Annotated in this window: 50 protein-coding genes and 2 tRNA genes (1 of these 52 cut by a window edge); 18 read left to right on the top strand and 34 right to left on the bottom strand. The window is 70.0% G+C overall.

Features of this window, described 5'->3' with window-relative positions:
• Together IG98_RS0113555 and IG98_RS0113560 are read left to right on the top strand one after the other, a co-directional pair.
• Nucleotides 1–111, top strand: partial view of an outer membrane protein assembly factor BamB family protein gene (locus IG98_RS0113555; protein WP_245651538.1) — the 3' end only. It extends 1,233 nt beyond the left edge of the window; 111 of the gene's 1,344 nt are visible here — the last part of the coding sequence; its start codon lies beyond the left edge, outside the window; it ends in the stop codon at nt 109–111.
• Nucleotides 112–317: 206 nt separating this feature from the next.
• Nucleotides 318–1,538: an acetyl-CoA C-acetyltransferase gene (locus IG98_RS0113560; protein ID WP_030910980.1), complete on the top strand. Its 1,221-nt coding sequence runs from the start codon at nt 318–320 to the stop codon at nt 1,536–1,538.
• 33 nt (nt 1,539–1,571) lie between these two features.
• Here the strand turns inward: IG98_RS0113560 and IG98_RS0113565 are convergent, their stop codons facing one another.
• The 15 genes from IG98_RS0113565 to mfd all read right to left on the bottom strand — a co-directional run bounded on the left by IG98_RS0113565 (nt 1,572) and on the right by mfd (nt 16,871).
• Nucleotides 1,572–1,982, bottom strand: coding sequence for a PPOX class F420-dependent oxidoreductase (locus IG98_RS0113565; protein WP_030910981.1), 411 nt, complete (start codon nt 1,980–1,982; stop codon nt 1,572–1,574).
• Between the two features lie 70 nt (nt 1,983–2,052).
• Nucleotides 2,053–2,280: a DUF4287 domain-containing protein gene (locus IG98_RS0113570; RefSeq protein WP_030910989.1), complete on the bottom strand. Its 228-nt coding sequence runs from the start codon at nt 2,278–2,280 to the stop codon at nt 2,053–2,055.
• Between the two features lie 186 nt (nt 2,281–2,466).
• Nucleotides 2,467–3,252 carry a Bax inhibitor-1/YccA family protein gene (locus tag IG98_RS0113575; protein ID WP_030910991.1) on the bottom strand — a complete coding sequence of 262 codons (786 nt, stop codon included), beginning with the start codon at nt 3,250–3,252 and terminating at the stop codon, nt 2,467–2,469.
• A 147-nt stretch (nt 3,253–3,399) separates the two neighbouring features.
• Nucleotides 3,400–3,783 carry a winged helix-turn-helix transcriptional regulator gene (locus IG98_RS0113580; RefSeq protein WP_030910993.1) on the bottom strand — a complete coding sequence of 128 codons (384 nt, stop codon included), beginning with the start codon at nt 3,781–3,783 and terminating at the stop codon, nt 3,400–3,402.
• 107 nt (nt 3,784–3,890) lie between these two features.
• Nucleotides 3,891–3,963, bottom strand: a tRNA-Leu gene (locus tag IG98_RS0113585).
• Between the two features lie 173 nt (nt 3,964–4,136).
• A complete protein-coding gene (locus IG98_RS0113590) occupies nt 4,137–5,453 on the bottom strand; it encodes an NAD(P)/FAD-dependent oxidoreductase (protein WP_030910995.1) in 1,317 nt (438 codons plus the stop codon).
• Between the two features lie 171 nt (nt 5,454–5,624).
• Nucleotides 5,625–6,425 carry a uracil-DNA glycosylase gene (locus IG98_RS0113595; protein ID WP_030910997.1) on the bottom strand — a complete coding sequence of 267 codons (801 nt, stop codon included), beginning with the start codon at nt 6,423–6,425 and terminating at the stop codon, nt 5,625–5,627.
• 176 nt (nt 6,426–6,601) lie between these two features.
• A complete protein-coding gene (locus IG98_RS0113600) occupies nt 6,602–7,660 on the bottom strand; it encodes a hypothetical protein (protein ID WP_030910999.1) in 1,059 nt (352 codons plus the stop codon).
• 232 nt (nt 7,661–7,892) lie between these two features.
• Nucleotides 7,893–8,852, bottom strand: a complete 960-nt coding sequence (locus IG98_RS0113605; protein WP_030911001.1) for a Ppx/GppA phosphatase family protein — start codon at nt 8,850–8,852, stop codon at nt 7,893–7,895.
• Nucleotides 8,849–9,367, bottom strand: a complete 519-nt coding sequence (locus IG98_RS0113610; protein ID WP_030911003.1) for a DUF501 domain-containing protein — start codon at nt 9,365–9,367, stop codon at nt 8,849–8,851. The genes IG98_RS0113605 and IG98_RS0113610 overlap by 4 nt, the downstream gene beginning before the upstream one ends.
• A gap of 40 nt (nt 9,368–9,407) precedes the next feature.
• Nucleotides 9,408–9,818, bottom strand: coding sequence for a septum formation initiator family protein (locus tag IG98_RS0113615; RefSeq protein ID WP_037970169.1), 411 nt, complete (start codon nt 9,816–9,818; stop codon nt 9,408–9,410).
• Nucleotides 9,819–9,997: 179 nt separating this feature from the next.
• A complete protein-coding gene (gene eno, locus IG98_RS0113620; protein WP_030911008.1) occupies nt 9,998–11,275 on the bottom strand; it encodes a phosphopyruvate hydratase in 1,278 nt (425 codons plus the stop codon).
• A gap of 392 nt (nt 11,276–11,667) precedes the next feature.
• Entirely contained in the window at nt 11,668–12,618 is a 951-nt protein-coding gene (locus IG98_RS0113625; RefSeq protein ID WP_030911011.1) for a nucleoside triphosphate pyrophosphohydrolase, read from the bottom strand.
• A gap of 9 nt (nt 12,619–12,627) precedes the next feature.
• A complete protein-coding gene (locus tag IG98_RS0113630; protein ID WP_030911013.1) occupies nt 12,628–13,287 on the bottom strand; it encodes a SurA N-terminal domain-containing protein in 660 nt (219 codons plus the stop codon).
• A 26-nt stretch (nt 13,288–13,313) separates the two neighbouring features.
• On the bottom strand, nt 13,314–16,871 hold the full coding sequence (gene mfd / locus IG98_RS0113635; RefSeq protein ID WP_030911015.1) for a transcription-repair coupling factor: 3,558 nt from the start codon (nt 16,869–16,871) through the stop codon (nt 13,314–13,316).
• A 381-nt stretch (nt 16,872–17,252) separates the two neighbouring features.
• On the opposite strand from mfd, the gene IG98_RS0113640 reads away from it, so the two are divergent.
• Nucleotides 17,253–17,981: a class I SAM-dependent methyltransferase gene (locus tag IG98_RS0113640; RefSeq protein ID WP_030911017.1), complete on the top strand. Its 729-nt coding sequence runs from the start codon at nt 17,253–17,255 to the stop codon at nt 17,979–17,981.
• 100 nt (nt 17,982–18,081) lie between these two features.
• Nucleotides 18,082–19,311, top strand: coding sequence for an adenylyl-sulfate kinase (cysC, locus tag IG98_RS0113645; protein WP_030911019.1), 1,230 nt, complete (start codon nt 18,082–18,084; stop codon nt 19,309–19,311).
• A 36-nt stretch (nt 19,312–19,347) separates the two neighbouring features.
• On the opposite strand, the gene IG98_RS0113650 is transcribed toward cysC, so the two are convergent.
• Nucleotides 19,348–20,490, bottom strand: coding sequence for a glycoside hydrolase family 26 protein (locus IG98_RS0113650; protein ID WP_157594310.1), 1,143 nt, complete (start codon nt 20,488–20,490; stop codon nt 19,348–19,350).
• Nucleotides 20,491–20,801: 311 nt separating this feature from the next.
• Here IG98_RS0113650 and IG98_RS0113655 point away from each other — a divergent pair, with 311 nt between their 5' ends.
• The 6 genes from IG98_RS0113655 to IG98_RS0113680 all read left to right on the top strand — a co-directional run bounded on the left by IG98_RS0113655 (nt 20,802) and on the right by IG98_RS0113680 (nt 27,440).
• Entirely contained in the window at nt 20,802–22,019 is a 1,218-nt protein-coding gene (locus tag IG98_RS0113655) for a YveK family protein (RefSeq protein WP_030911023.1), read from the top strand.
• Entirely contained in the window at nt 22,016–23,308 is a 1,293-nt protein-coding gene (locus IG98_RS0113660; RefSeq protein ID WP_030911024.1) for an O-antigen ligase family protein, read from the top strand. Before IG98_RS0113655 ends, IG98_RS0113660 begins: the two co-directional genes overlap by 4 nt.
• The gene (locus tag IG98_RS0113665; RefSeq protein ID WP_030911025.1) at nt 23,305–24,297 is read left to right on the top strand and encodes a hypothetical protein; all 993 of its coding nucleotides are present in this window, start codon (nt 23,305–23,307) and stop codon (nt 24,295–24,297) included. Before IG98_RS0113660 ends, IG98_RS0113665 begins: the two co-directional genes overlap by 4 nt.
• An 88-nt stretch (nt 24,298–24,385) precedes the next feature.
• The gene (locus IG98_RS0113670) at nt 24,386–25,243 is read left to right on the top strand and encodes a sulfotransferase domain-containing protein (protein ID WP_030911026.1); all 858 of its coding nucleotides are present in this window, start codon (nt 24,386–24,388) and stop codon (nt 25,241–25,243) included.
• The gene (locus IG98_RS0113675; protein ID WP_037970171.1) at nt 25,231–26,529 is read left to right on the top strand and encodes a lipopolysaccharide biosynthesis protein; all 1,299 of its coding nucleotides are present in this window, start codon (nt 25,231–25,233) and stop codon (nt 26,527–26,529) included. The genes IG98_RS0113670 and IG98_RS0113675 overlap by 13 nt, the downstream gene beginning before the upstream one ends.
• Nucleotides 26,514–27,440 carry a sulfotransferase gene (locus tag IG98_RS0113680; RefSeq protein ID WP_245651540.1) on the top strand — a complete coding sequence of 309 codons (927 nt, stop codon included), beginning with the start codon at nt 26,514–26,516 and terminating at the stop codon, nt 27,438–27,440. Before IG98_RS0113675 ends, IG98_RS0113680 begins: the two co-directional genes overlap by 16 nt.
• A 15-nt stretch (nt 27,441–27,455) precedes the next feature.
• Here the strand turns inward: IG98_RS0113680 and IG98_RS0113685 are convergent, their stop codons facing one another.
• The 8 genes from IG98_RS0113685 to IG98_RS0113720 all read right to left on the bottom strand — a co-directional run bounded on the left by IG98_RS0113685 (nt 27,456) and on the right by IG98_RS0113720 (nt 35,702).
• Complete coding sequence (locus tag IG98_RS0113685) at nt 27,456–28,712, bottom strand: WecB/TagA/CpsF family glycosyltransferase (protein WP_245651541.1); 1,257 nt, start codon at nt 28,710–28,712, stop codon at nt 27,456–27,458.
• Nucleotides 28,713–28,738: 26 nt separating this feature from the next.
• On the bottom strand, nt 28,739–29,680 hold the full coding sequence (locus tag IG98_RS0113690; protein ID WP_030911032.1) for a glycosyltransferase family 2 protein: 942 nt from the start codon (nt 29,678–29,680) through the stop codon (nt 28,739–28,741).
• The gene (locus IG98_RS0113695) at nt 29,677–30,636 is read right to left on the bottom strand and encodes a sulfotransferase family protein (RefSeq protein WP_030911034.1); all 960 of its coding nucleotides are present in this window, start codon (nt 30,634–30,636) and stop codon (nt 29,677–29,679) included. The genes IG98_RS0113690 and IG98_RS0113695 overlap by 4 nt, the downstream gene beginning before the upstream one ends.
• 304 nt (nt 30,637–30,940) lie before the next feature.
• Complete coding sequence (locus IG98_RS54255) at nt 30,941–31,072, bottom strand: hypothetical protein (protein ID WP_281178475.1); 132 nt, start codon at nt 31,070–31,072, stop codon at nt 30,941–30,943.
• Nucleotides 31,073–31,273: 201 nt separating this feature from the next.
• Nucleotides 31,274–32,536, bottom strand: coding sequence for a sulfate adenylyltransferase subunit CysN (cysN, locus tag IG98_RS0113705; RefSeq protein ID WP_030911036.1), 1,263 nt, complete (start codon nt 32,534–32,536; stop codon nt 31,274–31,276).
• Nucleotides 32,537–32,615: 79 nt separating this feature from the next.
• The gene (gene cysD, locus IG98_RS0113710; protein ID WP_030911038.1) at nt 32,616–33,530 is read right to left on the bottom strand and encodes a sulfate adenylyltransferase subunit CysD; all 915 of its coding nucleotides are present in this window, start codon (nt 33,528–33,530) and stop codon (nt 32,616–32,618) included.
• Nucleotides 33,531–33,549: 19 nt separating this feature from the next.
• Nucleotides 33,550–34,317, bottom strand: a complete 768-nt coding sequence (locus IG98_RS0113715) for a 3'(2'),5'-bisphosphate nucleotidase CysQ (protein ID WP_030911041.1) — start codon at nt 34,315–34,317, stop codon at nt 33,550–33,552.
• Nucleotides 34,317–35,702 (bottom strand): sugar transferase, encoded by a 1,386-nt coding sequence (locus tag IG98_RS0113720; RefSeq protein ID WP_030911043.1) that lies wholly within the window; start codon nt 35,700–35,702, stop codon nt 34,317–34,319. Before IG98_RS0113720 ends, IG98_RS0113715 begins: the two co-directional genes overlap by 1 nt.
• Before the next feature lie 249 nt (nt 35,703–35,951).
• Here IG98_RS0113720 and IG98_RS0113725 point away from each other — a divergent pair, with 249 nt between their 5' ends.
• Nucleotides 35,952–36,422, top strand: coding sequence for a 3'-5' exoribonuclease domain-containing protein (locus tag IG98_RS0113725; RefSeq protein WP_245651542.1), 471 nt, complete (start codon nt 35,952–35,954; stop codon nt 36,420–36,422).
• A 311-nt stretch (nt 36,423–36,733) separates the two neighbouring features.
• On the opposite strand, the gene pth is transcribed toward IG98_RS0113725, so the two are convergent.
• The 5 genes from pth to IG98_RS0113750 form a co-directional block, all read right to left on the bottom strand.
• Entirely contained in the window at nt 36,734–37,339 is a 606-nt protein-coding gene (gene pth / locus IG98_RS0113730) for an aminoacyl-tRNA hydrolase (RefSeq protein WP_157594312.1), read from the bottom strand.
• A gap of 64 nt (nt 37,340–37,403) precedes the next feature.
• A complete protein-coding gene (locus IG98_RS0113735; RefSeq protein WP_030911049.1) occupies nt 37,404–38,009 on the bottom strand; it encodes a 50S ribosomal protein L25/general stress protein Ctc in 606 nt (201 codons plus the stop codon).
• 458 nt (nt 38,010–38,467) lie between these two features.
• Entirely contained in the window at nt 38,468–39,445 is a 978-nt protein-coding gene (locus IG98_RS0113740) for a ribose-phosphate diphosphokinase (protein ID WP_030911051.1), read from the bottom strand.
• A gap of 73 nt (nt 39,446–39,518) precedes the next feature.
• The gene (glmU, locus tag IG98_RS0113745) at nt 39,519–40,970 is read right to left on the bottom strand and encodes a bifunctional UDP-N-acetylglucosamine diphosphorylase/glucosamine-1-phosphate N-acetyltransferase GlmU (protein WP_030911054.1); all 1,452 of its coding nucleotides are present in this window, start codon (nt 40,968–40,970) and stop codon (nt 39,519–39,521) included.
• A gap of 166 nt (nt 40,971–41,136) precedes the next feature.
• Nucleotides 41,137–41,208 (bottom strand) — tRNA-Gln (locus IG98_RS0113750).
• 312 nt (nt 41,209–41,520) lie between these two features.
• Here IG98_RS0113750 and IG98_RS0113755 point away from each other — a divergent pair.
• From IG98_RS0113755 to IG98_RS0113770, 4 genes are all read left to right on the top strand, one after another.
• Nucleotides 41,521–42,462, top strand: coding sequence for an acyl-CoA desaturase (locus IG98_RS0113755; RefSeq protein WP_030911056.1), 942 nt, complete (start codon nt 41,521–41,523; stop codon nt 42,460–42,462).
• A 354-nt stretch (nt 42,463–42,816) separates the two neighbouring features.
• Nucleotides 42,817–43,884, top strand: coding sequence for a TetR/AcrR family transcriptional regulator (locus IG98_RS44810; RefSeq protein ID WP_245651543.1), 1,068 nt, complete (start codon nt 42,817–42,819; stop codon nt 43,882–43,884).
• A 62-nt stretch (nt 43,885–43,946) separates the two neighbouring features.
• Entirely contained in the window at nt 43,947–46,010 is a 2,064-nt protein-coding gene (locus IG98_RS0113765; RefSeq protein WP_030911063.1) for an RNA degradosome polyphosphate kinase, read from the top strand.
• Nucleotides 46,003–46,881 (top strand): NUDIX hydrolase, encoded by an 879-nt coding sequence (locus IG98_RS0113770; protein ID WP_030911066.1) that lies wholly within the window; start codon nt 46,003–46,005, stop codon nt 46,879–46,881. The genes IG98_RS0113765 and IG98_RS0113770 overlap by 8 nt, the downstream gene beginning before the upstream one ends.
• 53 nt (nt 46,882–46,934) lie before the next feature.
• Here IG98_RS0113770 and IG98_RS0113775 read toward each other — a convergent pair whose 3' ends face one another.
• Nucleotides 46,935–48,413, bottom strand: a complete 1,479-nt coding sequence (locus IG98_RS0113775) for a CYTH and CHAD domain-containing protein (RefSeq protein ID WP_030911068.1) — start codon at nt 48,411–48,413, stop codon at nt 46,935–46,937.
• A gap of 107 nt (nt 48,414–48,520) precedes the next feature.
• On the bottom strand, nt 48,521–49,258 hold the full coding sequence (locus tag IG98_RS0113780) for a trans-aconitate 2-methyltransferase (protein ID WP_245651544.1): 738 nt from the start codon (nt 49,256–49,258) through the stop codon (nt 48,521–48,523).
• An 83-nt stretch (nt 49,259–49,341) separates the two neighbouring features.
• Between IG98_RS0113780 and IG98_RS0113785 the strand changes: the two genes are divergently transcribed.
• On the top strand, nt 49,342–49,893 hold the full coding sequence (locus IG98_RS0113785) for a MarR family winged helix-turn-helix transcriptional regulator (protein ID WP_030911074.1): 552 nt from the start codon (nt 49,342–49,344) through the stop codon (nt 49,891–49,893).
• Between the two features lie 52 nt (nt 49,894–49,945).
• Here the strand turns inward: IG98_RS0113785 and IG98_RS0113790 are convergent, their stop codons facing one another.
• From IG98_RS0113790 to rsmA, 3 genes are all read right to left on the bottom strand, one after another.
• On the bottom strand, nt 49,946–51,757 hold the full coding sequence (locus IG98_RS0113790) for an ABC-F family ATP-binding cassette domain-containing protein (protein WP_030911077.1): 1,812 nt from the start codon (nt 51,755–51,757) through the stop codon (nt 49,946–49,948).
• Between the two features lie 159 nt (nt 51,758–51,916).
• Nucleotides 51,917–52,819 (bottom strand): 4-(cytidine 5'-diphospho)-2-C-methyl-D-erythritol kinase, encoded by a 903-nt coding sequence (locus tag IG98_RS0113795; RefSeq protein WP_030911080.1) that lies wholly within the window; start codon nt 52,817–52,819, stop codon nt 51,917–51,919.
• Between the two features lie 90 nt (nt 52,820–52,909).
• Nucleotides 52,910–53,770: a 16S rRNA (adenine(1518)-N(6)/adenine(1519)-N(6))-dimethyltransferase RsmA gene (gene rsmA, locus IG98_RS0113800; protein ID WP_030911083.1), complete on the bottom strand. Its 861-nt coding sequence runs from the start codon at nt 53,768–53,770 to the stop codon at nt 52,910–52,912.
• Nucleotides 53,771–53,995: 225 nt separating this feature from the next.
• On the opposite strand from rsmA, the gene IG98_RS54260 reads away from it, so the two are divergent.
• Both IG98_RS54260 and IG98_RS0113810 read left to right on the top strand, forming a co-directional pair.
• Nucleotides 53,996–55,723, top strand: a complete 1,728-nt coding sequence (locus IG98_RS54260; protein ID WP_051752046.1) for a protein kinase domain-containing protein — start codon at nt 53,996–53,998, stop codon at nt 55,721–55,723.
• Entirely contained in the window at nt 55,720–57,105 is a 1,386-nt protein-coding gene (locus IG98_RS0113810) for an FG-GAP repeat domain-containing protein (RefSeq protein WP_030911087.1), read from the top strand. Before IG98_RS54260 ends, IG98_RS0113810 begins: the two co-directional genes overlap by 4 nt.
• Nucleotides 57,106–57,166: the final 61 nt, after the last annotated feature.

The following is a 57,166-nucleotide window of genomic DNA, read 5'->3' on the forward strand; positions in this document are numbered from 1 at the left end:
CCCGCCTGGTTCACCGGCAGCCAGAACGGCTGGCGGATGTGGCGCGACGAGAAAGGCGGCCTCCACGGGATCAAGGACGGCGACGGCACCTCGCCCGGCATGTACGGCTGACATCCGCGGCCGATGTGTGTGAGACCGGCACCGGGCGCGACGGCCGCGGCCCGTGAGGGACGACAGACCCGCGGCGAGCCCCGTCCTCGGGCGGGGCCCTGTGCATCCAGTACAAAGTTCTGTTTCAATGCCGCCCTGGGCGTGGCTTTGGGCATACCGCGCGGTACGCTCCGCTGGAGGAGCAGACACGAACCCAGGAGAGCCACATGCCCGAGGCAGTCATCGTCGCGACCGCGCGCTCGCCCATCGGACGCGCCTTCAAGGGGTCCCTCAAGGAGATCCGCCCCGATGACCTGACAGCACAGATCATCCAGGCCGCGCTTGCCAAGGTCCCCCAACTCGACCCGACCACGATCGACGACCTCATGCTGGGCTGCGGCCTGCCGGGCGGCGAACAGGGCTTCAACATCGGCCGCGTGGTCGCCACCCTGCTCGGCCTGGACGGCGTGCCCGGCACCACCGTGACCCGCTACTGCTCGTCCTCCCTGCAGACCACCCGGATGGCACTGCACGCGATCAAGGCGGGCGAGGGCGACGTGTTCGTCTCGGCGGGCGTGGAGTGCGTCTCCCGCTTCGCCAAGGGCAACTCGGACTCGCTGCCCGACACGCAGAACGCGCTGTTCGACGACGCCCGCACCCGTTCGGCCAGGGCCGCCGAGGGTGGCGGCGAGGTCTGGCACGACCCGCGCGAGGATGGCCTGCTGCCCGACATCTACGTGGCGATGGGCCAGACCGCGGAGAACCTCGCCGGGCTGAAGGGCGTCTCCCGGCAGGAGCAGGACGAGTTCGGCGTCCGGTCCCAGAACCTGGCGGAGAAGGCCATCGCCAACGGCTTCTGGGAGAAGGACATCACCCCGGTGACCCTGCCCGACGGAACCGTGGTGAGCAAGGACGACGGCCCCCGCGCCGGCACCACCTACGAGGCCGTCTCGACCCTCAAACCGGTCTTCCGGCCCGACGGCACGGTCACCGCGGGCAACTGCTGCGCGCTGAACGACGGCGCCGCCGCGGTGATCGTGATGAGCGACACCAGGGCAGCCGAGCTCGGCATCACCCCGCTCGCCCGGATCGTCTCCACCGGCGTGACCGGCCTGTCCCCCGAGATCATGGGCCTGGGCCCTGTCGAGGCCTCGAAGCAGGCCTTGGCCAGGGCGGGCATGTCCATCGGCGACGTGGACCTCGTCGAGATCAACGAGGCGTTCGCCGCCCAGGTCATCCCGTCCTACCAGGAACTCGGCATCGACATCGACAGGCTCAACGTCAACGGCGGCGCCATCGCGGTGGGCCATCCCTTCGGGATGACCGGAGCCCGCATCACCTCCACCCTGATCAACAGCCTCGCCTTCCACGACAGGTCGATCGGGCTGGAGACCATGTGCGTCGGCGGCGGCCAGGGCATGGCCATGGTCCTGGAACGCCTCAGCTGAGGCTGAGGGCCGGGACCGATCCCGACGCCCCGGTCAGCCGTGGACGTCGGGGCCGGCACGGGTGATCGTGATCTTCACGATCACCCGTCGGTCCCGCTCCATGGCGGCCCGGTAGTCGTCCCAGTCGGGGTGCTCACCGGAGATGTCGCGGTAGTAGGAGACCAGGGTCTCCATCGCCTCGGGCAGCGAGATGATCTCCGCGGTACCGTCGATCTGGATCCATTCGCCGAAGAAGGCGTCGGTGGTGACGCAGAGCGAGAGTCGCGGGTCCCTGCGCAGGTTACGGACCTTGGCCGCGGTCTCCCGGGTGCTGACGATCGGGTTCCCATCCGCGTCGAGCCCCACGGTGACCGGGGAGAGCTGCGGACGTCCGTCCGCATGCGTGGTCAGCATGACCGCGCGGTGGTTGGCACGGATGAATCCGCGCGCCTTTTCATGATCCATGAACTCATCATGGCGCACATGACAGAGCCCGCACCACCAAGGTGGCGCGGGCTTGGCGAAGATGGTCGACTTACAGGTGGCGGGTACGGCGGTGCCGCTCGTGCTCGTGCACTATGGCGGCGGCATAGCCGTGGGACAGCCCGTGCTCGTCAGCGAGCCAGGTGGCGCGCTCATCACAGCGAAGGAACGACGGGCCGTTGTCGATTGCTCGGAACCACTCGGGGAGTGCGCGTCCCGTGATATCCGGGACCCTTGCGATCAGCTTGTTCTGCGTCTCCATTGAGTGGTTCAACGACATGGGCACCTCCACGGATAGGCTCCTTTGCTCGACAGTGCATCACGAAAGCGCAGATAGCAAGCCCCGCGACGCTCTCTCTCGTCGCGGTTCGTCTATCCCCCGTTGCCTTCCGTTCACTCACCCATCCGTTCAGAAAAAAGTGAGGCCCCGCCGGATCGGATCCGGCGGGGCCTCCTGGCGTCACGGTCAGTCACTACTCGAGAAGTAGCTCAGCAGGCGCAGAATCTCCAGGTAGATCCAGACCAGGGTGACGGTCAGGCCGAAGGCCATCAGCCACGAGTACTTCTCCGGGGCACCGGCCCGCACCCCGCGCTCGACCTCGTCGAAGTCCAGCAGCAGGAAGAAGCAGCCGATGAGGATCGCGGCGATGCTGAACACGTAGGCCAGCGGGCCACCGGAGCGGATGCCGATGCCGTCCTCGATGAAGAAGCCGGCGAGCAGGTTGACGAGCATGAGACCCATCAGGCCCAGACCGGCGGCCACCACGAACTTGGTGAACTTCGGCGTCACCCGGATGATGCGCAACGCGTAAACCGTCAGCATGGCGCCGAACGCCAGAGCCGTGCCGAGCACCGCCTGGAACACGATGCCGCTGTACAGGTTGTTGTAAACGTGGCTGATCACGCCGATGGCGACGCCGTACGCCACCGAGTAGCCGAGGATCAGCGCGGGGTTGGTGCTCTGCCTGAACGAGATGATCAGGGCCAGCACCAGGCCGACGATGACACCGACGATCGCCGCGACCATGCCGAGGTTGAGCGCCCAGGCGACCGCCGCCGATACAACGAGCGTGCCGAGCGTGATGAAGCCACGCACGACCACATCGTCGATCGTCATCGTCCGCTGTGCGGGCGGCGCGTACGACGGCGTGTTGTACATTCCCTGAAGCTGGTCAGGGGTGGGGGTCGGCATGCCCCATCCCTGCTGATGCCCCTTGGCCTGCCGACTGAATACGGGGTTCTTGCTCTCCATCGCTGCCTCCACGCTGCGACCTACGCGATCAGCGTATTAGATCGGTTGTCACACGGCCGTATCGTGCTGATATCCATGTTGTTCAAGTGACCGTACGGCTACCGCCGATGTTGCCAACGAACGGTTGTCGCGTCTGGTTCCCGGACCTCACATCTCCCTCGCCGATCTCTCGTCGAAAAGGCGCTGCGACGCCTCGACCTCGTCGAGGTTGCGACGCGCCCACTCGCAGAGACCGGTCACGGTGACCGAGAGGTCGCGGCCGATCCGGGTGAGCACGTATTCCACCTTGGGCGGCGAGGTCGGATAGACGTTGCGCTCGACGATGCCGTCGCGCTCCAGCGCCCGCAGTGTCCGGGTCAGCATGCGCTGGTTGATCCCCTCGATCCGCGCCTTGAGCCGGGAGAACCGCTGGGCCTCGTGCCCCAGGGCCGCGATCACCAGCAGGGACCACTTGTCCCCGATGTGATCGATCACTTGCCGGGCGACCCCATTGGCCCGGAGCATCGGCTCCAGGTTCGCCTCGTCCGCCATGGTTACTATTTTATACCAGGGCCCCAGCGAATCCCACGTAGTAAGAAAAATCGGCCCGCGACCACATTTGCACTGGTCACAGACCGATTGTCGAATGGGCAATGCGGTACCCCCGGAGGGACTCGAACCCTCACTGCAACCCTTTTAAGGGGTTTGCCTCTGCCATTGGGCTACGGGGGCGCCTAATCATACGTAACGGACCACTCATGCGTAACTGCTCAAGCCAACCGTCGCATGACTCACTGCTCCAAATCTACGGACCCGCCCTGGATTCGGGAACCCGGTCAAGAAATAGCACACCCTCGGCAACGACGAATCCGGGGGTGGGCACGAGTGTCCACCCCCGGAGAAGTTCAGGTCCTCGCCGCGGCGCGGAACTCCGTACGTGGTTCCTCGATCTCTCCGAGAGAAACGGTCTCGCGCTTGAAGAAGAGCGCCAGGGTCCAGTCGGCTGTCACGCGAACCTTGCGGTTGACCGTGGGCACCCGCGACAGATGATAGGTGCGGTGCATGAACCACGCGGCAAGCCCGCGGAGCTTGATCCCGTAGACATTGGCGACCCCCTTGTGCAGGCCCAGCCCCGCGACGGAGCCGACATACCTGTGCCGGTAGTCGATCTGCTCCTTCCCGTGGAGCCCGCGGGTGATGTTGTCCGCGAGGACCTTGGCCTGCCGTACGGCGTGCTGGGCGTTGGGCGCGCAGTACTGGCCCGGGTTGGTCACGTCGGGCACGCCCGCCACGTCTCCGGCCGCGTAGGCGCCCTCGACGCCGATCACGGTCAGCCGGGCGCTCGTCTTGATCCGGCCACGCTCGTCGAGGGGCAGGTCTCCGGCGTTGACGACCGGGCTGGGCTTCACCCCGGCGGTCCACACGATGGTGGCGGACTCGAACTCGTCGCCGTCGGAGAGCTTGACCAGGCCGCCCTCGCAGGAGTCGAGGCGGGTGTTCATCTTGACCTCGATGCCGCGCTCGCGCAGCTGCTCGGCGGTCCACTTGCCCATCTCGGGGCCCACCTCGGGCAGGATGCGGTCGGTGGCCTCCACCAGGATCCAGCGCATGTCCTCGCGGGAGATGTTGCGGTAGTAGCGGGTGGCGTCGACCGCCATGTCCTCCAGCTCCGCGAGCGCCTCGACACCCGCGAAGCCGCCGCCGACCACGACGAACGTCAGCGCCCGCCTGCGCAGGGCCTCGTCGTCGTCGCTCTCGGCCCGGTCGAGGAGCTCAAGCACCCGGTTGCGCAGCGCGATCGCCTCGCCGACGGTCTTGAAACCGATCGCGGCGTCGGCCAGGCCCGGAATGGGGAGCGTACGGGAGATCGATCCCGCGGCCATGACCACGATGTCGTAGTCGATCTCGTGCGCCGTACCGACGTTGGGCGCGAAGGTGAGGCTCTTGGCAGCATGGTTGACCTTGGTCACCTTGCCGTTGAGGATCCTCGCCTTCGAGAGCACGCGCCTGAGCGGGACGACCACGTGCCGGGGCGAGAGGTTTCCGGCGGCCGCCTCGGGCAGGAAGGGCTGGTAGGTCATGTGGGACTCGGGGGTGAGGACAGTGATTCGCACGCTTCCTTCGCGCAGCTCCTTGCGGAGCGTGTGCTGCAGGCGCAGCACGGTGTAAAGGCCGACATAGCCTCCACCGATCACCACGATGTGCTTGGAGTTGCGGTCCACTTCGACGCCTTCCTTGAGTCTTGAGGCTTGTGAAACCTTTCACAAGCATACGTGCGCGGCCCCGGTCGCGCCAGCCGCAAGCCAGGCAATTTATCCGAAATTTCCGCTGACGGTTAGAAACACCCTCTCTTCTTGCAAAAATTCCCGTCGATCTTCTGATCGTGATTGAGTTCACAAGTTGCGGAGCACATTCGCCCTGGTGAAGAGCTCGTCGAGCATCGGCGCGGTCACCCGGCCGGTGAAGGTGTTCTGCTGGCTGGGGTGGTAACAGCCGAGGAGGTACGCGGAACCTCCCCCGGGGGAGGTGATCTCCACTTCGGCACCGTGCCCGAAAGGCGGCCTCGGCCGGGGCAAGGCGTATCCGGCGTCCTTCAGCGCGGGCCAGATCGCCTGCCAGGCGAAGCCTCCCAGCGCGACGACCACCCGTACGTCCGCCGAGACCAGGGCGACCTCACGGGCCAGCCAGGGGAAGCAGGTGGCCCGCTCGGCCGGCTCGGGCCTGTTCGCGGGCGGGGCGCACCGGACCGCCGCCACCATCCGCGCGCCGACGAGCCGCTGCCCGTCACCCGCGTGCAGGCTGGTCTCCTGTACGGCCAGCCCCGTCCGGTACAGCGAGGCGAACAACCAATCACCGCTGCGGTCGCCGGTGAAGATCCTCCCGGTCCTGTTGCCGCCGTGCGCCGCCGGGGCCAGTCCGACGATCAGGATCTCGGGCCGCTCCGCACCCCATCCGGCGATGGGGCGGCCCCAGTAGGTCTCCTCGGCGAACGCCCGCCTCTTGACCGTCGCCACCTCCTCGCGCCACTCCACCAGGCGCGGACAGGCCCTGCAGACCGACTGTGCGGCCGTGAGCTCGGCGAGGGTGCCGCTCTTCTCCGCGAGCTCGCGCACCTCGGCGGGGTCGTGGGCGACGGGGGTGTCGGGCTGGGCTGGATCGCCGGGCCAGCCGGACCCTGGAGGAACACAGGTCATGAATCCGATGGTGCCCGATGCCGGAGACCGCGAAGCACACCGGGCCGCTCGCCTCCCGCGGAGCGGCCGGGGTGAAAAGGCGACAGGCGGCGCCCGCGGGATGCGGGCGCCGCCTGTTTCACTCCGGACACGTTCCGGCGTCAGCCGCCGGGCGCGTTGTCGCGACTGTCAGGCCATCAGGCGGGAAGAGTCGCGGTGGTGGTCGGAGTGGGGGTCGGGGTCGGGGTGGGGGCGGGGTTGCAGAAGACCTTGCCCACCGCGACGCCACTGGTCGGGCCACCGTAGATCTCGATCGCGCGCTTGGCGTCGCCGGACGCCGAGGCGGTCCAGGTGTCGGTCACGCTCTGGCTCTGCGGGCCGTGACCGCCGAAGTAGACGCTCTGCCAGTCGCCCGCGACACCGTCGCGGATCCAGCGGTACTTCACGGCGCCACGGACGTACGAAGCGCTGATCGTGCCGGTGAACGTACGGGCCGCCGGGCAGGTGCCGGCGTAGTCGGTCGGCGCGCTGACGGAGGCCGAGACCTTCGGCGACGTGTCCTTGCACCAGATCTTGAAGTAGGCGCGGTTGGACGAGGTCTCGACCGGGCTGAGGATCTCCAGCTCGGCCCAGCCCCTGAAGTCGTCACGGGGCTTGATCACGTGGTAGACCTTGCGCGAGCCGTTGACGTGAACGGCGTCACGGTCGACGACGCGGCCGTTGACGACCCACTGGTAACGCACCCAGCGGGAGTCGGAGGTGGTGATGCGACCGATCAGGGCAGCCTCACAGTTGCCCTCGTCGACCCACACCTGCGCGCCGACACCGGGCCTGACGACCTCGTGGTCGTCCTCACCGGCGCCACAGGAGACCGAGAAGCGGCCCTTCGCGGAGGTGGCGGCACGCGGAGCCAGGAGCTGGATGGCCTGCCAGCCCTTGACGTCGCCCTTGAAGGTCGCCTTCTCCTTGACGGTGAAGCTCTTGACGCCCTTGCCGCGGAAGGTGATGGTCTGGACCTTGCCCTTGGATCCGTCTCCGCGCAACCACCGGTAGGCGACGGTGGTCTCGGTCTTGACGGCCTTCACCTTGATCTTCGAGGAGAAGGTCACCTTGACCGGGCACTCACCCTCGTACTTCGAGGGAGACGCCTTGGGAGTGCCCGCCCACACCGCGGGCTTCGGCTTGGCGACGGCCGCGACCGTCTGACCCGATCCGCTGGCCGCCGCTGCGGGCGTGGCCAGCATGCCTACTGCCATAGTTGCCAGCATGGCCGCGCTGGCTCCTGCTGCGGCTAGCTTTCTTGCTAGTCCGGACTTCATGAGGGGATGCTCCGTTCGTTGGGAAGCAAGATTCGCCCTGGAGACGGTTGCCGCCCCGACAACAAGCTGTGCCGGGCCCACGGCAAAGTCCCACTAAAGCTTCTTTACCTAACCATAAACGAGAAGCTTTCCTCAATACTCCCTAAACGGGTGAATTGTCTAGGTCTTGTTATGACGTGGCTGCGGACCACGCGATGCCGTCGAGGATGTCGCGCTCGCTGGCGACCACATCGCCGAAACCGTAACGGGTCACTATCCGGTCGAGGATGAGCGCGCCGGCCCCGATCACGTCGACCCTGCCGGGGTGCATGACGGGAATCGCCGCCCGCTGCCCGACGGTCATTCCGAGCAATCTGCCGGCGATGTCATGTACCTGACCTGCGGTAATTCGTGAGTGATGAATTTTCTTCGAATCATATTCGGACAGCCCGAGCGCTATTCCGGCGACCGTGGTGACCGAACCGGCAAGCCCGACCAGCGTCAGCGCCCGTTCCACCGGCACCTCGGCCGCGACCCGGTCGAGCGCGTCGTCGATGTCGGCGGTCACCGCCTCGACCGCCTTCGCCGACGGCGGGTCACCCGCGCCGCGCAGGTGGCGCTCGGTCAGCCGGACACACCCGATGTCGACGGAGAACGCGGCCTCCACATGTGTCGAGCCCAGCACGAACTCGGTCGAGCCGCCACCGATGTCGACCACGAGATATGGGGGGCGAGTGCCTTCGGGCGCGGGCAGCCCCGTCTCGGGCGAGAACCGCACCAGCTCACGGGTGGCCCCGACGAACGACAGTTCCGCCTCCTCGACGCCCGTGATCACCTCGGGCTCGACGCCGAAGATCTCGCGTACGCCGTCCACGAAGTCCTGCCGGTTGGCGGCGTCCCGCGTCGCGCTGGTGGCGACCACGCGGACCGAGGTGGCCGCGTGCCGGTCGATGAGCTCGGCGTAGCCGCGCATGGCGGTGAACGTACGCTCCAGGGCGTCCGTCGCCAGCCTGCCGGTCTCATCGACCCCCTGTCCCAGCCGGACGATCTCCATTCGGCGCTCGACGTCGATCAGCCTGTCCCTGCCGACCTCGGCGATGAGCAGGCGGACGGAGTTGGTACCGCAGTCGATCGCGGCGACGCGGATCACTTGCTCTCCTCTACGTCTTCGACGTTCACACACGGCCCGGCGGCCCACCACTCACCGAGCGCGTCAAGGGCCTCACGGCCGAAGGGGTTGCTCCCCGGCACCGCGAGCTCGTGCCCGACCAGGGCGTGCAGGCATTTGACCCGGGTGGGCATGCCCCCGGTGCTCTGCATGTCGCGGGGCAGCGGCTCCAGGCCGTCCTCGGCGGCCGCCTTGTCACGGCGCGCCACGTAGTCCTCATGGGCGGCCCGGTACGCCTCGGCCAGCTCCGGATCGTCGGCGAGCCTGGCCTGCATCTCCCGCATCATCCCCGAGGTCTCCAACGTGCCGATGGCCGAGGCGGCCCTGGGGCACGTGAGGTAGAACAGGGTCGGGAAGGGCGATCCGTCGGGCAGTCTCGGCGCGGTCTCCACGACGTCGGGCAGCCCGCACGGGCAGCGGTGCGCCACCCCTCGCAGTCCTCGCGGCGCCCGGCCGAGCTGTCGCTCCACCGCCGCCACGTCGCGGTCATCAACCATTCGTGACACCCCCAAGAAGATGACAACCAGGGTATCGGCGTCACCCGGTGGCCCTGGCCGCCTTCTGCCCGGTGCCACTGTCGGCGGCCTTGACCGAGTCCCACAGCGTTTCGTACCACGGCGGTTTGGCGACGGCCTTCCGCTCACCGGCCGTGTTCCTGCCCTGCGTGGGCGACTCGCCCATGACGACGTAGCACTTCTGGCCGGGGTCGCAGTAGAAGAGCCGCTCCCTGCCCTGCCGCTTGATGAAACCGGGGTCCAGGAGCTGCTTGTGGCGGTCGTCCAGGGCTTTGATCGCGGCGATCTCCCTGGCCTTGTCCTGCTCCAGCTGGGCGATCTGGCGGCGCTGGGCGACGTACTCCCTGATGGGGTAGGCGAGGCTCATGGCGATCGCGCACACCACGATCGCGAGGACCGCTGCCCGTCCCGTCAACTGCGGCCGTGTCGCCATGCGTCCCTCCTCGTCCCCATGTTCTCGCGGCCCCGTCCGCCGTGTTCCGTCCACCGTGCCCCGCACAGCGGCTCCGACACCGGCGGTCACCGATCTCCGCACCTCGGGAACGCCTAACCGCGGCCGGCGTTCCCGAAGTGCGGCCCGCGCCCGGAACGAGTGCGGGCCGCCAGAAGAAACTACCGTCGGAAACGCGGGAAGGCCGCCCGACCCGCGTAACGGGCCGCGTCGTCCAGAAGCTCCTCGATGCGGAGCAACTGGTTGTACTTGGCCACCCGGTCGGAGCGCGCCGGAGCCCCGGTCTTGATCTGGCCGCAGTTGGTGGCCACGGCGAGGTCGGCGATCGTGGTGTCCTCGGTCTCGCCGGAGCGGTGGCTCATCATGCAGCGGTAACCGCTGCGGTGGGCCAGGTCCACCGCGTCGAGGGTCTCGGTCAGGGTGCCGATCTGGTTGACCTTGACCAGCAGCGCGTTGGCGGTGCCCTCGGCGATGCCGCGGGCCAGGCGCTCGGGGTTGGTCACGAACAGGTCGTCGCCGACCAACTGCACCTTGTCGCCGAGGGCGCGGGTGATGGCGTTCCAGCCCTCCCAGTCGCTCTCGTCCAGCGGGTCCTCGATGGAGACCAGCGGGTAGTTCGCGACCAGGTCCTCGTAGAAGGCGATCAGCTCGGTGGCGGACAGCCCCTTGCCGTCGATGGTGTAGACGCCACTCGCGTGGAACTCGGAGGCGGCCACGTCGAGGGCCAGCGCGACATCCTCGCCGGGCACGTACCCGGCCTTCTCGATGGCGACCAGGATCAGGTCGAGCGCGTCACGGTTGGAGGGCAGGTTCGGGGCGAAGCCGCCCTCGTCGCCGAGACCGGTGGCGTACCCCTTCTCCTTCAGCACCGCCTTGAGGGCGTGGTAGACCTCGGTGCCCATCCGCACGGCCTCGCGGAACGTCTCCGCCCCGATCGGGGCGATCATGAATTCCTGGATGTCGACGTTGGTGTCGGCGTGCGCGCCGCCGTTCAGGATGTTCATCATCGGCACGGGCAGCAGGTGCGCGTTCGGCCCGCCCAGGTAGCGGAAGAGCGGCAGCTCGGCGCTGTCCGCTGCGGCCTTGGCCACGGCGAGCGAGACGCCCAGGATCGCGTTGGCGCCCAGACGCGCCTTGTTGGGCGTGGCGTCCAGATCGATCATGATCTGGTCGATGCTGCGCTGCTCGGTGGCGTCGAACCCGAGGATCTCGTCGGCGATCTCGTCGGTCACACCGAGGACCGCCTTCTCCACGCCCTTGCCGCCGTAGCGCTCGTCGCCGTCACGGAGCTCGACGGCCTCGAACTGGCCGGTGGAGGCACCGCTGGGAACCGCGGCGCGCCCCTGGCTGCCGTCGTCCAGGAGGATGTCGACCTCGACCGTCGGGTTGCCCCGGGAGTCAAGGATCTCTCGGGCGGTAACGCCCTCGATGGAAGCCACGAAGCGCTCCTAAAGTCGCAGGACAGTTTGCCGCAGAAGCCTATCGAGATCTATATGCGGGTACGGTGACCGGGACACCGCCGAACAATGTTCGCGCAATTTCCGTACGAGAACCCGAAGGCGCTCCGCCACCGACGCCGGAACCCGCCCAACACTCAGCTCCCACCAACAACTGGACTGAGAAGACCGCCCCAAGGAACCCTTGAGGACGCGCCCCCGCGCTTCTCCCTTGGGGGACTCCCCGTGAGGCCGCGCCGGGGACTGGACCGAGGAGAGCGGGCCGTGAGGCCGCGCCGGCAACTCGCGAGGAACGAGCGGCCCCGCTCGACGAGGGAAGGAGCCGGGTAAGAGCGGCCGAACCGCGACGCGCCAGCGTCGCAGTCAACACAGCCTCACCGCGACGCGTTAGCGTCGCCGATAGCTCTCCGGTAGGCGCGGGCGACGGCGCGCAACTCGGCCTCGGGGTCGAGACCGGCCGCGTGTCCCTGCCGTACGAGCTCGAAGAGTTTCGCCCCCAGGCCGTCGGCGGGCACCTCCTCGGGGAGGTCCACCGGGGCGCCGGCACGCTCGCCGCGGCGCAGGAGTTGCGCGACGAGGGAGAGCGCGGGCTGGCCCATCGGGACACCGTCGACCGCCGAGCCCGGATCGCCGCCGCTCTTGGCCGCGCGTTCGGCCGCCTTGATGGTCTCCCAGTTGGCACTGACCTCGCCCGCGCCCTCCACCCGGGTGTCGGCGAAGACGTGCGGGTGGCGGCGGACGAGCTTGGCGACGATCCCGTCGGCCACGTCGTCGATGTCGAACCCGTCCGGCCGCTCGCGGGCGACCCGCGCGTGGAAGGCCACCTGGAGGAGTAGGTCGCCCAACTCCTCGCGCAGTGCCTCGTGGTCGCCCTCCTCGATGGTCTCCAGCACCTCGTAGGCCTCCTCGATGAGGTACGGGGCCAGGGACTCGTGGGTCTGCCGGGCGTCCCACGGGCATTCGACCCGCAGCCGGTCCATCACCGAGACCAGGTCGAGCAGCCGCGCGCCCGGCAGGTCGTACGAGCCCGGGACGACCTCGATCACCGGCGGGTCCTGCAGCGCCACGGCGGCGTGGCCGATGGAGCGCATCAGCGCCTCGTCGGCCTCCAGCCACACGACCGTCGCCGCCACCGTCTCGCGGACCAGCGCGGCGGGGTCGCAGGCGACCACCTCGACGTCGATCCCGGCCTCCGCCAGGTACGGCAGGTGCGGATGGTCCGCGGCCCCGGTGCGGACCGGGCCCTGTCCGAGAACCTGCCAGGCGCGATGGCTGAGCAGCCCCGGGGCGACCCGGGGCGAGGTGGTGACGATGATCAGCGACATGCCCGGAGGCTACTGCTGCGGGGTCTCGGACTGCGCGGCGGCAGGGGCCGCGTGGGCCCCGGTGGCACCGAAACGGCCGGCGTCGACGAAGATGCTCGACCGCTCCTGGCTCGGCTTGTCGTTGAACTCGCCGTAGCGGGGGTTCCAGGTGATCGTCATGGCCTGCAGGTCCTTGCTCGCCTGCTCACTTCCGCGCTTGAAGGCGGCCTCATCCGTGCCACCGCCGTACTTGGCGACGAGCTTGTTGATCAGTACATCCGCCCGCAGGAAATCGCGTCCCTGCGAGGGGGCCACGCCCCGCTGAAGCAGCAGCTGCTCGAACTTCTCCTGACCGCCCTGGCTCGCGATCACCTGATCGAGCTCGCCGTCGGTGGTCGTCATGCCCTTGCCCGTGGCGACCTGCGCCTTCCGCTTGGCGTTGGCGAGCTGGTAGAGCACGAGCTGCGAGACGCCGTCCTGGATCTGGAGCTGTTGCTGGAGTTGCGAGTACGAGACGCCCGCCTTGGACAGCGCCTCCTCGTACTCGCGGACGTTCCTGTTCAGCTCGCCGGAACTGATGCGCTCTCCACCCACCACGGCGGCGGCGCCGATCTGGTTCGGAGAACAGGCGGTCAGCGCGACACCGGCGGCGGCGACCGCCAGGATGACGCGCACTCGGGTCGACTTCACATGCGTTCCCTTCACGACAAACGTGCTTACTTTACCCGCGCGGTTTCGAGGAACATCGCCTCGACGAGATCGCCGCACCACTTGAGCAGGTCCAGATCGCGCAGCGGCTGGCCGCCGAGAGGCCTGGTCTTGGGTACGGGCACCAGCAACGTACCGGCCGCCTGCTTCAGTAGCGCCTTCGGGTACAGCCTCTGGAGCCTGACCTGCTGGGAGTCCTTCAGCTCCACCGGTGCGAACTTGATGTTCTGGCCCTGCAGGGTGACGTCGGTGAGCCCGGCACGGCGGGCGCGAATCCGGAAGCGGGCGACCTCCAGCAGGTTCTCCACCTGCTGGGGCGGCCGTCCGTACCGGTCGACGAGCTCGTCGCGCACCGCGCCGATGTCGGCCTCGGAACCGATCGCGGCGATCCGCTTGTACGCCTCCAGCCGCAGTCGCTCGGAGGTGACGTAGTCGTGCGGGATGTGGGCGTTGATCGGCAACTCGACCTTGACGTCGGGCCGCTCGTCCTCCTGGTAGGTGCCGGCCAGCTTGGCCTTCTGCTCCTGCACCGCCTCGGCCATCATCCGCACGTAAAGGTCGAAGCCGACGCCCGCGATGAAGCCCGACTGCTCGGCGCCCAGGATGTTGCCGGCACCGCGGATCTCCAGGTCCTTCATCGCCACGTACATGCCCGCGCCCATCTCGGTGTGCTGGGAGATGGTGGCCAGGCGCTCGTGGGCGGTCTCGGTGAGCGGCTTCTCCGGCGGGTACAGGAAGTAGGCGTAGCCGCGCTCGCGGCCCCGGCCGACCCGGCCGCGCAGCTGGTGGAGCTGGGAGAGACCGTAGTTGTCGGCCCGGTCGACGATCAGGGTGTTGGCGTTGGGCACATCCAGGCCCGACTCGACGATCGTGGTGCAGACGAGCACGTCGAAGTCGCGCTCCCAGAAGCCCACCATGATCTTTTCCAGCTGGTGCTCCTGCATCTGGCCGTGCGCGACGGCGATCCTGGCCTCGGGCACGAGCTCACGCAGCATGGCCGCGACCTTGTTGATGCTGGCCACCCGGTTGTGGACGAAGAAGACCTGGCCGTCGCGCATCAGCTCGCGCCGGACCGCGGCACCGATCTGCTTCTCGTCGTACGGGCCGACGAAGGTGAGGATCGGGTGCCGCTCCTCGGGCGGAGTGAGGATCGTGGACATCTCCCTGATGCCGGTGAGCCCCATCTCCAGCGTGCGGGGGATCGGGGTCGCGGACATGGCCAGCACGTCGACCTGGGTGCGCATGTGCTTCATGGCCTCCTTGTGCTCGACGCCGAACCGCTGCTCCTCGTCGATGATGATCAGGCCGAGCTGCTTGAACCTGACCTCGGACGAGAACAGCCGGTGCGTGCCGATCACCACGTCGACCGAGCCCTCGCGCAGACCCTCCAGGGTCGCGGAGACCTCACTGTCGCTCTGGAACCGCGACATCGGCCTGACGTTGAGCGGGAATCCGGAGAACCGCTCGGCGAAGGTCGACATGTGCTGCTGCACCAGCAGCGTGGTCGGCACCAGGACGGCCACCTGCTTGCCGTCCTGCACCGCCTTGAACGCCGCCCGCACCGCGATCTCGGTCTTGCCGTAGCCCACGTCGCCGCAGATCAGCCGGTCCATCGGGATCGGGCGCTCCATGTCGCGCTTGACCTCGTCGATGGCCTCAAGCTGGTCGCCGGTCTCGGCGTAGGGGAAGGCGTCCTCCATCTCGCGCTGCCACGGGCTGTCGGGCGCGAAGGCGTGTCCCGGCGAGGCCATCCGGGCGGAGTACAGGCGGATCAGCTCTCCGGCGATCTCCTTGACCGCCTTCTTGGCCTTGGTCTTGGCCTTGGCCCAGTCGGCGCCGCCCATCCGGTTGAGGGTGGGCGACTCGCCACCGACGTAGCGGGTGACCTCGTCGAGCTGGTCGGTCGGCACGTAGAGCCGGTCGCCCCTGGCGTACTCGATCACCAGGTACTCACGGGTGGCGCCCTGTATGGTGCGCTGCACCATCTCGACGTAGCGGCCCACGCCGTGCTGCTCGTGCACGACGTTGTCGCCGACCTTGAGCTGGAGCGGATCGACCATGTTGCGGCGCCGGGACGGCAACCGCCGCATGTCCTTGGTCGACGCCTTCTGGCCGACCAGGTCGAGGTGGGTCAGCACGGCCAGTGACGGAGTGACGAACCCGTGCTCGATCAGGCCGGTGGTGACGTGGACGACCTTGGAGTCGGGGATCCGCTCAAGGTCCGGCTCCAGGCGCGCGGGCAGGTCGACGCCCTTGAGCAGTTCGACCATCCGCTCGGCGGGGCCGTGGCCCTCGCTCAGCAGGACGACCACCCGCTCGGAGTCGAGCCAGCCCTTGATGTCCGACAGCGCCCGCTGGGTGTCACCCCGGTAGGCCTCCGCCTCGCGCGCCCTCAGCACCAGCCCGCCGTCCGGCCCGCCGCCCTGAGCACCGTCACCCTCGCCCTCGACACCGAACGGCGCGAGCGACCACCAGGGCTGGCCGAGCTGGCGCGCATGGTCGCGGATCTCCTCCAGGGTGCGGAAGGCCGCCCCGCCCAGGTCGATCGGCGCCTCGCCGCCGGACGCCGCGTTGATCCAGGACGCCTCCAGGAACTCCTGGCTGGTCCGCACCAGCTCGTCCGCGCGCCCGCGAATGCGCTCCGGGTCGCACACGAAGATCGCCGCTCGTTCCCCCAGGTGGTCGACGAGCAGATCCATCTCCCCGGCGAGCACCGGCGCGAACGCCTCCATGCCCTCCATCGGCATGCCCTCGGCCAGCTGCTCCAGGATCTCGGCCAGCGAGGGGTGCGTCTCGGCGAGTTCCCTCGCCCTTTCCCTGACCTCGGCGGTCAGCAGCAGCTCCCGGCAGGGGGCGGCGAACAGCCCGTCCTCGGCCACCTCCAGCGAGCGCTGGTCGGCGACCTTGAACCAGCGGATCTCCTCGACGGTGTCGCCCCAGAACTCCAGCCGGAGCGGGTGCTCCTGGGTCGGCGGGAAGACGTCGAGCAGCCCGCCCCTGACGGCGACCTCCCCGCGCTTCTCCACCATGTCGACCCGGTGATAGCCGTTCTCCACCAGGCGGTGGACGACGCCGTCGAGGTCGGCGTCGTCCCCGGCGCGCAGCCGCACCGGTCGCAGGTCGCCCAGGCCGCGCACGATCGGCTGGAGCAGCGCCCTGATCGGCGCGACCACCACGTGCAGCGGGCCGGCCGAGAGGTCGCCCTCCACGGGGTGGGCCAGCCTGCGCAACACCGCCAGGCGCTGGCCCACGGTGTCGCTGCGCGGCGACAGGCGCTCGTGCGGGAGCGTCTCCCAGGCGGGAAAGACCGCGACGGTGCTCTCGTCCAGGAGGCTGGTGAGGGCCGAGGCGAGATCCTCGGCCTCGCGGCCGGTCGCGGTCACCGCGAGGACGGTCCTGGCCGCCTTCTCCGCGCCCTCCCTGGCCAGCGCGGCCACCGCGAAGGGACGGAGCGCCGGCGGCGCGACCAGCGACACGTCGGACGAGTCGCCCCCGCGCACATCCCGAAGAAGGGAAGCCAGCTCAGGCTCCCCGGCGACAAGGTCCAGAAGTCCGGAAAGACTCATCAGATTCGCCCACAGCCCCACGACGGCAACACGACAGCCCCGAGCCGTACGGACACGGGGGGTACCTGGTCAAGGCTACCGAATCGCGGACCGGTGCTCCGGCCTTCGGGCGCGCGGAACCACCCGCAGCCCGCAAGGCCGCGCCGTTCTTCCACCTCAAGAATCACCCCGGGGACGTGCTTCGTGCTCTGTCCTTGGGGGACTCCCCCCGTGAGGCCGCGCCGGGGACTGGACTGAGGAGGGGGAGGTCGCGAGGAACGAGCGGCCTCCCCCGACGAGGGAAGGAGCCGGATCCCAGCGGCCTCACCACGACGCGCAGCGTCGCCATGTAACAGCGGCAAATGCGCGATGAATCGTGTTGGATTGACTACTCTCGGTTATATGTCAGAGGTGAGGTCGGTCGTCGATCGAGACGACCTGTTGAGTCAGCGGGTCAGGGAGCAGTGGACCAGTCAACTCGGTCGGCGGCTCGATGTCCTGATCGCCGGGTGTGGATGGCCGGAACCACTCGATCTGGCGCAGGCGGAGGCCAGGGTCATCGGGATCGACGAGGACCTGCCCGCGTTGCGCACGAGCACGTCCGCCCGCAAGGACCTGGACTCGTGGGCGCTGGGCGACCTGCGCTCCGTGCCGGTGCCGCCGCGGGCGTTCGACGTCGTCTACGTGCCGTTCCTGCTTGAGCGGATCGAACACTCCGAGCTGGTGCTCGACCGGCTGCTCACCGGCCTGCGCCCCGGCGGGCTGCTGCTGGTCAGAATGCGCGACCGGGCCTCGGCGTACGGAGCCTGCGACCGGCTGGCACCGTCGAGGCTGCGGCGGATGCTGTGGCGCAGGTTCGTCCCCTCGGGAACGGTGGGCCCGCTGCCCGCCGTCTACGAGCAGATCGCCTCGCGCGAGGGGATGCACTCCTTCTGCCTGGTGCGCGGGCTGATGGTGACCGAGGACATCTCAGCCAGCAGTGGGCCCGCGCTCAACGGACCTCTCGGTAAGCTTGCCCGCGCCGCCTGCTCGGTGGTGGAGGTCCTCTCCAGGGGACGCCGGCCCGCGTCTCACGACGAGATAACCATGGTGATCCGCAAGCCCCAGAGCCATTTCGCCCGGCTGATCTGAGATCCGCCGGAGCGGTGGAGCCGGGGTCACCGGACGGGACGCCCATCCTGAGCAGGCGGGACCGGAAAGTCCGACGATCGGGATTGTGGAGCGGGAGCAGATGACGGCGCCTTTCGAGTGGACCCCCGACGCCCGCGAGCTGGCCGACCTCGAACTGCTGCTCTCCGGCGCCCTCAGCCCGCTGACCGGCTTTCTGAGTTCGGCCGACGCGCACTCCGTGGACGAGCACGGCACGCTCGCCGACGGCACACCGTGGCCCGCGCCGGTCACCCTCACGCTGCCCGACGACCACCCCGCCGCCCCCGGCGACCGGATCACCCTGCGCGATCCCGAGGGCGCGGCACTGGCCGTGCTGACCGTCACCGGGCGCGAGGACGGCTTCGTCGCCGGTCCCGTGGCGGGTCTGGACGCTCCCGAGCACGGGCCGTTCGCCCGGCTCCGCCACACCCCGGCGCGGGTCCGCGAGGAGGTGGGCGAGCAGGAGGCGGTCCTGGCCGTCACCATGCGCGGGCCGCTGGGCGACCTCGGCGAGATCGTGGCGACCGCGAAGGAGCTGAAGGCGTCGATCCTGCTTCTCCCGCTGGCGTACGGCGAGGGTGGGCCCGCGGTGGTCCGCGCCGCGCTCAAGGCCCGTGACGCGCTGCCGGAGGGCACGCTCGTGGCGGTGGTGCCGCTGGCGCCCAGGGAGCCCGCCATCGACCTGGAGCTGCGTGAGCGCGTGGCCGAGGCCTACGGCGCGACCGAGCACCTGGCGGGTCCGGCCCCCGTGACGATCCCCGGGCCCCCACACCGGCGGGGACTGGTGATCTTCTTCACCGGCCTGTCGGGCTCCGGCAAGTCGACCGTCGCCCGGGGGCTGCGCGACGCGCTGCTTGAGCGTGGCAGCCGCACGGTGACCTACCTCGACGGAGACGTGGTGCGCCACCTGTTGTCGGCGGGGCTGACCTTCTCCAAGAAGGATCGCGACCTCAACATCCGCCGCATCGGCTTCGTCGCCGCCGAGGTCGCCAGACACGGTGGCCTGGCGATCTGCGCGCCCATAGCGCCCTACGCCGCCACCCGCGAGGAGGTGCGCGCGATGGTCGAGGCCGTCGGCGCCGACTTCCTGCTGGTCCACGTCTCCACCCCGCTGGCGGAGTGCGAGCGCCGCGACCGCAAGGGGCTCTACGCCAAGGCCCGCGCGGGGCTCATTCCCGAGTTCACCGGCGTCTCCGACCCGTACGAGGAGCCGGACGACGCCGACCTGGAGATCGACACCACGGGCATCAGCGTGGACCGGGCCGTGCACCAGGTGCTCGACCCGCTGATCCAGGGCGGCTGGATCCGCTGACGGATCCCGGCCCCGTGGCCCGCGCCGACGTCAGGATCAGCCCGCGGGAACGGCTGCGTCGAGGTACGGGTCGCGGGCGAGTTCGGCGAAGCTCCGCCGGCCGCCGGGGGTGGTGTCGAAGCGGGTGTCGCCTCGGGGGGCGCGTGGCGAGTCGAAGTAGACCAGGGCTTTGATTCGCGGGTAGTCGCGGATCTCCTCGCGTACCGAGGCGAAGAACCACTCCTTGAACCCGGGCCGGTCGTGGCGCTCGAAGACGCCCCACTCGGCGAGCATGACGGGCTTACCCGGGAAGCGCTCACTCATCCAGCGGTAGAACCCGGACCACCGGGGGAAGTCGGGCCGGGTCTTGTTGACCAGCCCATCGAAGTTGTGCACCCGGTGGTCGACGTAGGGGTCCATCCCCACCCAGTCGACCACGTCGTCACCGGGGTAGAGCCTCTCGAACCAGGGCTCCGACGCCCAGTTGGGCGCCCCCATGTAGGTCATCACGGTGACGGCGTTGGTCACGCCCCCCTGCCGCAGGCGCCGCACCACGTGCCGGAACATCGCCGCGTAGTCGGCCGCGGACATTCCCGCGCCGCGGGCCTCCCGGACGTCGTTCTCCGGCTCGTGGTGGATCGTGAGGAAGAACTTCTCCGGGAAGGTCCGCACGATGTGGGCGGCCAGCCGGTCGATCCGCCCGTCCAACGCCCCGTGCGCGATCTGCTCCCAGGTGTGGTCCAGGGAGGGCTTCCAGTTGATCAGCAGGAGCCTGCGGCCGTCCGGATCGCGGGCGATGGCGCGCTCCGCGGGGGTCGGGAAGAGCTCGTCCCCCCGGTGGTAGACGTGCATGATGTCGGCCGGGCGGCCCATCCGCCGCTCGGCTCTGGCCAGCGCCCGCCCGGGAGGCCTCCCGGTGAAGATCTCCGGTGCGACGCCCCACCAGACGCCACAGGAGGGGACGAGCCTGCCGGTGACCTCGCAGGCGGCCCGTGGACGCTCGCCTGCCGGGCCCGGTACGCGCGCGGGCACCCGGCTCTCCGCTCCCGGTGAGGTGACCGGCGCCTGCCGGGCACCCGCGGCGTCGGAGGTCTTCGAGGCGACAGAGGTCCGGCCGAGCCCGCTCAGCCCCGCTATGCCCACTCCGAGAGTGCCCAGTCCCAGCACCAGGACGACAGCCGAACCGACAATTCTCACCATACGCGGAATTATGTCCATAGTGCCATTTGTCCGATGCACCGGTTCCTCACAGCCGTCGCGCGCACGCATTCTCCGACCATCACCGGGAAACACCTTCCCATCGGCTGGACGTGCCTCGCCTCCGACTTTACCGGTCCATGCCTGAGCTCCGGAACGGCCGGTGGGAAATGTCGGATAAATAGTCGTTATCTTACCGTGATTAGCAGGATCGATGCGAAGAAAATCTTGTGTATCGGTTCGTGGAAATGGGCGGCCGACCTATAGTTCCTAGGGTTCCCAGCGTCTGTTCGCCGGAGAGGCACCCGCGAAACATGAGCCCGTCACCGGACGCCCCCGGCCGCCGCGCAGGCGGAGACCTGGCGGACTACGCGTCGTTCCTCCGCCGCCGATGGCTGATCATCTGCTCTCTGCTCCTCACCGGAGCCGGTGGCGGCGCCGCCCTGCTACGGCTCACCCCGCCCTCCTACACCGCCTCCGCTCAGGTCCTGGTGACCGCCACCGGTTCGCCGGAACAGACCAACCAGGTCACCAACCGCCAGCGCGAACCGCTCAACCTCGACACCGAGGCCCAGGTCGCCCGGTCCGCGGTGGTCGCGGCGAAGGCCCGCGAGCTGTCCGGCGCTCCCGGCTGTCCCGCCGTGGTCTCCGTGCCGCCCAACACCTCGGTCCTGGAGATCTCCTGCACCGCCGCCGACCCGAAGGCGGCCGCCTCGGGCGCGAGCGCCTACGCCCTCGCCTACCTGGCCCAGCGCCGAGAGTCGTCCACCCAGATGCTCACCGCCCAGCTCAAGGCCGTGCTGGTCAAGCTGAGGCAGGTCAACGCGGGCCTCGCCAAGGTCGCCACCACGCTTCCCCTGCTGAGCAGGGGCACCACGGAGCGAGCCCTCGCCCTCCAGCGGCAGGACATCCTCGGCCGCCAGGCCCAAACCCTCACCGCCAGGTACGACGCCCTCAAGACCATCGCCGTCACCCCCGGATCGGTGATCAGCAAGGCGGTGGCACCCACCGCCCCGAGCGCCCCCCGCCCGCCCCTCTACCTGGGCAGCGGCCTCATGGCGGGACTGCTCTGCGGGGTCGGGGTCGCCTGGCTCCGTGACCGCCTCGACACCGCCCTGCGGACCACCGCCGACGTCAGGCGTCTGACCGGTCTCGACGCCCTCGGCGGCGAGGAGATCCGTGGCCTGGCGGGTGCGGTGCTCGTGGTCGCCGTGCCGGGCACCTCCTCGCACGAGGTGAGGAATGCCGTACGGACCCTGAACGACCGCGGAGTCCGCGTGATCGGCGCCTTCGTCGGCGGCGGCGACGCCCCACCCGATCTCCCGTCCGGCCCCGCGCGGCCCCCGCACATCTCGTCCGCGGCACAGCCCGGCGCGGCGCGCCCCAGGAGAGCCGAACGGCCCCTCGCAGGCCTGGCGGGCGGTGACCGGGCCGCACCGGACTCCCCGGACGCCGAAGTCCCGCCCGGGGCACACGGGAACGTCCCATCCGGACGGCAGGCCACGGCCGGGCGGAGGGGACATCGGCTGTGAGGAGGCTGCGTCCGGCCGCCTGGCCGATCGCCGCGCTCCTGGTGGGATATCCACTCTGGTGGGCGCTCGGTTTCGGCGGCCTGTCGGTGGTCGTGGTGGCCCCGGTGATGGCCCTGATCCTGCTGCGGAGGCGGCCGATCAGGGCGCCGCGCGGGTTCGGGCTCTGGCTGCTGCTCCTGGCGGGCTACCTGATCAGCGCGCTGATGCTCGGCGAGATGCCGCCGGGCACCTACGGCGAGTTCGGCGCCGGGCGGCTCGCCGGCTACCTGATACGGCTCTGCCTCTACCTGTCACTGACGATCATGGTGCTCTACCTCGGCAACCTGACGGAGGAGGAGCTGCCCCAGCTCACCCTGGTGCGCATGCTCGGCGCGCTGTTCGTCACGACCGTGGCGGGCGGCCTGCTGGGCGTGTTCGCCCCGCGCGCCGAGTTCACCTCACCGGTCGAGCTGATCCTCCCCGGCTGGATCAGCGGCAACCCCTTCGTTCACAACCTGATCCATCCCACCGCCGCCCAGGTGCAGAAGGTCCTCGGCCACGCCTCCCCCCGCCCGGAGGCGCCTTTCGAGTGGGCCAACGCCTGGGGCGGCAACATCTCGGTGCTGCTCGTCTGGTTCGTGATCGGCTGGTGGGTGTACGGCGGCCCGCGCAGGCGCCTGGCCATGATCCCGCTGACCGCGCTGGCCGCGATCCCCGTGGTCTACTCGCTCAACCGCGGCCTGTGGATAGGGCTCGGCGTCGCCGCCGCGTACGTCCTGGTGCGCCTGGGCACGCGGGCCCGCATCGCGGCCTGCTCGGCTCTGGCCACGGGGACGCTGGTGTTCGCCCTCAGCCCGCTGCAGACGATGGTGGCCCAGCGACTGGACAGCCCGCACAGCAACGACATCCGCGCCTTCACCGTGTCGGCGACCGTCGCCGCCGCGGGCACCTCACCGCTCATCGGCTACGGCAACACCAGAAACGCCACGGGCAACCACCGGACGATCACCACCGGCAGGAGCGGCTGGTGTCCCACCTGCGGCCACCCGCCGCTGGGGAGCGACGGCCAGCTCTGGTACCTGATGATCACGCAGGGCTTCACCGGGGCCGTGCTCTACGTGGCGTTCTTCGCCGGGGCCGTCCGCCGTCACTGGCGCGACCGGAGCCCGATCGGCATGGCGGGGGTTCTCGTGATGATCCTCACCCTGCTCTACATGTTCGTCTACGACGGGCTGTTCACACCGCTCAGCCTGTATCTGATCTCCTTCGCGCTGCTCTGGAGGAACTCGATGGAGAGCACCGCCGCATGAACGACGCGCGCGCCCGGCTGCGCTACCTCGACGAGACCATCGACCTGCTGTTCCCCGGTCCCGGCGCACCGAGGCCCTACACCCTGCTCCCCCACCGGCTGCTCCCCCGCAGGCTGGTCCCCCGCGCCTGGTGGCACCCCGGCGGGAGGCTCATCGTGCCGTCCGGGCAGGACGGCATCGAGAACCACCTGAGCGAGGTGTTCGACACCCCCGTCCGCGTCACGCTGCGCGTGCGCCCCGCCCTGCGTGTCAACCGCAAGCCGATCCTGGAGGCGCGCGGCCCCGACGGGCCGATCGCCTTCGTGAAGATCGGTGACACCGACCTGACCAGGGAGCTCGTCGCGCACGAGGCGCGGACGCTCGACCTGCTCGCCGGCATGCCGCTGAAGACGGTCGTCCCACCCGCCGTACTGCACCACGGATCCTGGCGCGGCCTGTCCGTGCTGGCGCTGACCCCGCTCCCGGTACGGCGGGGACGGATCCCCCGCGGTGTCCTCACCGACGCGATCGCCGAGATCGCCCACATCCCCGCGGAGCCGGTCCCGGCGGAGCGTGCCTTCGGAGTCTCCACTCAGGATGCCGGGACAGAGCCGATCCCTGGGCCGATCTCTGGGCCGATCTCCGGGAGGGGGTTCGCCTGGCACGGTGACCTGACACCCTGGAACATCTCGCGAGGCCCCGACGGGCGGCTGCTGGTCTGGGACTGGGAGCGGTTCGGCACCGGGGTACCGCTCGGCTTCGACGCCGTCCACCACTTCTTCCAGCGGGCCCTGCGCCGCGACGATCCGGCCACCGCGGCCAGAGCCTGTGTGGCGCGGGCCCTGCGGGTCCTGGCCCCGTTCGGGCTGTCGGCCGCCGAATCCAGGCTGACCACCATCCGCTACCTGATCGCGCTCGCCGACCGGCACGCGGCCGACGGCCACGCGCCCCTCGGACCGCCGGAACGCTGGCTCAACCCCGTCGTCGACTCCCAGGAGACCCTGCTTTGAAACCCGCGCTGAGCCGTTCGCTCCATGTGGCCACGGGGGACGCCCGGATCGACCACGCCGACCACGCCGACCACCAGGGGACCCTCCCATGAGACCCGTACTGAAGCGCTCGCTCCACACGGCCACCTGGGGCCTGGGACGCCTCACCTCGGGGAGCCGGGTGCTGCCCTCCTTCCTCATCGTCGGGGCGCAGCGCTGCGGGACCACCTCGCTGTACCGTGCCCTGTCCCAGCACCCGCTCGTCCTCAAACCGGTGCTGCGCAAGGGCGTGCACTACTTCGACATGGCGTACGACCGGGGTCTGTCCTGGTACCGGGCGCACTTTCCGCTGCGGGTGTCGGCCTCCGCGCTGGCACACAGGTACGGTTGCCGGCCCCAGGCCTTCGAGTCGTCGCCCTACTACCTGTTCCATCCCCTGGCCGGTTCCCGTATCGCCCGCGACCTGCCGGGTACCAGGCTGATCGTGCTGGTCCGCGACCCCGTCGAGCGGGCCTACTCCGCGCACGCCCACGAACTGGCCAGGGGGTTCGAGACGGAGCCGTCCTTCGCCAGGGCGGTGGAGCTGGAGGAGGAGCGGCTGGCCGGGGCGGCGCAGGCCCTGTGTGACTCGCCGCACTCGACGAACCTGCCCCACCGCCATCATGCCTATCTGGCCAGGGGCCGCTACGCCGAACAGCTCGCCCGGCTGGAGCCACTGGTCGGCAGGGACCGCCTGCTCGTCATCGACAGCGGCCGGTTCTTCGCCGAACCGGAGCTCGTCTACGACCGCGTGCTGGCCTTCCTCGGGCTGCCGCATCTCGGCGATCCGGTGTTCGAACGGCACAACGCCCGGACCAGACCCGCTCCGATGCCCCGCAGGCTCCGCCGCGAGCTGGCCGGCCGCTTCGAGGAGCAGGACACCCTGCTGACCTCGTGGCTGGGCGGGGAGCCGTCGTGGCGCCGCTGAGCCCCACCCGTCTGGCGGGTCTGACCGGGGCCGCGCGGAGCGGGGTGGCGGGGCTGCTGGGGGCGGGTGCCGGGGCGGCCGCTCAGTTCCTGACCGTCGTACTGGTCGCCAGGGGGGTGGGTCAGGAGACGGCGGGTGTCTTCTTCTCGGCGACCGCCCTGTGCCTGGCGGTCGCCACGGTCCTGCGGCTGGATATGGGGAACGGGCTCGTCTACTTCATCGCCAGGTCCCGTCCTTTCGACTACCGCTGCACCTCCGGCTACGTCCGCGCGGCACTCGTCCCGGTCGCGTCACTCTCGCTGGCGGCCGCCTGTGCGGTCATCCTCAGCACCTCCGACCCCGTGCTGTGGGTGCTGGCGATGGCCCTGCCCGCGGTGACGTGCTCGGGCGTCATGGTGAGCGCGACCCGGGGGTTCGGCTCGATGCGGCCGACCGTGCTGCTGGACGGCGTACTCCAGCCGCTGGCCCAGCTCGCCCTGGTCGGGACCGTGGTGCTCGCGGGCCGCGACTCGGTGCCGCTGCTCGCCGCGGCCTGGGCACTGCCGTACCTGCCGGTGCTGCTGCTGGCCTCTGTCTGGTTGCACCGGCGGCTGCCTCGGACGCCCTACCTGCCGGGCACCGCGCACGACCTGTGGCGCCACACCTGGCCCCGATCGCTGGCGGCTGGAATTCAGGCGGTGTTCCAGCGGCTGGACATCGTGATCGTGGCGTTGCTGGCCGGGCCGGCCGAGGCCGCCGTCTACACCGCCGCCACCCGTTTCAAGATCGTGGGTCAGCTGGCCGGCCAGGGCCTGGCGCAGGCCGGCCAACCGAGGCTGGTGCGGGCCCTGGCCGAAGGCGACCTGCCACGTGCCCGGGAGCTGTACCAGTCGGCCACCGCCTGGCTGGTCCTGCTGACCTGGCCGGTCTGGCTCGGGTACGCGGCACTCGCTCCGTGGCTGCTCAAAGCCGTCTTCGGGGACGGCTACGCCTCCGGTGCACCGGTGGCGATCGTGCTGGCCGCGACGATGGCGCTCGCCACCGCGTGCGGGATGGCCGACGTGGTGCTGACCGCCGCCGGGCACACCGGCGCCAGCCTGACCAACCTGGCCGCCGCCGTCGCCACGACCGTGCTGCTCGACCTGCTGCTGATCCCCTCCCTGGGCTCGCTCGGCGCCGCCCTCGGCTGGGCGGGGGGCACGGCGGTCAAGAACCTGCTGCCGCTCTGGCACATCCACCGCCGGTACGGCCTGCGGCCCTTCGGCGCGCACAGCCTGGCCGCCCTGAGCCCGTGGCGGGCCTCCTGATGGGCACCGCGCCCCCCGTGCTGGTCACCGGGCTGCCCAGGACCGGAACGAGCTGGACGGGCAGGATGCTCGCGGCGAGCGGGGAACTGGTCTACGTCAACGAACCGCTCAACCCCGAGCACCCGCCTGGCGGCTCCCCGGGCGTCCTCGACTCCGTGGTCGACCACCGCTTCCAGTACATCTGCCCCGACAACGAGCTGGGCTGGCTGCCCGCCTTCACCCGTACCGTCGCGCTGCGCTACGGGTTCCGGGCCGAACTGCGCCGCAACCGCTCACCGTACGACCTGGCGCGGATGGTCCGGTACGGCACCGCGTTCACGCTGGGGCGGCTGGGCGGTCGCCGGGCGCTGCTGGACGACCCGTTCGCGCTGTTCTCCGCCGGATGGTTCGCCGACCGGCTCGGGTGCCGGGTGATCATCCTGCTCCGCGACCCGGTGGCTTTCGTCGGTAGCTGGCAGCGGCTCGGCTGGACCGTCTACTTCCACGAACTACTCGAACAGCCACTGCTGATGCGCGACCAGCCCCACCTGGAGGCGCTGCGCCCGCTGGTCGGCTCCCAGGACCGCATCGCCAAGGCCGTGGCCCTGTGGCGGACGGCCGGGATCACCGCCACCGACCTGGCCGAGCGGCATCCTCAGATAACCCTGGCCCGCTACGAGGACCTGGCCCGCGACCCGCTGACGGAGTTTCGCCGCCTGTACGAATGGGCGGACCTGACATGGTCGGCCCGCGCCGAGAAGCGCGTCCGCCACGCGTGCACCGCCGCGTCCGGCACGAGTAGCGGCGGCTTCGCCTGGAGCGGCCTGTCCCGCACGGCCTACCGGCCGATGGACTCGCGCCGCGCCCTCGCCGAGGCCGACGCCAGGCTGAGCCCGCAGGAGGCCCTCCGGGTCAGGGAGCTGGCCTCCTGACGGACGACGGTCTTCTCAGGAGAAGAGACCGCGAAGGAGGGAGACCGCGAGGAGCCTGAGGGCGTACGGCAGGTCGTGGACCAGATAGCGGCGAGCCAGCCTGCCCGGCTCCCGGGTCAGCCGGAAGAGCCACTCCAGGCCGCCGCGGCGCATCCACGCCGGAGCCCGCCGGACGGTGCCCGCGGCGAAGGCGATCGCCGAGCCACAGCCGACGAACCAGGTGCCCGGCAGGTCCCGGCGGAGCGAGGCGATGAGCCGCTCCTGCTTGGGGAAGCCGAGCCCGACGAAGACCAGCCGGGGTGCCGCGGCGATCACGGCGTCGCGTACCCGGGCATAGCTCTCCGGATCGTCCTCGAACCCGTACGGCGGGGCGTCGACTCCGGCGATCATCAGCTTCGGGTGGCGGCCCACCAGCTCGCGGGCCGCCTGCACGGTCGCGCCCGCGGGGCCGCCCAGCAGGTACACGGGGTGGTGGTAGAAGGCGGCGGCCTCCGACAGGGACCAGATCAGGTCGGCACCGGCGACCCGGCCGGGCAGGGGGGTGCCGAGCAGTCTCGCCGCCCACACCAACGGCATGCCGTCCGCCACCGCGAGGTCGGCGCCTTCGACGAACCCGCGGGCCCGCTCGTCGCGGGCGACGATCCGGCTGATGTCGATGTTCGGGGTGACAAGGTGGCCGCCCTCACCGCGTTTCAGCGCGGCGACCACGTGGTCGACCACCTCGCCCTCGGTCATCGGATCGATCGCGACGCCCGCCACCCGCACGCGCCTGCGCAGGCGTCTGCGGGTGGCCTTGTCCGGCCTGGGCCGCCGGCGGGAGGCGACCTGCGCCGCCCCCCGCCTGGCGGCCGGCGTCCCGGCCCGCCCGGCGACGGCGGGCAGGCCGGGCACCGGACCGTACCCGGTGGTCGCGGACCGGTGGTCGGTGACGGGCGGGATCGACATCACGGCGTGAACGGCCTTGCCCGTCGCGGAGGGGCCGATCTGCGGGTCGTAGCGAGATGACGCCGGAGGATGCCCGGTGGTCTGCCCCAGCACGGTGGGAACCACCGGCAGACCGTAGCGGACGGACGCGCGCGGACGATCGGCGGCCCGCGCCGGCTCCGACGGGGCGACGAGCAGATCATGGCGAGCGATCATTGACGGGCGCTCGGCGCCCTGCCCCGGCAGGAGCGGGGCGGCCTGCGCGCCGTGGCGCGCGAGCACCGGCAGGCGTTCGACGGCCTGACCGGCCGAGGGCGGGGTGACCTGCGGGCCATAGCGGACCGTCACGCGCGGATGTTCGGTAATAGGCGCCATCAGATGCCGTGCCCTCGGTGGTGCAGGACGCTGAGCAGGGCCCGCGCGGGGACCAGGCCGGCCGCCACCGCGAGCGCGATGGGTGCCCGGGGCTCGCCGTGGCGGGCGGTGAACGCCCGCCAGGCCCAGCGGCCCGCCTCCCGCCGCTGGCCGAGGGCCGCGTGGTGGAAGGCGAGCTGACCGTAGACCCGCGCCGCGCCGCGCGGATCCACGGCCAGATCAGGGTGCCGGGCGAGCATCCACTGCAGCCCGGCGATCCGGTCGGCCCAGCGGGCCACGTACGAGGAGCCCCCCCAGCGCACCCGGACCAGAGGCCGGTCGACGTGCACGATGGGGTGCTGGGCGGCGGCGCGCAGCGCCAGGTCCCAGTCCTCGTTCTGGCCCTTGGGGGCGCTCTCGTCCACCCAGAGCCCGCCGCGCCGGAACACGAACGTCGAGGAGTGCACCATCACCATGCGCGAGCGCACCAGGTGGCGGTAGGTGACGCGACTGGTCCCCGCCAGGCGGGGAATGCGGCGCGAACCGTACTCGACCTCGATGGCACAACTGGAGAAGCGGGCGTCCGGCTCCGCCTCAAGCGCGGCGACCTGGGCGGCGACCTTGCCGGGCAGCCACTGGTCGTCGTCGTCGCAGAAGGCGACAAGATCGGTACCGAGGGCCGCGATGCCGGTGTTGCGGGCACCGGGCAGGCCCGGGGTGAGCCGATTGGCCATCACCCGTACTCCCCGCGAGGGCGCCCCACGCCGGCCGGGTGTCAGTGCCCTGCTGGCCAGGAGGTCGGCCACCTGGTCGGCGACCCAGGCCGGATCTCCGCCGTCCACGACCACCACCACCTCGACGGGGCCGGAGTGGTCCTGGCCGAGCACCGCGAGCGTGGCCGCGCGCAGCTGGTCGGGCCGGTGCCCCCTGGTGGGGATGACGACACCCACCGATGTGTTCACACGAGCCTCCTGTGATAACCGTACTTGATCATGAGCGGCCAGGTCAGCGCGGTGACCAGGCGCAGCTGCCGGGACCCTGCGGCGGCACGCCAGCTGTCGTCCCTGGTCAGCTCGGTGCGGCCGACCGTGAAGCGAACGGGGTTGCCCGAGGCGGTGTGCGCCGTCGAGAGCTCCGCCCAGTTGCCCGAGAGGAAGTCGAGGCGACAGGAGAGGCCGATCCCGGCGACCAGGCGCCTGAGCGTTTCGGCGGGGGCGCCGAGCAGGTCCTCATAGCGGACCTGGGTGACCGGGATGCCCCTGCGGGCGAGGAGTCCGAGGCTGAGGTTCTCGCTCAACCAGTGCAGCGAGGTGCGGGAGGGTGACCAGTGGGTCATCGGACGCCCGTCCTCCGGACGCTCGACCCGCCTGCGCCAGGAGTGCGCGACCGCGCGGGGATCGCGGACCACGTGCACGACGTGGACGTCGACCCCGGCCGCCGCCAGGCAGAAGGCCAGCGAGGCGTGCTTGCTTGAGTCGATCACGACCGGGCAGTCGGCGACCTCCCCTGCCGCGTCGTACAGATCGCGGTGGACGGCGACATACTCGTCCAGCTCGGCGGTGCCGGGTGTCGGCCACCTGCCGTTACCCGCCCGCTCCTCGGCCAGCATCCTGGCCAGGGCCGGGATGCGCCGGGTGCGGTCGACACGGGCCCTGAGCGCGATCATCCGGTGGGCCAGGTCCGCGGACCAGCCTCCGAACGCGCGCATCCCGACCTTGTCCCAGAAGGGGCATGTCCCGAAGGGCTCTCCGCATCCGCAGGCCTCGTCCGCGAGCACGCTCCTGGCCCAGAGGTGGACGACCTCGCCGAGCGGCACGATGCCGGGGACCTCCCCGAGCAGGCGCTCCAGCAGCGTGGTCCCGCTGCGGCCGAGGCCGCCCAGGAAGACCACCCGAGCAGGTGACGGACTATCAGACACAGGCACGAATCCTTACCCGACGGATACGGAACGTGCCGAGGCTAGCGCGGAGCGTAACGGAGAGGTCAGAGAACGGACAAAGGATCTACCCAGCGGATGACCTCCGCACGCGAGGCGGCCATGGCCGACGCCCCTCGGATCGGGCGGACCGGACTCGGACGGGCAGGCCGACGGCGCCGGGAACGGCTCGGCCGAGTTCTTGCTTCACATTTTTCCGGGGTGGCCTGATGCCGTGACCGAGCCGAACGATCTCGATGAGCGCCCCCGTTCCGGACCGGTCCGGGACGGGGGCGCTCATCACCGGTCAGGGCCAGTCGGAGCAGGAGAACCAGTAGTTGGCCTGGCTCGACACCCCTCTGTACGGTTCGTCGATCTCAAGGCGCCACTGGCCCGTCTCCCCATGCCGGGAGATGGGCACCGTCCACTGCTTGGGCACGTCAACCGTGCCCGCGGAGTTGATCGTCAGCGAGGTCCACGGGTCGCTGAGCGGCAGCGGGAAACGGCTTGCAACTGACTGTGAAGAGGGCGGCCGGCCCGAAAACGCCGAACCGCCCACGGCCCGTACCGGGTCTCTCCCCTCACGTACGGGGAAGGAGAGCCTCGGCGACGGGCGCGGGCGGCGGGTGCCGGAAAGGGCCTATCTGGCGTCGACGATCATTCCGGCGCCGACGGTGTTGTTGGTGGCCTCGTCCACGAGAATGAAGCCGCCGGTGAGGCGGTTGCGGGCGTAGTCGTCCACGAACAGGGGCTGGGTGACGCGGAGCGAGACGCGTCCGATCTCGTTGAGACCGAGCGAGGAGGCGGCCTCGTCCCGGTGCAGGGTGTTGACGTCCAGCCGGTAGTGCAGGTCCTTGACCAGGACGCGGGCCGTACGGGTGGTGTGCTTGATGGTCAGCTTGGCGCGCGGGGCCAGCTTGCTGGAATCCGCCATCCAGCAGATCATCGCCTCCAACTCCTGGGAGACGTGCGGCTGGTTGTTCGGGCGGCAGATCATGTCGCCGCGCGAGATGTCGATGTCGTCCTCCAGCCGGAGGGTCACCGACATCGGCGGGAACGCCTCGTCGACCGGTCCGTCGAAGGTGTCGATCGACGCGATGCGCGTGGCCAGGCCCGAAGGCAGGTGCATGACCTCGTCCCCCGGCTTCAGCACGCCTCCGGCGACCTGGCCGGCGTAGCCTCGGTAGTCGTGGAAGGCCGGGTCGGTGGCCCGCTGCGGGCGGATGACGTACTGCACGGGGAAGCGCACGTCGACCAGGTTGCGGTCGGAGGCGATGTGCACGTGCTCCAGGTGGTGCAGCAGCGAGGACCCGTTGTACCAGGGGGTGTTCTCCGAGCGTGCCACCACGTTGTCACCGTGCAGCGCCGAGATCGGGATGAATGTCAGGTCCGGCGCGTTCAGCTTGGAGGCGAAGGCGGTGAACTCCTCGCGGATCTCCTCGAACCGCTCCTGCGAGTAGTCGACCAGGTCCATCTTGTTGACGGCCAGGACCAGGTGCGGCACCCGCAGCAGCGTGGTGAGGAAGGCGTGCCGCCGCGACTGCTCCAGCACGCCCTTGCGCGCGTCGATCAGGACGATCGCCAGGTCGGCGGTGGAGGCACCGGTGACCATGTTGCGGGTGTACTGGATGTGCCCGGGGGTGTCGGCGATGATGAACTTGCGCTTGGGAGTGGCGAAGTAGCGGTAGGCCACGTCGATGGTGATGCCCTGCTCCCGCTCGGCCCGCAGGCCGTCGGTGAGGAGTGACAGGTCGGTGTACTCGGTGCCGCGGTCACGGGAGGTGCGCTCGACGGCCTCCAGCTGGTCCTCGAAGATCGCCTTGGAGTCGAAGAGCAACCGCCCGATGAGCGTCGACTTTCCGTCGTCGACGCTTCCCGCCGTGGCAAAGCGAAGGATGTCCATCAGAGGTGCTCTCCAGAGGTCGTACGGCTTGCGGCGCGGGACCGCGCGGGAAGAAGGGAGACGGGAGGGTGGGTGAGCACTAGAAGTAGCCCTCCCGCTTGCGGTCCTCCATGGACGCCTCGGAGGCGCGGTCGTCGGCGCGGGTGGCGCCGCGCTCGGTGATCCGGCTCACCGCGATCTCCTCGATGATCGCCTCGACCGTCGCGGCACCCGACTGGACCGCGCCGGTGCAGGTCACGTCGCCGACCGTGCGGTAACGGACCGTCATCTCCTGGAGCGGCTCGTCCTCGTCGCGGATGATGAACTCACTGTCGGCCAGCAGCATGCCGTCGCGCTCGAACACCTTGCGGGTGTGGGCGTAGTAGATCGAGGGAATCTCGATGCCCTCGCGCCGGATGTAGTCCCAGATGTCGAGCTCGGTCCAGTTGGACAGCGGGAACACCCGGATGTGCTCGCCCTTGCGGATTCTGGCGTTGTAGAGGTTCCACAGCTCGGGACGCTGGTTCTTGGGGTCCCACTGACCGAAGTCGTCACGGAAGGAGAACACCCGCTCCTTGGCGCGGGCCTTCTCCTCGTCGCGGCGGGCACCGCCGAACACGGCGTCGTACTCGTTCTCCTCGATCGCGTCCAGCAGCGTCGTGGTCTGCAGCCGGTTGCGCGAGGCCCTGCGGCCGGTCTCCTCGACGACGCGCCCGGCGTCGATGGAGTCCTGGACGCTGGCGACAACCAGGCGCGCACCCAGCTGCGCGGCGCGGCGGTCCCGGAACTCGATGACCTCTGTGAAGTTGTGGCCGGTGTCGACGTGCATCAGCGGGAAGGGAATCGGCGCGGGCCAGAACGCCTTCTCCGCGATGCGGAGCATGACGATGGAGTCCTTACCGCCGGAGAAGAGCAGACAGGGACGCTCGAACTCGGCCGCGACCTCACGCATGATGTGGATGGCCTCTGCCTCGAGGACGTCGAGCTGCGACGTGGTGTAGTCGCGCTGAAGCATCAAACTCTCCTAGCGGGGATTAGCGGTGCAGATCCCGGATTCCAGCGAGCAACGTCGGCGCCAGTCCCGGTAGGGATACAAGGATATCCGGCAATGAGGGGTCGGGCTGGTTGTAGGCCAGCTGCGAGCCGTCGATACGGCTGGCGTGGGCTCCCGCGGCGAGGGCCACCGCGACGGGCGCGGCGGAGTCCCACTCGTACTGGCCTCCGGCGTGCACGTAGGCCTCGACCGCTCCGGTGAGCACGGCGGAGATCTTGGCACCCGCCGACCCGATCGGTACCAGGTCCGCGCCGACGAGAGCCGCCAGTTTCTGGACGAACTCCGGCGGTCGGGTCCTGCTGACCGCGATCCGCGGCCTGGCGCCCGCCTCGGGGGCGGGCCACACCGGAGGTTCGACGGTGGAGAGCGTACGGCCCTGGGCCGGTAGCGCGACGGCACCGGCCGTCAGCCTGCCACGCTCCCAGAGCGCCACGTGGACCGCCCAGTCCTCACGGCCCTCCTCGGCGAACTCTCGGGTGCCGTCCAGCGGGTCGACGATCCAGACCCGCTCGGCACGGAGCCTGCGCGGGTCAAGACGCTCCTCGCTGGTCGCCTCCTCGGACAGCACGCTGTCGTCCGGGCGCAGCCGCGCCAGAGCCTCCATCAGGAACAGGTGAGAGGCGATGTCACCCTCCTTGCGCAGCTCGGAGGGGTTGTCGAAACCCCGCTCCGCGCGCAGGGCCGCCAGCTTCTCGCCGGCCGTCGTCGCCAACTCCGCGGCGAGTATGTGATCGTCGCGAACGGTCATCAGTATGCTCCAGCTCCTCGCGCGACAGCCGACCAGGTCTTCCACAGGATCTGCAGGTCCAGCATGAGGGACCAGCTCTCCACGTAACGCAGGTCCAACCGTACCGATTCCTCCCAGGACAGGTCAGAGCGACCGCTCACCTGCCACAGACCGGTCATGCCCGGTTTGACCAGCAACCGACGGCGGACATCGTCACCGTACCCGGCCACCTCCTCCGGTAGTGGCGGCCGGGGGCCCACCAGGGACATGTGTCCCAGCAGCACGTTGATCAGCTGGGGCAGCTCGTCCAGCGAATGCCGGCGCAGCCGGGCACCCAGCGGGGTCACCCTCGGATCGTTCTTGATCTTGAAGAGCGGGCCCCGTCCGTCACTGGACAGGGTGATCTTCCGGCGCTCGGCGTCGGCGCGCATGGTCCGGAACTTGTAGATCGTGAACTCCGCGCCGTCGCGGCCCACCCTCGTCTGCCGGAAGAACGCCGGCCCGGGCCCGGAGGCCCGCACGGCCGCCGCCACCCCCACCAGCAGCGGGAGCAGCACCGCCAGCAGCACCCCGGCGCCGATCCGGTCGAACAGGTTCTTGACCACCTGGCGCAGGCCGGAGATCTCGGGGTGGTCCACGTGCAGCAGCGGCAGCCCCGCCGCCGGACGGATGGTGATCCTCGGCCCGGCCACCTCCATCAGCGCGGGGGCCACGACCAGGTCCGTGTCGGTCTTCTCCAGCCGCCAGGCCAGTCGCCGCAGCGCCACCCCGTCCATCTCCGGGCAGGCGAGCACGGCCACGGTGTCGGCGTGGACCTGCCCGACCGCGAGCGCGACGTCGGAGAAGTCGCCGAGAACCGGCACGCCCTCCACATCGCCCGTCCCGTCGCGCGGGGCGCAGGCCCCGACGACCTCCATGCCGTGGTAACGCTCCCGGCGGAACCCGCGGACCAACTCGGCGATCGCCACCCGGTGGCCCACCGCCACCACTCGCCGCATGCACCTGCCCCGGGCCCGCCTGCGATGCAGGGAGCGGCGCAGCCCGTAGCGCGCCAGGAGGGTGAGCAGCGTCGTCAGCGGGAGTGCCAGCACCACGTAACCGCGGGCCACCTCGGTCTTGGTGAGGTAGGCGCCGACGGCGAGGGCGGCGGTGAGCATGAAGCCGCACTGGAGGATCCGCTGGAACTCCTCCGAGCCCAGGCCGATGAGCCGCGGCTCGTAGGCGCGGTTCAGCGCGACCACGCAGACCCAGACGACGGGCAGGGCGGCACTCAGCATGACGTACGGGAAAACGTAGGCGGTAACCTCGCCGAATCGAACGAGCAGCGCGAGGGCTCCGGCCAGGGCGGCGCAGACGGTGTCGGCGGCGAGGGCCATCGCGCGGTGCCCCCGTACCCAGTCCGGCATCTGACGGCGCGAGACCGGCACGACTCCGGCTCCGGACCCGGCTCCGGATACGGCCTGGACTGCGGTCACGTCGCGCACGCGCTCCCCCTGCGTAACCGTTCACGGACAGACAGTTACGTAATGGTAGCGGCGGCAAGAGAGGCCCGAAGGTTGAAGACCGAAACGTACATCTCTGTGGATGTCGAGGCCGATGGCCCCATTCCGGGGCCGTATTCGATGGTCAGCTTTGGTATGACGGTGGCCGGGCGGATGACCGGAAAGGTCTTCGAACCGGTTGATCCGCAGACCCGTACGTTCTACGTGGAGCTGCGGCCGATCAGCGACGACCATGTGCCCGAGGCGCTCGCGGTGAGCGGGCTGGACCGGGAGACACTGATCCGCGAGGGCCGCGACCCGGCCGAGGCGATGCGGGAGGCCGCCGCGTGGATCCGTGACGCGTGCGGGAACAGCACACCGGTGCTGGCGGCCTACCCGCTCCCCTACGACTGGATGTGGATTTATTGGTACTTCATGCGATTCGCTGGTGCCTCACCGTTCGGGCACTCGCGCTGCATCGACATGAAGACGCTGTACGCGGCCAAGGCGGGCGTGCCGATCGGCTGGGCGACCAAACGGCAGATGCCCAAGCACCTGCTCTCCCAGCGGCCGCACACGCACAACGCCCTCGACGACGCCATCGAACAGGCCGAACTCCTCCAGAACCTGATGACCTTCGACTGACCAAGCCACCATCAACCCACGAGGCCGCGCCGGCGAGTCGCCCCAGGAAGGATCATGAGGACGAGCCCACGCTCGGTCCCCGAGGGACCACCGTGAGGCCGCGCCGGGGACTGGACCGAGGAGAGCGGGGTTGCGAGGAACGAGCGGCCCCGGTCGACGAGGGAAGGAGCCGGACAAGAGCGGCCGAACCGCGACGCGTCAGCGTCGCCGGCAACTCGCGAGGAACGAGCGGCCCCGGTCGACGAGGGAAGGAGCCGGACAAGAGCGGCCGAACCGCGACACGCAGCGTCGCAATTAACACAGCGTCGCAATTAACGCGGCGGGCCTGAGATGTTCAGGTCGCCGGCGTGGAAGGCGTTCTGGGTCGGCTCCAGGCCGACCCTGATCAGCGACTCCACCACGTCGGCCGCACGGTCGACCAGGAACCCGAGATCCTTGCGCTCGGCGGTGGCGAAGTCACGCAGGACATAGGTCGCGGCGTCCATCCGGCCCGGTGGGCGGCCGATGCCGAACCGGACCCGCAGGTAGTCCTTGGTAGCCAGTGACTTGGTGATCGACTTCAGCCCGTTGTGGCCGTTGTCGCCGCCGCCCAGCTTGGCCCTCAGCGCGCCGTACGGGATGTCCAGCTCGTCGTGGACCACGATCACGCGGGCCGGGTCGACCTTGTAGAAGTCGGCCAGGGCCTTGACCGGTCCGCCGGACAGGTTCATGAAGGACAGCGGCTTGGCCAGCACCGCGGGGACACCCGCCAGGCGGCCCTCCAGCACCTCCGAGCGCGACTTGTGCGCCTTGAACCGCCCACCGGCGCGCGCGGCCAGCTCGTCCAGGACCATGAACCCCGCGTTGTGCCGGTTTCCTACGTACTCCGGCCCGGGGTTTCCCAGGCCCACGACCAACCAGCGGTCCACGATCGGCATCCCCTTCATACGCGCGTCAGGGCGGCCCGGGAACGGGCCGCCCTGACAGATCTAGCAGAGAAAACTACTCGGCGCTCTCGGCACCCTCGCCCTCGGCCGGAGCGGCCTCGGCGGCCTCGCCCTCGGCCGTCGGCTCGGCGGTCGGGGCCGCGGAGATGATCAGAACCAGCGCCTCAGGGTCGGCGGCGAGGGTCGTGCCCTTGGGCAGCTTCAGGTCGGCGGCGGTGATCTGGGTGCCGACCTCCAGGCCCTCGACGTCGACCTCGACACCCTCGGGGATGTGGGTGGCCTCGGTCTCGACCGAGACGGAGACGAGCTGCTGGTCGAGGATGCCGTCGGCGACCTCGCCGGTCACGACGACGGGAATGTCGACGGTGACCTTCTCGCCACGCCTGACGAGCAGAAGGTCGACGTGCTCAAGGAAACCCTTGATCGGGTCACGCTGGACGCCCTTGGGCAGCGCGAGCTCGTCGACCGCGCCCTCAAGGCGGATCAGCACGTTCGGCGTACGCAGGGCGAGCAGCAGCTCGTGACCCGGCAGGGACAGGTGCCTCGGCTCGGAGCCGTGTCCGTAGAGGACGACGGGGACCTTGTTCTCGCGACGGACCTTGCGGGCGGCGCCCTTGCCGAACTTGTCGCGGAGCTCGGTGGTGATTACCACTTCGGACATGGCTGATCTCCTAGGGATCTCGAGATTCGGAAGATGCGTTCCCCCTCACCCGCCCTAGCGGAAGGCGTTACGAACGCAACTTGACAAGCCTATCGTGTTGCTGGAGACGTTAACGCGTCGCGGTCGAGGCTGGACCGACCATTCCCCCGAGGTGGCCGCACAGTTCCGTGTCGAACACCCTCGTCGACTTCCTTACCGGGACGGCCCGTGAGGCCGCGCCGACGACTGGACCGAGGAGAGCGGGCCGTGAGGCCGCGCCGGGGACTGGACCGAGGAGAGCGGGGTTGCGAGGAACGAGCGACCCCGCTCGACGAGGGAAGGAGCCGGATCCCAGCGGCCGAACCGCGACGCGCCAGCGTCGCCGACAACTCGCGAGGAACGAGCGACCTCCCTCGACGAGGGAAGGAGCCGGACAAGAGCGGCCTCACCGCGACACGTCAGCGTCGCAAATGACACAGTTAGCTGTCGCCTTCGAAGAGGCTGGTCACCGAGCCGTCGCTGAAGACCTCGTTGATCGCGCGGGCGATCAGCGGGGCGATCGACAGGACCGTGAGCTTGTCGAACCTCTTGTCCTCGGGGAGCGGCAACGTGTTGGTGACGATGACCTCGGAGACCCTGGAGTTCTTCAGCCTGTCGACCGCGGGGTCGGAGAAGACCGCGTGGGTGGCCGCCACGACCACGTTGGTGGCGCCCTGCTCGTAGAGGGCGTCGGCCGCCTTGCAGATCGTGCCCGCGGTGTCGATCATGTCGTCGATCAGCACACAGGTCCGGCCCTTCACCCGGCCGACGACCTCGCTCACCTTCACCTGGTTGGCCACGTCGAGGTCGCGGCGCTTGTGGATGAAGGCCAGCGGGGTGCCCAGCGTGTCGGCCCAGCGCTCCGAGAGCCGCACCCGCCCGGTGTCGGGCGAGACGATCGTGGTCGTGTCCAGGTCGAGCTTGTCCTTGAGGTAGTTGACCAGGACGGGCATGGCGAACAGGTGGTCCACCGGGCCGTCGAAGAAACCCTGGATCTGGGAGGTGTGCAGGTCGATCGACATCAGCCGGTCGGCGCCGGCCGTCTTGAACATGTCGGCCATCAGGCGGGCGGTGATGGGCTCGCGGCCCCGGCCCTTCTTGTCCTGGCGGGCGTAGCCGTAGAACGGCATGATCACGGTGATCCGCTTGGCGGAGGCGCGCTTGAGCGCGTCCACCATGATCAGCTGCTCCATGATCCACTGGTTGATCGGTCCGGTGTGGCTCTGCATGACGAACGCGTCACAGCCACGGACCGACTCCTGATAGCGGGCGTAGATCTCCCCGTTGGCGAAGTCGCGCAGCGTGGTCGGTGCCGCGTCGACTCCGAGGTGACTCGCCACCTCGTCCGCCAGCTCCGGATGCGCCCGCCCGGAGAAGAACATCAGGTTCTTCTCGCCGGTCTTCTTGATGCCGCTCATGCCGTCCCCCCCGCCGGAGAGCACATCGATGCCCGCGCGATGCCGCGCCCACCGGGCCGCTCGCTCCGCTCAATCACGTCTGGCTCCCCTGCTGTTTCCCCGACTCGGCGGCTTTCAGCGCCGCCTGAGCCGATCTGGTGCCCGCGCGCCTGCGCACGACCCACCCTTCGATATTGCGTTGCCGCCCGCGGGCCACCCCGATGCTCCCTGCCGGGACATCTCCGTCGATGACCGAACCCGCGGCCGTATATGCGCCGTCGCCGATGTTGACCGGCGCGACGAGCATGGTGTCGCATCCGACGAAGGCGTGCTCGCCCACCGTCGTGTGATGCTTGTTGACCCCGTCATAGTTGACGAAGATCGCCGAGGCGCCGATGTTGGCGCCCGCGCCGATCGTCGCGTCACCCACATAGCTCAGGTGCGGCACCTTCGCACCCTCTCCGACCTGGGCGTTCTTCATCTCGACGTACGTTCCGGCCTTGGCCTTGCGCGCCAGCACGGTGCCGGGGCGCAAGTAGGCGTACGGCCCGACCAGGGCCTCGGGGCCGATCACGGCCTCGGTACAGACGGCGTTGCGCACCAGCGCCCCCGCACCGACGACGGTGTCGGTCAGCGTGCTGGCCGGACCGACCTCGGCGCCCTCGGCGATCGCCGTACGGCCGTGCAGCTGGGTACCGGGGTGGATCACCACGTCCCGTTCGAGGGTGACGTCCACATCGATCCAGGTACTGGCAGGGTCGACCACGGTCACCCCGGCCCGCATGTGCGTCTCCAGCAGGCGCGCGTTGAGAACCCGGCGGGCGAAGGCGAGCTGTACGCGGTCGTTGACGCCCTCCACCTCCACGTAGTCGGCCGCGATGTGGGCGCCGACCCGGTGGCCGTCCTGACGCAGGATCGCCAGGACGTCCGTGAGGTACTCCTCACCCTGGGCGTTGGAGGTGGACACCCGCTTGACCGCGTCGCCCAGCAGGGACCCGTCGAAGGCGTAGACGCCGGAGTTCATCTCCTTGATCGCCCGTTGCGCGGGGTCGGCGTCCTTCTCCTCGACGATCTCCAGGACCGCCCCCGAGTCGTCGCGGACGATCCGGCCGTAGCCATACGGGTCGGGCACCTCGGCCGTCAGCACGGTGACGGCGTTGCCGTCCTCGCCGTGCCGTTCGAGCAGGACCGCGAGGGTCTCGGTGCGCAGCAGCGGCGTGTCGCCATAGGTCACCAGGACGGTGCCGCTGATGGCACCCACCGTCTCCAGGACGGTACGGACGGCGTGACCGGTGCCCTTCTGCTCGGCCTGTACAACGACCTGCGCGTCGGGGCCGGTGTCGGCCAGGTGCGCCTGGACCCGCTCCCGTTCGTGGCCGATGACAACGATGAGCCGCTCGGGTTCGAGCCCTCTTGCGGCGGCGAGCATATGGTCGACCAGGGTACGGCCGCACAGTTCATGAAGGATCTTTGGTGTTCTCGACTTCATCCGGGTGCCCTCGCCTGCGGCAAGGACAATGACGGCGGCCGGGCGCGGCACACTCACGGACGAGGCTCCCTCGGCGTCGCGGCTGAGACATGACGGAGCACGACGACGGACATCCACCCACAGGGCATGGCACCGTCACCTGCTCGACAACGTGAGGATACCTTCCCGTCCGGGAACCCACCCAGCCGACTAGCCGAGCCAATAAAGCAGACATAAAAGACGGCTCCGGCACCAGGACTCGAACCTGGACAACAAGGACCAAAACCTTGCGGGCTGCCAATTACCCAATGCCGGATCGGCCAGACAACGGAGACGACCCCCGTACGCCTGGCACCCCTACGATACAGAGCCCGCGGTGCCGAACGCGCGCCGTTTGGGAGCCATCCTGCCCGCGAAGTAGGGCAGTCCCGGCAACGAGCCCGGGGAACCCGTCGTTTGGCAGGTCAGACGCGGGTAGAACAGATTAGGAAGCCGCTGCGGCACCAGCCCCAGCGGGCCGTCTTTCACACACTTGGTGCTTAGGGATTCCTAACTTACGATGGCGTAGGTTACGGTGGCGTAGCCACACGTGAATCCTTGCCTTTTCCGAGCCACCGCGAGGTAGCGCATGACCGTCATCGAAGAACGCCCTGCTCCGGGCCCCAAACCCGACGTAGACCCAGAGCCGAAAACACTGCCCGAGATCATCACCTTCGGGGTGGTCGTCGGTGCCCCGCTGATCGCCCTGGCCACGGCCATCCCGTTCGCCTGGGGCTGGGGACTCGGCTGGTCCGACATCGCGATCGCGGCGGTCTTCTACGTGGTCACCGGACTGGGTGTCACCGTCGGCCTGCACCGCCACTTCACGCACGGCTCGTTCAAGGCCAAGCGCCCGTTGAAGATCGCGCTGGGCATCGCGGGCAGCCTCTCGATGGAGATGTCGGTGCTCGACTGGGTGGCCACCCATCGCAAGCACCACAAGTTCTCCGACAAGGAGGGCGACCCGCACTCGCCGTGGCGCTTCGGCACCGGCTTCGTGGCCGTGTCCAAGGGCCTGCTCTGGGCGCACATGGGCTGGCTGTTCGAGGCCGATCGGGCCAACCGCGAGAAGTACGCCCCCGACCTGGTCAAGGACCCGGACATCATCAAGCTGCACAAGTTCTTCCCGGTCCTGGCGATCACCACGATGGTCATGCCCGCCCTGCTGGGTGGCCTGCTGACCTGGTCGTGGTGGGGCATGGCCACCGGTTTCTTCTGGGGCACGCTGGTCCGGATCGGCCTGCTGCACCACGTGACCTGGTCGATCAACTCCATCTGCCACGTCTTCGGCGAGGAGGCCTTCGAATCACGCGACAAGTCCCGCAACGTGTGGTGGCTGGCCATCCCCTCCTTCGGCGAGTCCTGGCACAACCTGCACCACTCCGACCCCACCTGCGCCCGGCACGGCGTGCTGAAGGGGCAGATCGACCTCAGCGCGGGTGTCATCCGCTGGTTCGAGAAGGCCGGCTGGGCCCACGACGTCCGCTGGCCCACCCCCGAACGCCTGGCCGCCAAACGCATCACCGCCTGACCCGCCCTCCAGCACCCCCTTTCTCTCCCCCGGGGCCGTGTTCCCTCCCCGGGGACCCTCATGAGGCCACCCACCCCAGAAAGCACCCTGGGGACATGCCCCATGCCTCCCCTTGGGGGACTCCCCCGTGAGGCCACCCACCCCAGAAAGCACCCCGGGGACGTGCCCCGTGCCTCCCCTTGGGGACTCCCCGTGAGGCCGCGCCGGCGACTGGACTGAGGAGAGGAAGGTTGCGAGGAACGAGCGACCTTCCTCGACGAGGGAAGGAGCCGGGTAAGAGCGGCCGAACCGTGACGCGTTAGCGTCGCCAGTAACACGTCGCGATCAACACCCCGGAGCAGCATTATTAGTACCGTGAGCGAACCCCGACGGCGGATGTCAGGTAAGGAACGCCGGGAACAGCTGATCCAGATCAGCAGGACCCTGTTCGCGGAGAAAGGGTTCGACGGCACATCGGTCGAGGAGATCGCGGCGACCGCCAACGTCTCCAAGCCTGTGGTCTACGAGCACTTCGGCGGCAAGGAGGGCGTGTACGCGGTCGTCATCGACCGGGAGATGCAGAAGCTGTTGATCATGGTTACCGAGGCCCTGTCCGCCTCACACTCGCTGATCAAGCTGGAGCGGGCGGCCCTGGCCCTGCTGGCCTACGTGGAGGAGAACAGCGAGGGTTTCCGCATCCTCGTTCGCGACTCGCACGCCGCCTCGGGGACCGGCACGTTCGCCAGCCTGATCAACGACATCGCCAGCCAGGTCGAGGACGTCATGGTCGACGAGTTCGTCGAACGAGGCTATGACCCGAAGCTGGCCCCCATGTACGCCCAGATGCTGGTCGGCATGGTCGCGCTGACCGGCCAGTGGTGGCTGGACGTGCGCAGACCGTCGCGCGAGGAGGTCGCCGCCCATCTGGTCAACCTGGCCTGGAACGGTCTGACCGGGCTGGACCCGAGTCCTCGGCTCACCGCCTCCTCTCGTGGCCTGGGGCAGCGGCTGACCCAGGCGCACCAGCGCCCGGTCGACGCCGGCCACCATCCACCGGGATCGCGCCCGCAACCCCGCCCCGCCGAGCCGTCACCACACCCGGTGGCATCGCGACCGCCCGCGCCCCAGCCGCCCGCGCCCCCGACCGACAAGGAGCTCCGGGAGCTGGAGAAGGCACGCGAGCGGGCGCAGAAGGAACAGGAGAAGCTGCGCGAGCGCGAACAACGCGAGGCCGAGAAGCTGGCCAAGGAGCAGGAGAAGGCACGGCTCCGCGAGGAGAAGGCCCGCGAGCGGGAGCAGCGGGAGCAGGAGCGGGCCCGCGAGCGGGAGCTGAAGGAGCTGGAGAAGGCGATGCTCCGTGAGGCCAAGGCCGCCGAGCGCGAGGCCGTCAAGCGAGCGAAAGTCGTTGATGAAGAGCAGGAAAAGCTTGAGCCAAGTGAGTAAACAACAACGCCCGTTGAGCCGAAATTAACGTTCCGTTCAACAAAAGCGGGCATTCTGGTCATATGTCCGCTGAACTTGCTCGCTCCACCCCCGACGGACTTCCTCCCCCGCAAGAGCGCTTCCTCAACCGGGAGGAGAGCTGGCTCCAGTTCAACCAACGGGTTCTGGAGATGGCGGAGGATCCGTCCCTGCCGCTGCTGGAGAGAGTACGGTTCCTTGCCATCTTCGCCAGCAACCTGGACGAGTTCTTCCGGGTACGGGTGGCCGGGCTGAAACGGCGGATGGCCACCGGCCTCCTGCTTCGCACGAAGAGCGGGCTGAAGCCCCGTGAGGAACTGTCCAGGATCGCGGCGATCGCCAACGACCTCGCGCTGCGGCAGTCGGCCTGCTTCTACGAGCGGATCCGCCCGCAGCTGAGTGCCGAGGGCATCGAAATCGTGCGCTGGGACGACCTCGGCCGCGACGAGCGCACCGAGATGCGCAGGCTCTTCAGGGAGCGGATCAGGCCGGTGCTGACGCCGCTGGCCGTCGACCCGGCCCACCCCTTCCCGTACATCTCGGGACTCTCACTGAACCTGGCCGTCACCGTCCGCAACCCCTCGACCGGCAACACGGTCTTCGCCCGGGTCAAGGTGCCCAGCCGGCTTCCCCGCTTCGTCACGGCGTCCATGAATCGTTTCGTCCCGCTGGAAGATGTTATCGCCGCTCACCTGGGGCAGCTTTTCAAAGGTATGGAGATCGTCGAACACCACGCCTTCCGGGTGACCCGTAACGAGGACCTGGACGTCGACGAGGACGTCACCGAGAACCTCATGCAGGCCCTGGAGCGCGAGCTTCTCAAGCGCCGCTTCGGCCCTCCGGTCCGGCTGGAGGTCGAGGACACCATCACGCCCGAGGTGCTCGACCTGCTGGTGGACGAGCTGGGAGTGGCCGAGTACGAGATCTGCCGACTTCCGGGGCCACTGGACCTGACCGGGCTGCACGCGATCGCCGACCTCGACCGGGCCGAGCTGACCTTCCGCCCGTTCGTGCCCGCGGAGGTCGTGCACGCCGAGGACGATATCTTCGCGGTGCTGCGCGAGCGGGACGTGCTGCTGCACCACCCGTACGACTCGTTCGCCACGAGCGTGCAGCGGTTCATCGAGCAGGCCGCCGCCGACCCGAACGTGCTGGCCATCAAGCAGACGCTCTACCGCACCAGCGGCGACTCACCGATCGTGGACGCGCTGATCGACGCCGCCGAGGCGGGCAAGCAGGTGGTCGTGGTCGTGGAGATCAAGGCCAGGTTCGACGAGCACGCCAACATCACCTGGGCGCGCAAGCTGGAACGGGCCGGATGCCACGTGGTCTACGGCGTGGTGGGCCTGAAGACCCACTGCAAGCTGGCCCTGGTGGTGCGGCAGGAACCCTCGGGCGAGCTGCGCAGTTACTGCCACATCGGCACGGGCAACTACAACCCCAAGACCGCCAGGTTGTACGAGGATCTGGGACTGCTCACCGCCGACCGGCTGGTCGGCGAGGATGTCACGGACCTGTTCATCCACCTGACCGGCTACTCCAAACACTCGGCCTACCGGCGGCTGCTGGTCGCCCCGCACTCCCTGCGCGGCGGGCTGCTGGCCAGGATCGAGCGGGAGATCGCCCATCAGGAGGCGGGCCGCCCCGCCGGCATCAGGATGAAGACGAACTCCCTGGTCGACGAGCCCATCATCGACGCCCTCTACCGGGCGTCGCAGGCCGGCGTACCGGTGGATCTGTGGGTGCGGGGGGTCTGCACGCTCCGCCCCGGCATACCGGGGCTGTCGGAGAACATCCGGGTCAGGAGCGTGCTGGGCCGTTTCCTGGAACACTCGCGGATCTACGAGTTCGGCCACGGCCGGCGCCCGGAGATCTGGATCGGCAGCGGCGACCTGATGCGCCGCAACATCGAGCGCCGGGTGGAGGTGCTGGTCAAGGTCGCCAGCCAGCAGCAGCGGAACTATCTCAGCGGCCTGCTGGACCAGGCCATGTCCGACGACACCCTGACCTGGTGGCTCAACCCGGACGGGACCTGGGTCCGGCATCCCGGCAATGACCTGCAGACCTATCTGCTCGGCACCCGCAGGTGGAAGGCCGTCGATGGCTGAGCACGCCACCCGTCCGGACGGCATGATCCGCGCGGCCGGGGCGGTCGTCTGGCGCGGTTCACCAGACGCGCCGGAGGTCGCCCTCGTCCATCGGCCCAGGTACGACGACTGGTCGTTCCCCAAGGGGAAGCTGAGGAACGGCGAGCACCCCATCGCCGGCGCGCTGCGCGAGGTGACCGAGGAGACGGGGATCACCGTGGAGCTCGGCCGGTCGCTGCCGCCGGGCCACTACACGAAGGGCGGCCGGCCCAAGCGCGTCGACTACTGGGTGGCCAGGATGCTCTCCGAGGAGCGCCGTACCGACACGCATGAGGTCGACGATGTGGTCTGGCTGCCCGTCGAGGAGGCCGCACGGCGCCTGACCTACGACTGGGACGCCGAACTGCTCCGCGCGCTCGGCACGGCATCGCTCGCGACCACCCCGCTCGTGCTGGTACGGCACGCTCTGGCGGGGAGCCGGCAGGACTGGAAGGGCGACGACGACGACCGGCCGCTCGACGAGAACGGCCTGAGGCAGGCCGAGGTGCTCGCGAGGGTGCTGGGCGCCTTCCGCCCCGCGGAGCTGGTCAGCTCCCCCAGCAGGCGGTGCGTGCAGACCCTGGAGCCGTACGCCGAACGGACCGGCCTGCCGGTCCGGCTCGAACCCGTCCTGTCGGAGACCCACTACGACTTCCAGGGCTCCCTCCGTCTGGTCCAGGAGGCCCTGGCCGCGAACCGGGCCACGGTGTTCTGCGGCCACGGCAAGATCCTGCCCGAGCTGATCTCCGAAGTCGGCGGCCGGTCCGGCGACGCGCAACCGGCCAAGGGCGCGTTCACGGTGCTGCACCACAACGGCGGCCGTGTCGTGGCCGTGGACCGTTACACCGTCTGACGCGAGCTCCAGGGTCCCTCGCCGGTCCCGGGCGCGTGGCGGCCGAGAGGACGTCAGAGAAGCTTCGCGACGGCGTCCTCGGTGTCGGCCCAGAGCCGGGGGAACTCCTCGGCGGCGCGCTCGGCCTCGACCCGCTCCACACCGGTCAGCACGCCGTAGGTGTAGGTGTCCTCCCCCGCCAGACGGGCGTTCGCGGCCTCGGCGACCAACCGTTCCTGCGCGGCGACGCCGTCCATGTGGGTGCCCAGCGCCTCCTGTATCGTCTCCGCCCGCTTGGCCAGCTTCTTCATACCGAGCACCTCAGCGGTGTAACGGGCCCGCTTGGCCGCCTTGCGCACTTCGTGCATGGCGGACTCGCGCTCGGCGGGGTTCTCGATGGACAGCGCGGTGTCGTAGGCCCTGGCGACCCGGCGCCAGCTCTTGGCCGCGACGGCCTTCAGGGTCTCCGCGGGCCTGCCGGCGGCCTTGGTGAGCACGGGGGTGGCGATCAGGTCGTCGAGGGCGTCGAGCAGGGCGAAGTAGCGCTCCCCGCCGAGGGCGTCCCTGATCCGGTCGAGGGCCTCGTGCTCGTCGTCCAGCAGGTCGGAGCTGAGGCGAGCCCTGGCCGGACCCACGATCAGCACGCTGTCCAGGCTGTCGAGCCTGCTCGCGAACCGCTCGCGGATGACCTCCAGGTCGCGTGCCTCGCCGAGGACCGCGCCGAGCCACTTGAGCTCGTCCTGGACACTCCCGGTGCCCCCGACGACCGTCCTGAACGACTTCATCGCGCTGCGCAGCCGCCGGGTGGCGACGCGCATCTGGTGCACGGCGTCCTCCTCGGCCCTACGGACCCGGGGGTCCTGCATGAGCAACGCGCCGACCTGAGCGGTGAGATAACCGACGACGACCTCACCCGCGGAACCCGTGGCTGTCCTGGCAGGCGGCTGCCGGTGAACCGCTCCGGCGCCGTCGAGCAGGCGCGCGAGCTTGCTCGCCGATTCGGCGGGGCCGGCGCCGGCCTTGCGCAGCCGCTTTCCGACCTTCCTCAGCAGCTTCTCGTCGCCCTGGAGGATCTCCGCCTCGACCTCGTGCCAGCATTCGACGTGGGGCTCGTCGCCGAGCACCGTGCCCTTGACCCGGTCGTCGGCGATCTCGACCAGCCTCACCCCGGCGCCGTTGACCAGCGTGGTGACGGCACGGCGGGTGTCCAGCTCGGCGACGGGCGCCAGCGGGGCGCCCCGGGTGTAGGCGAGCACCAGATCCGCCAGCTCGGCAGGAACGATCTTGATACTCCGGGTCAGCGGGTGGGTGATCTCCTGCCGTACGCCCTTGGCCTTGGGAAGCTTGAGGTGCCAGCCGGGATCGGTGCCGCCCCTGCGCCTTCTCAGGGTGATCCCCCGCGCGGCGAGCCGCAGATCGGGCGTGTCGAAGTAGAGGGCGACCAGCCGATGGGTCTTCGGGCCCACGACCTCCCCGACGCCCGGAAGTCCGGTGAGGTCCGGCAGCCGGTAATCCTCCGGCACGTCGAACTTATCCTCGATCTCTATTGCCACAGGTCATCACCTAATTTACCCATATATCCATTCATGCCCGGCTGGTTGGCCGGAAACCCGCTCCTGAGCTCGCCGGCCCCCTGGGCGGGCAGCGGCGCGTCACCCGGTCACCTCCCGGCGACCACGAAGATCCTGCGGAAGGGAAAGACCGTGCCGTGCGGCCCGCGGGGGTAGGCCTCGCGGAGCAGGGCGGCGCAGTCGGCGAGGAAGCCGGTGGCCTCGGCGGGGTCCAGCCGGTCGAGCATGGGGCGCAGGGCGGTACCGGTGATCCAGGAGAGCACGGCGTCGTCGCCGGGGAGCACGTGCAGGTAGGTGGTCTCCCACGCGTCCACCCGGCAGCCCGGTCGAGCGAGCAGGTCGTGATAGCCGGCCGGGTCGTCGACCGGGGAGGGGCGGGCCAGGTCGCCCAGCCGGTCGCGCCACCTCGTCCGGCAGAGTTCGCGGACCAGGGCGTGACTGGGGGCGTCGAAGTTGCCGGGAACCTGGAAGGCGAGCCGGCCACCGGGGGCGAGGGCCTCCATCCAGCGCGGCAGCAACTCGCGGTGGTCGGGCACCCAGTGCAGGACGGCGTTGGACACGATCACGTCGACCGGCCGCTCCGGGCGCCAGCGCGTGACGTCCTCGACGGAGAAGGAGAGCGAACCGCCCGCCGGCGCCTTCTCGATCATGGCGGGTGAGGAGTCGAAGCCGTGGACCCGGGCGTCCGGCCAGCGCCTGGCGAGCTCGGCGGTGAGCCCGCCGGTGCCGCAACCCGCGTCGACCACGTAACCGGGGTTCGCTACGGTTATCCTGGAGACAAGATCGAAGAAGGGGCGCGAGCGCTCGTCGGCGTAGCGCCCGTACATTACGGGGTCCCAGGCATATCTTGACATCAAGACAATTGATATCCGGCGAGATATCTCGATGTCAAGACAGATAGACTCCTGACATGACCCTGCACCACGCGGACCATGACTCCAGCCGTTCGGCCGGAGCGAAGGACGAGGTCGACCTGCTGGTCGCCGCCTGGAACCAGGAACGCCCGGACCTCGACGTGGAGCCGCTCCAGGTGCTCAGCCGGGTCTCCCGGCTGGCCCGACACCTCGACCGCGCCCGCCGGGCCGCCTTCGCCGAGCACGACCTGGAGACCTGGGAGTTCGACGTGCTCACCGCCCTGCGCCGGGCCGGGGAGCCGTACCAGATGAGCCCGGGAGCCCTGCTCCGCGCGACGCTGGTGACGTCGGGGACGATGACCAACCGGATCGACCGGCTGGCCGCGGCCGGGCTGGTCAGGCGGCGTCCCGACCCCGAGGACCGGCGCGGCGTCCTGGTCTCCCTGACCGACGCCGGGCGGACCCGGGTGGACAACGCCTTCGCCGACCTGCTGCGCCGCGAACGCGAACTCCTGGCGAGCCTGCAGAAACGCGAACAGCAGGCCCTTTCGGACCTGCTGCGCACGCTACTCGTCCCTTTTGACGCGACCGACACCGGAGCGCACTGACCCTCCCATGCCCGAGGGCGACGGGATAAACCCGGCGCGGCCTCCGAGAGACTCACTCCCCCAGGCGGTCGGCCAGCTCCAGCCACTCACCCTCGATCGAGTCCTTCTCCGCGAGGATCTCCTTCAGCTGCGCGTCGAGCGAGGCCAGCCGCTCGTAGTCGGCGGCGGCGTCGGCCATCGACTCGTGCAGTTTCGTCTCGCGGCCGCTCAGCTTGTCGAGCTGGCGTTCCAGGCGGGAGAGCTCCTTGCGGAGATCGCGCTCCTCACGCGCCGACAGACCGGCCGTCGTCTCCTTCACGATCATGGCCGAGGTGGCGGAGGCCGCGCCGGAGACCGCGCCGGACGCCGCGCGCGCGGACAGCGCCGCCCCCGAGGCCCGCCGGGCCAGGTACTCGTCCACTCCGCCGGGGAGCATCGACAGCCTGTGGTCACCGAGCAGGGCGACGGTCCTGTCGGTGACCCGCTCCAGGAAGTACCGGTCATGACTGACCAGGATCAGCGTGCCCGGCCAGCCGTCGAGCAGGTCCTCCAGCTCGTTGAGCGTCTCGATGTCGAGGTCGTTGGTCGGCTCGTCGAGCAGCAGCACGTTGGGGTCGTCCATCAGCAGGCGGAGCAGCTGCAGGCGGCGCCGCTCGCCACCGGACAGGTCACCGACGACCTTCCACTGCGCGTCCCCCTTGAAGCCGAGGCGCTCCAGCAGCTGGGAGGCGGTCCACTCCTTCTTGCCGACCTGGATGAACTTGCGGACCTCCTCGACGGTCTCCAGCACCCGGCGCTCAGGGTCGAGCTCGCCCAGCTCCTGCGACAGATGCGCCAGGCGGACCGTCTTGCCGCGTACCAGCCTGCCCGAGTCGGGGTGCACGGTACCGGCGAGCAGGCGGAGCAGCGAGGACTTGCCGGAGCCGTTCACCCCGATCAGGCCGATCCGGTCACCGGGGCCGAACTGCCAGGTCGAGTGGTCGAGGACCAGCGGTCCCTGACCGGGGCCCCCGGCGTGCAGCGTGACGTCCTCAAGGTCGTAGACCGTGCGTCCCAGCCGGGCCGCGGCGAACTTGACCAGTTCGACGCTCTCCCTGGCCGGAGGCTCGTCGGCGATCAACGCCTGGGCGGCGTCGATGCGGAACTTGGGCTTGGAGGTGCGGGCGGGCGGCCCCCGGCGCAGCCAGGCGATCTCCTTGCGCATCAGGTTCTGGCGGCGGGCCTCGGAGGCGGCGGCCACCCGGGCGCGCTCGGCCTTGGCCAGCACGTACGCGGCGTACCCGCCCTCATAGCGCTCGACCGCGCCGTCGACGACCTCCCACGTCCTGGTGGAGACCGCGTCCAGGAACCACCGGTCGTGGGTGACGACCAGCAGTGCCGTCCTACGACCGGCCAGGTGCCTGGCGAGCCAGTCGATGGCCTCGATGTCGAGGTGGTTGGTGGGCTCGTCCAGAATGATCAGGTCGTGCTCGTCGATGAGCAGCTTGGCGAGGGCGGTGCGGCGCCGTTCACCTCCCGACAGGCTTCCGGCGAGCGCGGTCAGGTCGATGTCGCCGAGCAGGTTGGCGAGGATCTCACGGATGCCCGCGTCACCCGCCCACTCGTGCTCGGACCTGTCACCGAGGACGATGTCGCGCACCGGCCGCGCCGGGTCGAGGTCGTCGCCCTGCGACAGCACCCCTACCTGGAGCCCCCTGTTATGGGTGACCCGCCCGGCATTGGGCCTGAGGTCGCCGGCTATCACCGAGATGAGGGTGGTCTTGCCACCGCCGTTGCGGCCGACCACACCGATGCGGTCGCCCGCCTCGATGCCGAGTGAGACGTCGTTGAGCAGGGGCTTGGGACCGTAGGAGTGGGAGACCGACTCAAGATTGACCAGATTCATCGCTAGACAAGCGTATCCGCTCCCGGCTCACCCGGCCCCCGCCGTGAGAACCGTCCCGTCCCGGACGACGCCTTCGGGAACAGGAGCCCCACGCCTCCCTCGGACGGCCGCCCCGACCGGCGGGAGCGGCCCGCCCGCGGGGCCGGTGAGCACGGGAGGCTAGACGACCGCCGGGCCGGGCACCGGGCCGTGGGCGGTGATGACGTCGCGCGCCACACCGGCGTCCTTCAGGCCGGCCGCCAGCTCGCCCGCGTGGGCCGCCGACCGGGCGAGGAAGGCGCAGGTGGGCCCGGAGCCGGAGACCAGCGAGCCGAGGGCGCCCTGCTCTCGCCCCGCGTCCAGGGTGTGGGCCAGCGAGCCGCGCAGCGCCACGGCGGCGGGCTGCAGGTCGTTGCCGAGCTGGGCGCCGAGGGCCTCCGCGTCTCCCTCGCGGAGCGCGGCCAGCAGTGCCTCGGCGGCCTGGGGCCAGGCCACCAGCTCGCCGCTCGCCTGGCGGAGACGGTCGCACTCGGCGTAGACCGCGGCCGTGGACAGGCCGCCGTCGGCCAGCGCGAACACCCAGTGGAAGGTACCCGCGACGTCCAGCGAGGTCAGCCGCTCTCCCCTGCCGGTGCCGATCGCCGTACCGCCGAGCAGGGCGAAGGGGACGTCGCTGCCGAGGTCGGCGGCGATCTCCATCAGGTCCTCACGCGGCAGGCCGAGACCCCACAGCTCGTTGCAGGCGACCAGGGCCGCGGCGGCGTCGGCGCTGCCGCCCGCCATGCCGCCCGCCACCGGGATCGACTTGCGGATGAGCAGGTTCACCCCGTACGGGCGGCCCGCGTGCCCGGCCAGCGCGAGGGCTGCCCGGATCGCGAGGTTGTCGCCGTCCTCGGGCACCTGATCCGCGGACTCGCCCTCCACCCGGACGCTCATCCCGGTGGCCGCGGTGGCCGTGACCTCGTCGAAGATCGAGACGGCGTGGAAGACGTTGACGAGGTCGTGGTAGCCGTCATCCCGCAGCGGTCCGACGGCAAGTTGCAGGTTGACCTTCGCTGGTACGCGGACGGTCACGGAGTTCATGCGTCCCCCATGGGGGCTCGCTCACTTGTCACGACGTCAGATCGTAACGGGATCCCTCCCCTCCGCACGCAAACGAACCGGCAAATCACACTATGTACTGCTTTCAGGCGTACGGTTCTCGGCGATCCGCGCGAAATCCTCGACTGTGAGCTGCTCGCCGCGCGTGGCGGGGTCGATTCCGGCGGCCCGCAGCGCCCGCTCCGCGGCGGGGGCCGTACCGGCCCAGGAGGCGAGGGCGGCACGCAGGGTCTTGCGACGCTGGGCGAAGGCGGCGTCCACCACCGCGAAGACCTCCTCGCGGGTGGCCACCGTCGTGGGCGGCTCCCGCCTGACCATCGCGACCAGGCCGGAGTCGACGTTGGGAACCGGCCAGAAGACGGTGCGGCCGACCGGCCCGGCCCGGCGGACGTCGGCGTACCAGGCGGCCTTGACCGAGGGGATGCCGTAGACCTTGGAACCGGGGCCGGCGGCCAGCCGGTCGGCGACCTCGGCCTGGACCATGATCAGGACCTTGCGCAGCGACGGCTGCGTCTCCAGCAGGTGAAGCAGCACCGGGACCGACACGTTGTAGGGAAGGTTGGCGACCAGCGCGCTCGGCCGCTCCGCGGGCAGATCCTCGGGCAGCACACGCATGGCGTCGGCGAGCACCACGGTGAGCCGGTCGGCGAGCTCCGGGGCGTGGCGGTCGACCGTCAGCGGCAGCTGGGCGGCGAGAACGGGATCGATCTCCACCGCGATCACGCCGCGGACCTCGGGAAGCAGCGCGAGCGTGAGCGACCCCAGCCCCGGACCGACCTCGATGACCACGTCGTCGGGCTCAAGCTCGGCCACCCTCACGATCTTGCGGACCGTGCCCGCGTCGATCACGAAGTTCTGGCCGAGCTTCTTTGTAGGACGAATATTGAGCTTGTTCGCCAAAATACGTATCTCCGCTGGACCAAGAAGGCTCATGCTGGTCCCTCACGCAGTGGCCCGGACTCCATGCCCGCCGGACCGCTGTGGTCTCCGATGTGCCTGCCTCGATCACCCAAGGTCGCTCTCCCATGTCATTCGACAAGTTTCCCGCACCGAAGCCCATGCGAGGACGCGTGATGGAGGACGAGAGGTTCCGTTGTGGATAACGTTGCCATACGGGGGACCGACTGCGAGGAAGGGAACCTTCCCGGTGAAGAGGACGTGAACCGGCCCGGTGTCGAAGGACTGCGATCCACCGACCCCGAGCGCATCGGGGCCTACCGCCTGCTCGGGCGCCTTGGCGAGGGCGGGATGGGAACCGTCTACCTGGCACTGGCGCCGGCGGGGCGACCGGTCGCGCTCAAGGTGGTGAAGGCGGAGGTCGCGGTCGAGGACGGCTTCGCCGCGAGATTCCACGCGGAGGTCGACAACGCCCGGCGGGTGGCCTCGTTCTGTACGGCACAGGTGCTGGACAACGGCACCGGCGACGACAACCGGCCGTACATGGTCACCGAGTACATCGCAGGCACGCCACTGTCCCGCCAGATCTCCGAGCACGGCGCGCTGGAGCCTGGAACGCTGCACGGCGTGGCCCTGGGGGTGGCGGCGGCGCTGGCCGCGATCCACGTCGCGGGCCTGGTGCACCGCGACCTCAAACCCGCCAACGTGATCCTGTCCATGTCCGGACCCCGTGTGATCGACTTCGGCATCGCCAGGGCCCTCGACTCCACGCACAGCTTCACCCGCTCGGGCGAGGTGCTCGGCAGCCCCGGCTGGTGGGCCCCCGAGCAGGTCCAGGGCCTGGACATCACGCCGGCCGCGGACATCTTCGCCTGGGGCTGCCTGGTCGCGTACGCGGGCAACGGCCGCCACCCCTACGGGCGGGGCGACCTGCTGACGATGGCCACCCGGCTGCTCAACAGCCCGCCCGACCTGGGCGCGCTCCCCGCCCCGCTGAACGACCTGGCCCGCCGCGCGACCGCGATGGACCCCTACCAGCGGCCCACCGCCCAGGACCTGCTGATCGCCCTGGTCGGCGGTGGGATCGCCGCTCCGTCCTCACCGGCTCCCACCCGGGCCGACCCGCCCACGCTGATAGCCAGTGATCTGCTCCACGAGTCCTGGCAGCCGCCCGCCAACGTGGAGCCCGACTCCACCCAGACGCTCAGCGCGCTGAACCTGGGGGCGCGGTTCCCCGTTTCGCCACCGATCCAGGAGCCCGCGGACCCGGCCACCGCCCCCTCCACACCCGCGCCGCCCGTCCCTTCCACGGCACCGGCGCCTGAGGGCTCCCCCTCGCCCCCGCGGCCCGAGCCCACGACATCGCCGTCACAACCGTTCACCGGCCCCGTCCCGGCCCGGGCATCGTCCGGCTTCCGGCTCCCCGCGGGATCGGACCCGCCGGGCGCCGAGGGGACGACGCCCCGGCGGCGCTGGCTGTTCGCCGGGCTGGCCGTGCTCGCGGCACTGGCCGTCACGGTCGTCGTGCTGCTGAACCTGCGTGGCCCGGACCCGGATGACCGGGGGGAGGCTCGGGCGGGCAGTGCCGCTTTCACCGGTGGTACCGGCGCCACCGACGTGGGCCGCAGGGTCACGACAGGCTCCTTCCTTGAGGATCCACAGCTGATCATCCCGCGCACCCCGGCGTGCGGGCTCACCGTCTACCGGAACGCCACCCCGGTACGCGGCAGGCTCTGCGCGATCCCGTGGACGCTGGTCAACACCGGCGCGGAGGCCGCCCGGCTCAGCCGCACCCCGCTCACCCTGCTCGACGACGTCGGCACGGCGCACCCCCCCGAGAGCGTCTCGACGGAACCGCCGGCCACCCTGCCCCCCGGGGCGAAGGTGGACGGCGTCCTGGTCTACGACCTGCCCCCGTCCCGCAAACCCGCGAAGCTGACCGGAACGGTGATCGAGGGCGGCGGGGAGATAGAGGTGAGGGTGTCATGAGGCTGCTGCTCTCTCTGGTGGCCGCGGCCGCGATCACGTGGTCGTCCACCGGGTCCGCCTGGTCCGATGCCGCTTCCGCCCCGGCCGCCGACTGCACCGGAACGGCCACGAGCGACTTCGACGGCGACGGGGTGGACGACATCGCGGTCGGTGACCCGTTCGCCGACCCCGGCGGGCTGGCCGGCGCGGGAGCCGTGCACGTGCTGTTCGGCCGGGGGGAGGACGGGAAGGCCGTGACCGTCCCCGAGACCGAGTCGGGTGACGGCTTCGGGTGGTCGGTGCGGCTGGCCAGGATCGACGGCGACGGCTGCGCCGACCTGCTCATCGGCGCCCCGTACGCGGACGTGGCGGGCTACCGGGACGCGGGCGCGGTCTACGTGGTGCACGGCGGCCCCGACCCCAGGACGATCCGCCTGGTGTCTCCCTCACCCGAGGCCGACGCTCACTTCGGCTGGTCCCTGGCCTCCGGCGAGGCACTGGTGGCGGCCGGCGCCCCGCACGAGAACGCCGACGGTGTCGCCGACTCCGGCGCGGTCTACCTGTTCGACACCGAGGCGTCCGGCGAGGGCCGGCGGATCTCCCAGGAGTCCAAGGGCGTCACGGGCAACGGCGAGGCCGGCGACATGTTCGGCTGGTCGCTGGCGATCGGCAGACTGGGCGGCACCCCTGGCGAGCCGGATCTCGCGGTCGGATCGCCGTACGAGAACGACGACGGAACGGGACCCCAGGCCGCCGGGGGCCGGCTGGACGTGGGGGCGCTCACAGTGATCTTCGATGTACGCGGGTCCCGGAGCGAGTACCGGAACAAGAAGTGGGACCTCCGCGAGATCGTCGACGCCGGCGCGGGCGACCGGTTCGGTTACGCGATGGCCTACGCCGAGGAGGGCGACGTCGGCTATCTCGCGGTGAGCGCCCCGCTCGGTGACCGCGGGGGCGTGCGGGACTCCGGTCTCGTCCAGTTGTTCCAGGCCTCAAGCACCCTGGAGATCGCCCCTGCCGCCACCTTCGACCAGGGCCCCGAGGGAGCGGCGGGCGAGGGGTACGGGTTCTCGCTGGCGTTCACCGCCTCCGGAGGGGTCAGACTCGCCGTGGGCGTGCCCTTCGACGGCCCCGACCGGCGCGGCGGCGTACGACTGGTGCCGGTGGACGACCCGGCGGGGAGCCGGCTGGTCACCCAGAGCCAGGCCGGCGACCACTTCGGCTGGGCCGTCGGGTTCAGCGGTAACCGGCTGGTCGTCGGCGCCCCCGACCAGGCGGGCGCGGGAACGGTCATCCTGCTGGGCCGCAACGACGCCCAAGGCGTCCCGCTCTCGCCGGGCACCGGAAAGATCCCGGCCCTGGACGGCGGCGCCTCCGCCGACTTCGGCGCCGCGGTGGGCTGAGCCCCTTCCCGGCTCCGACGGCTCGCGGACCGGAACCGGGGAGGGAGATCACCCGGCCGCC

Source organism: Streptosporangium amethystogenes (genome assembly GCF_000721075.1).
In the GTDB taxonomy this organism is placed as follows: Bacteria; Actinomycetota; Actinomycetes; order Streptosporangiales; family Streptosporangiaceae; genus Streptosporangium; species Streptosporangium amethystogenes.

Excerpts from the sequence above, each read along its gene's own strand:
- IG98_RS0113755 (WP_030911056.1), top strand. The coding sequence starts at position 41,521 with ATGACCGTCATCGAAGAACGCCCTGCTCCGGGCCCCAAACCCGACGTA.
- IG98_RS0113715 (WP_030911041.1), bottom strand. The coding sequence starts at position 34,317 with ATGACCGTTCGCGACGATCACATACTCGCCGCGGAGTTGGCGACGACG.
- cysN (WP_030911036.1), bottom strand. The coding sequence starts at position 32,536 with ATGGACATCCTTCGCTTTGCCACGGCGGGAAGCGTCGACGACGGAAAG.
- IG98_RS0113580 (WP_030910993.1), bottom strand. The coding sequence starts at position 3,783 with ATGGCGGACGAGGCGAACCTGGAGCCGATGCTCCGGGCCAATGGGGTC.
- pth (WP_157594312.1), bottom strand. The coding sequence starts at position 37,339 with ATGCCGATCGTGGACCGCTGGTTGGTCGTGGGCCTGGGAAACCCCGGG.
- IG98_RS0113640 (WP_030911017.1), top strand. The coding sequence starts at position 17,253 with ATGTCAGAGGTGAGGTCGGTCGTCGATCGAGACGACCTGTTGAGTCAG.
- IG98_RS0113725 (WP_245651542.1), top strand. The coding sequence starts at position 35,952 with ATGACCGGAAAGGTCTTCGAACCGGTTGATCCGCAGACCCGTACGTTC.
- IG98_RS0113765 (WP_030911063.1), top strand. The coding sequence starts at position 43,947 with ATGTCCGCTGAACTTGCTCGCTCCACCCCCGACGGACTTCCTCCCCCG.
- mfd (WP_030911015.1), bottom strand. The coding sequence starts at position 16,871 with ATGAGTCTTTCCGGACTTCTGGACCTTGTCGCCGGGGAGCCTGAGCTG.
- IG98_RS0113610 (WP_030911003.1), bottom strand. The coding sequence starts at position 9,367 with ATGGTTGATGACCGCGACGTGGCGGCGGTGGAGCGACAGCTCGGCCGG.
- IG98_RS0113655 (WP_030911023.1), top strand. The coding sequence starts at position 20,802 with ATGAGCCCGTCACCGGACGCCCCCGGCCGCCGCGCAGGCGGAGACCTG.
- cysD (WP_030911038.1), bottom strand. The coding sequence starts at position 33,530 with ATGCTTCAGCGCGACTACACCACGTCGCAGCTCGACGTCCTCGAGGCA.
- IG98_RS0113770 (WP_030911066.1), top strand. The coding sequence starts at position 46,003 with ATGGCTGAGCACGCCACCCGTCCGGACGGCATGATCCGCGCGGCCGGG.
- IG98_RS0113795 (WP_030911080.1), bottom strand. The coding sequence starts at position 52,819 with ATGAACTCCGTGACCGTCCGCGTACCAGCGAAGGTCAACCTGCAACTT.
- IG98_RS0113735 (WP_030911049.1), bottom strand. The coding sequence starts at position 38,009 with ATGTCCGAAGTGGTAATCACCACCGAGCTCCGCGACAAGTTCGGCAAG.
- IG98_RS0113790 (WP_030911077.1), bottom strand. The coding sequence starts at position 51,757 with ATGAATCTGGTCAATCTTGAGTCGGTCTCCCACTCCTACGGTCCCAAG.
- IG98_RS0113740 (WP_030911051.1), bottom strand. The coding sequence starts at position 39,445 with ATGAGCGGCATCAAGAAGACCGGCGAGAAGAACCTGATGTTCTTCTCC.
- IG98_RS0113810 (WP_030911087.1), top strand. The coding sequence starts at position 55,720 with ATGAGGCTGCTGCTCTCTCTGGTGGCCGCGGCCGCGATCACGTGGTCG.
- cysC (WP_030911019.1), top strand. The coding sequence starts at position 18,082 with ATGACGGCGCCTTTCGAGTGGACCCCCGACGCCCGCGAGCTGGCCGAC.
- IG98_RS0113785 (WP_030911074.1), top strand. The coding sequence starts at position 49,342 with ATGACCCTGCACCACGCGGACCATGACTCCAGCCGTTCGGCCGGAGCG.
- IG98_RS0113670 (WP_030911026.1), top strand. The coding sequence starts at position 24,386 with ATGAGACCCGTACTGAAGCGCTCGCTCCACACGGCCACCTGGGGCCTG.
- IG98_RS0113575 (WP_030910991.1), bottom strand. The coding sequence starts at position 3,252 with ATGGAGAGCAAGAACCCCGTATTCAGTCGGCAGGCCAAGGGGCATCAG.
- IG98_RS0113600 (WP_030910999.1), bottom strand. The coding sequence starts at position 7,660 with ATGGCAGTAGGCATGCTGGCCACGCCCGCAGCGGCGGCCAGCGGATCG.
- rsmA (WP_030911083.1), bottom strand. The coding sequence starts at position 53,770 with ATGAGCCTTCTTGGTCCAGCGGAGATACGTATTTTGGCGAACAAGCTC.
- IG98_RS0113720 (WP_030911043.1), bottom strand. The coding sequence starts at position 35,702 with ATGCCGGACTGGGTACGGGGGCACCGCGCGATGGCCCTCGCCGCCGAC.
- IG98_RS0113780 (WP_245651544.1), bottom strand. The coding sequence starts at position 49,258 with ATGTACGGGCGCTACGCCGACGAGCGCTCGCGCCCCTTCTTCGATCTT.
- IG98_RS0113665 (WP_030911025.1), top strand. The coding sequence starts at position 23,305 with ATGAACGACGCGCGCGCCCGGCTGCGCTACCTCGACGAGACCATCGAC.
- IG98_RS0113595 (WP_030910997.1), bottom strand. The coding sequence starts at position 6,425 with ATGACCTGTGTTCCTCCAGGGTCCGGCTGGCCCGGCGATCCAGCCCAG.
- IG98_RS0113570 (WP_030910989.1), bottom strand. The coding sequence starts at position 2,280 with ATGTCGTTGAACCACTCAATGGAGACGCAGAACAAGCTGATCGCAAGG.
- IG98_RS0113560 (WP_030910980.1), top strand. The coding sequence starts at position 318 with ATGCCCGAGGCAGTCATCGTCGCGACCGCGCGCTCGCCCATCGGACGC.
- IG98_RS0113615 (WP_037970169.1), bottom strand. The coding sequence starts at position 9,818 with ATGGCGACACGGCCGCAGTTGACGGGACGGGCAGCGGTCCTCGCGATC.
- IG98_RS0113625 (WP_030911011.1), bottom strand. The coding sequence starts at position 12,618 with ATGTCGCTGATCATCGTCACCACCTCGCCCCGGGTCGCCCCGGGGCTG.
- IG98_RS0113650 (WP_157594310.1), bottom strand. The coding sequence starts at position 20,490 with ATGGTGAGAATTGTCGGTTCGGCTGTCGTCCTGGTGCTGGGACTGGGC.
- IG98_RS0113565 (WP_030910981.1), bottom strand. The coding sequence starts at position 1,982 with ATGGATCATGAAAAGGCGCGCGGATTCATCCGTGCCAACCACCGCGCG.